The sequence below is a fragment of the Cytobacillus sp. IB215316 genome, from assembly GCF_033963865.1.
GTDB lineage: Bacteria > Bacillota > Bacilli > Bacillales > SM2101 > Nanhaiella > Nanhaiella sioensis.
This window is the reverse complement of the sequence record NZ_JAXBMC010000004.1, coordinates 230685-288355: the sequence shown is the minus strand read 5'-3', so window position 1 is coordinate 288355 and position 57671 is coordinate 230685. Positions and strand designations below refer to the sequence as shown.

General features: G+C 36.9%; 30 protein-coding genes (2 of these 30 cut by a window edge). 9 read left to right on the top strand and 21 right to left on the bottom strand.

Annotated features, from left to right (window positions below):
- Nucleotides 1-40, top strand: the 3' end of a protein-coding gene (locus tag SLH48_RS10120) for a hypothetical protein (RefSeq protein WP_320258045.1). 104 nt of this gene lie to the left of the window's left edge; 40 of the gene's 144 nt are visible here — the last part of the coding sequence; its start codon lies beyond the left edge, outside the window; it ends in the stop codon at nucleotides 38-40.
- 48 nt (nucleotides 41-88) lie between these two features.
- On the opposite strand, the gene SLH48_RS10115 is transcribed toward SLH48_RS10120, so the two are convergent.
- From SLH48_RS10115 to SLH48_RS10100, 4 genes are all read right to left on the bottom strand, one after another.
- Entirely contained in the window at nucleotides 89-1597 is a 1509-nt protein-coding gene (locus tag SLH48_RS10115; RefSeq protein WP_320258082.1) for a HAMP domain-containing sensor histidine kinase, read from the bottom strand.
- A complete protein-coding gene (locus SLH48_RS10110) occupies nucleotides 1590-2270 on the bottom strand; it encodes a response regulator transcription factor (protein WP_320258044.1) in 681 nt (226 codons plus the stop codon). The genes SLH48_RS10115 and SLH48_RS10110 overlap by 8 nt, the downstream gene beginning before the upstream one ends.
- A 654-nt stretch (nucleotides 2271-2924) precedes the next feature.
- A complete protein-coding gene (locus SLH48_RS10105) occupies nucleotides 2925-3815 on the bottom strand; it encodes a GNAT family N-acetyltransferase (RefSeq protein ID WP_320258043.1) in 891 nt (296 codons plus the stop codon).
- Between the two features lie 961 nt (nucleotides 3816-4776).
- Nucleotides 4777-5352, bottom strand: a complete 576-nt coding sequence (locus tag SLH48_RS10100; RefSeq protein ID WP_320258042.1) for a hypothetical protein — start codon at nucleotides 5350-5352, stop codon at nucleotides 4777-4779.
- A 230-nt stretch (nucleotides 5353-5582) separates the two neighbouring features.
- Between SLH48_RS10100 and SLH48_RS10095 the strand changes: the two genes are divergently transcribed.
- On the top strand, nucleotides 5583-5990 hold the full coding sequence (locus SLH48_RS10095; protein WP_214480784.1) for a hotdog fold thioesterase: 408 nt from the start codon (nucleotides 5583-5585) through the stop codon (nucleotides 5988-5990).
- Nucleotides 5991-6094: 104 nt separating this feature from the next.
- Here the strand turns inward: SLH48_RS10095 and SLH48_RS10090 are convergent, their stop codons facing one another.
- From SLH48_RS10090 to SLH48_RS10070, 5 genes are all read right to left on the bottom strand, one after another.
- Nucleotides 6095-8152 (bottom strand): M4 family metallopeptidase, encoded by a 2058-nt coding sequence (locus tag SLH48_RS10090; RefSeq protein ID WP_320258041.1) that lies wholly within the window; start codon nucleotides 8150-8152, stop codon nucleotides 6095-6097.
- A 992-nt stretch (nucleotides 8153-9144) separates the two neighbouring features.
- Entirely contained in the window at nucleotides 9145-11709 is a 2565-nt protein-coding gene (locus SLH48_RS10085) for a M4 family metallopeptidase (RefSeq protein WP_320258040.1), read from the bottom strand.
- Between the two features lie 864 nt (nucleotides 11710-12573).
- Entirely contained in the window at nucleotides 12574-12780 is a 207-nt protein-coding gene (locus SLH48_RS10080) for a hypothetical protein (protein ID WP_320258039.1), read from the bottom strand.
- 368 nt (nucleotides 12781-13148) lie between these two features.
- Nucleotides 13149-13763, bottom strand: a complete 615-nt coding sequence (locus tag SLH48_RS10075) for a TetR family transcriptional regulator (protein WP_320258038.1) — start codon at nucleotides 13761-13763, stop codon at nucleotides 13149-13151.
- Entirely contained in the window at nucleotides 13720-15000 is a 1281-nt protein-coding gene (locus tag SLH48_RS10070) for an MFS transporter (RefSeq protein WP_320258037.1), read from the bottom strand. Before SLH48_RS10070 ends, SLH48_RS10075 begins: the two co-directional genes overlap by 44 nt.
- A gap of 628 nt (nucleotides 15001-15628) precedes the next feature.
- On the opposite strand from SLH48_RS10070, the gene SLH48_RS10065 reads away from it, so the two are divergent.
- Together SLH48_RS10065 and SLH48_RS10060 are read left to right on the top strand one after the other, a co-directional pair.
- The gene (locus SLH48_RS10065; protein WP_214480790.1) at nucleotides 15629-15883 is read left to right on the top strand and encodes a helix-turn-helix domain-containing protein; all 255 of its coding nucleotides are present in this window, start codon (nucleotides 15629-15631) and stop codon (nucleotides 15881-15883) included.
- Nucleotides 15884-15960: 77 nt separating this feature from the next.
- Nucleotides 15961-16449 (top strand): competence protein ComK, encoded by a 489-nt coding sequence (locus SLH48_RS10060; protein WP_320258036.1) that lies wholly within the window; start codon nucleotides 15961-15963, stop codon nucleotides 16447-16449.
- A gap of 142 nt (nucleotides 16450-16591) precedes the next feature.
- Here SLH48_RS10060 and SLH48_RS10055 read toward each other — a convergent pair whose 3' ends face one another.
- The 4 genes from SLH48_RS10055 to SLH48_RS10040 form a co-directional block, all read right to left on the bottom strand.
- A complete protein-coding gene (locus tag SLH48_RS10055; protein WP_320258035.1) occupies nucleotides 16592-16933 on the bottom strand; it encodes a hypothetical protein in 342 nt (113 codons plus the stop codon).
- 406 nt (nucleotides 16934-17339) lie between these two features.
- A complete protein-coding gene (locus tag SLH48_RS10050) occupies nucleotides 17340-19838 on the bottom strand; it encodes an S-layer homology domain-containing protein (protein WP_320258034.1) in 2499 nt (832 codons plus the stop codon).
- A gap of 88 nt (nucleotides 19839-19926) precedes the next feature.
- Nucleotides 19927-24303: a S8 family serine peptidase gene (locus SLH48_RS10045; RefSeq protein ID WP_320258033.1), complete on the bottom strand. Its 4377-nt coding sequence runs from the start codon at nucleotides 24301-24303 to the stop codon at nucleotides 19927-19929.
- A gap of 780 nt (nucleotides 24304-25083) precedes the next feature.
- Nucleotides 25084-25452: a hypothetical protein gene (locus tag SLH48_RS10040; RefSeq protein ID WP_320258032.1), complete on the bottom strand. Its 369-nt coding sequence runs from the start codon at nucleotides 25450-25452 to the stop codon at nucleotides 25084-25086.
- 546 nt (nucleotides 25453-25998) lie between these two features.
- Here SLH48_RS10040 and SLH48_RS10035 point away from each other — a divergent pair.
- Nucleotides 25999-29190 carry an S-layer homology domain-containing protein gene (locus SLH48_RS10035; RefSeq protein ID WP_320258031.1) on the top strand — a complete coding sequence of 1064 codons (3192 nt, stop codon included), beginning with the start codon at nucleotides 25999-26001 and terminating at the stop codon, nucleotides 29188-29190.
- A 568-nt stretch (nucleotides 29191-29758) separates the two neighbouring features.
- On the opposite strand, the gene SLH48_RS10030 is transcribed toward SLH48_RS10035, so the two are convergent.
- Nucleotides 29759-33373: an S-layer homology domain-containing protein gene (locus SLH48_RS10030; protein WP_320258030.1), complete on the bottom strand. Its 3615-nt coding sequence runs from the start codon at nucleotides 33371-33373 to the stop codon at nucleotides 29759-29761.
- 483 nt (nucleotides 33374-33856) lie between these two features.
- Here SLH48_RS10030 and SLH48_RS10025 point away from each other — a divergent pair, with 483 nt between their 5' ends.
- Nucleotides 33857-34873: an S-layer homology domain-containing protein gene (locus tag SLH48_RS10025; protein ID WP_320258029.1), complete on the top strand. Its 1017-nt coding sequence runs from the start codon at nucleotides 33857-33859 to the stop codon at nucleotides 34871-34873.
- Between the two features lie 140 nt (nucleotides 34874-35013).
- Here the strand turns inward: SLH48_RS10025 and SLH48_RS10020 are convergent, their stop codons facing one another.
- The 5 genes from SLH48_RS10020 to SLH48_RS10000 all read right to left on the bottom strand — a co-directional run bounded on the left by SLH48_RS10020 (nucleotide 35014) and on the right by SLH48_RS10000 (nucleotide 50476).
- Nucleotides 35014-37464, bottom strand: coding sequence for an S-layer homology domain-containing protein (locus SLH48_RS10020; RefSeq protein WP_320258028.1), 2451 nt, complete (start codon nucleotides 37462-37464; stop codon nucleotides 35014-35016).
- 91 nt (nucleotides 37465-37555) lie between these two features.
- Nucleotides 37556-38992 carry an S-layer homology domain-containing protein gene (locus SLH48_RS10015; RefSeq protein WP_320258027.1) on the bottom strand — a complete coding sequence of 479 codons (1437 nt, stop codon included), beginning with the start codon at nucleotides 38990-38992 and terminating at the stop codon, nucleotides 37556-37558.
- Between the two features lie 329 nt (nucleotides 38993-39321).
- Nucleotides 39322-42843, bottom strand: a complete 3522-nt coding sequence (locus SLH48_RS10010; RefSeq protein WP_320258026.1) for a S8 family peptidase — start codon at nucleotides 42841-42843, stop codon at nucleotides 39322-39324.
- Between the two features lie 257 nt (nucleotides 42844-43100).
- On the bottom strand, nucleotides 43101-46652 hold the full coding sequence (locus SLH48_RS10005; RefSeq protein WP_320258025.1) for a S8 family peptidase: 3552 nt from the start codon (nucleotides 46650-46652) through the stop codon (nucleotides 43101-43103).
- A 314-nt stretch (nucleotides 46653-46966) separates the two neighbouring features.
- On the bottom strand, nucleotides 46967-50476 hold the full coding sequence (locus tag SLH48_RS10000) for a S8 family serine peptidase (protein WP_320258024.1): 3510 nt from the start codon (nucleotides 50474-50476) through the stop codon (nucleotides 46967-46969).
- Between the two features lie 411 nt (nucleotides 50477-50887).
- Here SLH48_RS10000 and secA2 point away from each other — a divergent pair, with 411 nt between their 5' ends.
- Together secA2 and SLH48_RS09990 are read left to right on the top strand one after the other, a co-directional pair.
- Nucleotides 50888-53242 carry an accessory Sec system translocase SecA2 gene (secA2, locus tag SLH48_RS09995; RefSeq protein WP_320258023.1) on the top strand — a complete coding sequence of 785 codons (2355 nt, stop codon included), beginning with the start codon at nucleotides 50888-50890 and terminating at the stop codon, nucleotides 53240-53242.
- Nucleotides 53243-53299: 57 nt separating this feature from the next.
- Nucleotides 53300-54208 carry an accessory Sec system S-layer assembly protein gene (locus SLH48_RS09990; protein ID WP_320258022.1) on the top strand — a complete coding sequence of 303 codons (909 nt, stop codon included), beginning with the start codon at nucleotides 53300-53302 and terminating at the stop codon, nucleotides 54206-54208.
- A 767-nt stretch (nucleotides 54209-54975) separates the two neighbouring features.
- On the opposite strand, the gene SLH48_RS09985 is transcribed toward SLH48_RS09990, so the two are convergent.
- Both SLH48_RS09985 and SLH48_RS09980 read right to left on the bottom strand, forming a co-directional pair.
- Nucleotides 54976-55683 carry a WecB/TagA/CpsF family glycosyltransferase gene (locus SLH48_RS09985; RefSeq protein ID WP_320258021.1) on the bottom strand — a complete coding sequence of 236 codons (708 nt, stop codon included), beginning with the start codon at nucleotides 55681-55683 and terminating at the stop codon, nucleotides 54976-54978.
- Nucleotides 55684-55797: 114 nt separating this feature from the next.
- Complete coding sequence (locus SLH48_RS09980) at nucleotides 55798-57072, bottom strand: nucleotide sugar dehydrogenase (RefSeq protein ID WP_320258020.1); 1275 nt, start codon at nucleotides 57070-57072, stop codon at nucleotides 55798-55800.
- Between the two features lie 246 nt (nucleotides 57073-57318).
- On the opposite strand from SLH48_RS09980, the gene SLH48_RS09975 reads away from it, so the two are divergent.
- Nucleotides 57319-57671: the 5' end (the start) of an Ig-like domain-containing protein gene (locus SLH48_RS09975; RefSeq protein ID WP_214480806.1), read on the top strand. It continues 613 nt past the right edge of the window; 353 of the gene's 966 nt are visible here — the first part of the coding sequence; the start codon lies at nucleotides 57319-57321; its stop codon lies off the right edge, out of view.

Below are 57671 nucleotides of genomic sequence, written 5' to 3'. Positions count from 1 at the left end.
CTTCCCACTTGATGCAGATAATTTAAGCTGTGAATGTTAGTTTTTTGTCCATAAGAATTTAAAACACTTTTATATCTACCCCCACTAGCTAACTATTGTGGGGGTTTTTCAAATATTGATTTGGGATATCCTCCTCCCTCTTGATCGTTGTTTTTTGAGGGAGTAATAAGGTAAAGGTACTTCCGTCATTTGAGCTTTCTTTTAAGAACAAGTCACCGTGTTGAGCATTGGCAAGAAGTTTACTAATTGGTAAGCCAAGACCTAAACCTCTCACTGTATTTTTTTGCGCTTTGCCTTTATAGAAGCGCTCAAAAATTAATGGCTGCTCTTCCAAAGGAATACCACATCCACTGTCAATGATATCAATTGCAATAAACTCTTTATTTGGCTCGTATATTTTCACTTCAATCTCTTTTGAGAATGCATGCTTACTATTATTAAATAAGTTTATGATGATTTGCTGCATACGATATGGATCACCGTATGCAAAAAGAGGTTTTTTAGATGATAAAACTTTGACTTGAATGAGATGATGTTCATCATTAGTCATCTTCCATTGATCAGTCATTTCCTGTATGAACTTATATATATCAAGTTGTTCACAATTTACTTTTATTTCGCCGAGAGTAAATGAATTAAAATCAAGTAAATCCTCCACCATCAGCTGTAGCCTGCGTGCTTCATTTAACGTAATATCCAAAAATTCTTGTTTTTCATCACCAGATACAATTTGATCATTCACAGCCTGCACTAAACCACTAATTGATGCAATGGGGGTTTTCAGTTCATGTGTCACACTTGCAAGTAGCTCTGTTCTCATTACCTCTAATTGTTTAAGGCGGGTAGTCATTTCTTTAAATGATTCAATTAAGTCATAAAGTTCTTCCCCTTGTGTATCAGTATCTAGGTGAACATTATAATTCCCATCTTGAATTTGTTTGGCAGCTTTAGAGACTTGTAGAATAGGGGATATAATCTTGTTTGATAGCAAATAGATAATGATCAAGCCTAATATCGCTAAACTTCCTAGTAAAATAGCTAGTAAACGATATTCTTCATCCATTTGTCTTCCCATTGAGGAAAATTCTTCTTCTGGTACAATGATGGCTACTGCTCCTATGGAACGATCTTCATATTCAATAGGTGACGAAATAACATATGACAACCCTAACAAATCGAATTCCACTTTCTCAACTTCATTCATTTGAAGCAAATTTAATTGACGCTCTTCTGGAGAAATAGTTGATAATCCACGCGGAAAATTCGGATATACGACTTGCCCATCTTCATCTTGAATAATGATCATTGATCTAATATCCAAACGATTTAATCTTTTAGGATCTTGAATGATTTCTTCTATTACGCGGTTAAACAACGGAGAGCTACCTTGTATTCTTTCAATGTTTCCATCTTCAGTTACTAAACGGTCTGCAACATCTGCAACGAGATATTGTGCTAATTCTAGCTTATTTCTAATTGCTTCGTCCTTAATCCAAACAACCGAAGCAATACCGATCACTGTTAGCCCAATGATCAAAGTAACTAAATACCTACTTACTAAATAGTTCAATAAGGGAATGCGCTTATTTTTATTCATAAACACTTAGCTGATACCCCATTCCCCGTAACGTTTTAATTTCACCTACAGATGAATCCCACTCTTTCAGTGATTTTCTTAAGCGCTTAATTGCTAAATCTACCGCCCGGTCACTTCCTTCATAATCAATGCCCCACACTTGCTCTATCAGATGCTCTCGCGTAAATGTTTGATTTGTATGCTCTGCTAAAAATATGAGTAATGCTAGATCTCTAGGTGTTACGTGAACCTCAATTCCATTTAATAGAATTTGATGTGAGCTTGTGTCGATTGCTAAATTTCCGAATTGCTTCACCGTGTGATCTTCAATAGACTTTGACCTTCTTAATACAGCATGCACTCGAGCAACTACTTCTTCAGCAACAAATGGTTTTGAAATGTAATCATCTGCACCGTTGTTCAGCCCTTTTAAACGCTGATTAATATCTCCTAATGCTGTAATCATAATCACAGGGCAAGAACTCGTCTTCCTAATCATCTGTAAGACATGCCAGCCATCCACATCAGGAAGCATAATGTCTAATAGCACAAGTGAAGGCCTATATACCTCAAATGCTTGAAGCGCATCCTTACCTTTCTTCGTATGTTCCACTTGAAAGCCTTCCTTACTCAAGTACGCACGAAGAACTCGTGCAATCGGCACCTCATCTTCAACTAACAAAACTGTATTCATGCTTCACCGCCTTTTCGGGTCAGTCCTCTTATGCTTATATGCATTACGACAACGGGGTACTGTCTCCAATCGCGGTAATGCAGTTATTTATGAATGTATGACTCGTGTTAAAGCTGTTGATTAAGCCATTGTTGTAGGGTACGAGTGGGTCTACACAAAACCTTATATGTTACTTAGAAGGTTTTTGTAATTACTGCATGTTTGCAAAAAAACACATGCCTAAAAATTGACCTCATGACATCATTTCTCTTATAAAACGATAGCGGTTGTGTAAACAACGAGCTTCTCTTCAAATGAAGAACAATCCAAGCATCATTTACGCAAACAACACTCCGTACACGTACGATAAGCTAAACATAAATCTTTTATTGCTACCTGATTTTTTTAGATGTTTACATATATTTTATTTGATAATTATGGAATAAATGTTGTGGAATGATGTGATGTTATGTGATAATAGCAAAAGAGGCTGGGACATAAGTGGAAAACTAACTGGTTTTTATACATTACGCAAAAATAAAACCGCACGAAATCAAGGTTTATAAATTTGATTTCGTGCGGTTTCTTCATTTTAATTGGGTTTTGTCCCAGCCTCTTTTTTACTTTTGCATATTAATTTTTTCTCTTACTAAGAGATAATCCACTTACTTCTACTTATTCTTCGAGCATAATTTTTTTCATATATACTTGTTCTACGCTCTTCTCAAATCCAGCCTCTTCAAGAAATGAGACTACCGGTTGATTTGTAGCTGCTAAATTGACTGTAATCCGCTTAAGTTTTTGATCGAACGGTGCAAATAATTGCGATAATAAATTTGCGGTAATTTGGTGTTGGTCATGTCTATGAGGTGCTGCTTCGCACTGATACAGCGCTGTAGTTACATGCACGCCTTCATCATTAAAAATACGCTTAAATAACGCATAGCCTATACTTTCACCAGTTTGATCATCGACCGCAATGAATGCTTCTCCATCCCTCACGCTCTTAAACTGCGTTTGCCAGCAATACATACTTTTATAAAATGACAGGTTTTGAACTGCTGGTGGAACAGTTTTAATAAAGTTGTATGTAGCTAGGTGTTCTTCAAAAGGATTCGAGTCAAATGACCCTTCATGGGCGATAAATAGCAAATTATCTTCAATCTCATACCCAAGCTTTTTATACAAATGAATCGCTTTTTCATTTTCTTTAATCGCTTCTAATGTTGCGATTTCAACACCCTCTTCTTCATAGATTGCTAAGGTTGCTGCCATCATTTTCTTCCCTACACCTGTACCTCTATATTGTGGTGCAACACCAGTTCCACCGTTCCATGACACCTTTTTACCATTGATGTTTCTTATGCCATTTAAGACAATGCCGATAGGTTCCTTATTATCAAAAGCAATAATTGAATAGTTGGCAGACAAACCTTCCTGTGTAAGTCGATTCAAAAATGAATCAATAGTCATCTGTGCATCGGTAAAATACCCTGTAAACCCCTCATTCCAAGCAGTAACTGCATCCTGTACAGAACACTCAGTTAAACGTTTAATCGTTATCAATGTAGACACCCCTTTTATACCCTTACTCAAAAGCTTGTTTAAATACACATGCATTCAACTAAAGTTCGTGGTCAATGAACTACAACCTTCTTTCACTTCACATAAGGAACAATAGCTACAAAACTTACGAGAAGAGCCTATTAATTTTGTCTATCCCTTTACACTCAATCTATTAACGGTATGCCTTTAGTTTATAAATAATCCCCATATAATAACAAGTATATTTCCTTAGTAGCATAAAAAATTCAGCAATTTTTGATAACACATAAGTTAAGTAGTTCAGTAGTTAGAGGTGAAATAACGCTGCCGTACTAAATATTCGATGCAGCAATAAGCTGTAAAAAAACTAGACGTAATAGCATCGACCTTCTCTTTCTTGGACGAATCGTGACCACAGCAGCAAAGGAAAAAATCAAAAAAAGTGGCTCTACAAAAATTGCTACCAAAGCAAATGTATGTGACGTTAAGATCTATATTTCCATGTGAAAGAAGAGTTGAGTAAGGAGGTAATAAAAATGATGTTTAAACATAGCGTTGCAGAAATCGAAAACACTCTGACTTACTGTTTATCGGAATATTTATGGAGGAATTTCTTACAAAACATTTTTTCCTTCGATACTGACATCTCTCAATATATCGATTGATATAAACCAAATGACTGCACAAAAAAGTAGGATATATTCAGAATGATATCCTACTCCATTATATTGAGATATATGGTAAGGGAATCACAGTAATATCATCTGATCTACCAAACTTATAGCAAAATGAACAAGCATACCAACTCATACTCATAAGATATCATGTTATGGTAGATGATCATACAATCGCTTTTCAACATTTAACAAAAGAAAGTCCACGCAATCAATAAAGCGGGACCTTCCTTATAAGTAACATATTCACTTAAACTATGATGTTATCTTCTTTGCTCGAACGAGTTTGCTAATTGTATTTGTCTAATTTATTCAGCTATATTACTCTCTAGCTGGTCAGTGAATGCAGTGTACTCATCTAGCATTGTTGATAACGTACTAGTAATTGTAGCTTCATCATCATTTGCTACTGCATTGTCTAAAGATGCTTTCAGCTCTTCCATCTGCTGTCTATGCTCTTCGTGTAGCTGTTCATTATCTTCTTTTTGTGCAGACCTGTTTGCTATATATTCCTCACATAACTGCTTAATGGCCTCTTGCCCTTCTTCACGAGCTATTTCACCGTTCTTTATTTGATCTTTTATGAGTTGTTTTTCGTCTTCAAACTCCTGCTTTTGCACTTCAAGATTCTCTTGTAGCTTTTCTTTAGCTTCCTTGCGCGCTTCAATCGCAGCATTCCATGCGTCAAGCTGATCTGGAGTACGAGCTTCTACAATTGCCAGAATTTTTGTTGCCTTATCTTCATCTGAGATTTGGTTAATGCTTTCATTTTCTTGAATAATCGTTGATTGTTCACTTTCTACAGGCTCCTCTGCAAACACAGAAGCCGGGAGCATCATCCCTAGGACTAAGCTACCTGCAAGCAATTTCTTTTTGGTTAACATTACTAACACTCCTCTTTCATTAAAATGATTAAGACTCGATCGAGCAAATGATTTCATAACCTTTCATGCTGTCTGTCCTATACAAAATAAGGTTTCGATTATATTCTAGCAACCAAATATGCGACAATTGTTGTTAAAATATGTGAATTTATGTGATAAGAGAGTGAAAGAATTGGTAAATTTTAATAAGTTGTGTGACAATAAAAGAAAGAGCATAAGGGGGAGTATTCATGAGCAACGGATTAAATTTTGAACATTCGTTAGTCAGTCATCTCGGTATTGAAATAGTAGAAGTGAGTGAAGAGCGCACTGTCGCTACAATGCCTGTGGATGAACGAACGTGTCAGCCTTTTGGAATTTTACACGGTGGTGCTTCTGTAGCTCTAGCAGAAACCGTCGCAAGCTTCGGAGCTTTCAACCTCATTGATCAGGAAAAAGAAGGCTGTGTCGGTCTCGAGATTAATGCAAACCATATACGTGCCAAAAGAGGTGGTGTTGTGACCGCTATCGGTACACCGTTACACCGAGGAAAAAAAACACACGTATGGGAAATTAAAATTGTGGATGAACAGGACAAATTAATTTGTATTTCTAGATGTACGATGGCCATCGTTGAACTAGATAAAGTAAGCTTCTAATAGCGTTTTTTATAAAAAAGTCCCCCTCACATGTGAAAATATGAGGGGGGTGGCTTAGACATGTATGTTCAATATGGTTTACCAACCTATAACTTTATGCCATTTTATGGATAAGTAATAGTTAGTGTGTATGGGCTTGTACTAAATACACCATCATAACCGACGACTGCTACGTATAATTTTTCACCAGCAGATGCCGTATAAGTAAGTGATTCAGCAAGTGTGTTTACATTTTGTGATGCGGTTATTGTTTCTCCGCGACGATTTAATAAATATAGGTCGTAATCATCTGGTACATTTGTTAAATCTACAGTCACTTGACCTCTAGCTCCAGCTGTGAATGTATATACATCTAAATCATCTGCAGAAGAGATATAAGACGTATATATTTCTCCACTTTCTACAGCGTGTGCAGTGCTTAATGTATCATTTGGCTCAAAATTGTCACTAGAAGCTGCTTGTGTATCATCTATTCCTACAGCTGTAAAACCACTTTCTATTGCCTGATATTCAGTCCCATCTGCTCCGTATAAATCTTCGGCTGATTGCAATAAAGCATTTCGTGCATCAATAAATTGAGCTTGTGATGTTAAATGAGTTGTTAAAGCACGGTAATAGATATCGCCAGCTTTTTCAAGACCAATTGCAGATGCAATATTGTAAAATGCTTTATTCGGAATTCCACTATTCGTGTGAACCCCTCCAAAATCCCAATCAAGCGCGTTTTCATCGTTTTTCACGAGGAAATCGTCCATATGATCCGGTTGTCCATATAATGTCGGGTTTGCAACACTTCTTAATGCATCTCCCGCTATAGCAGGTGTATACACATCCTCACCTAACAGCCAGTCAGCTGCTCCGTCTTGTTCTGCTTCGACGAGTACACCGAACACGTCAGAAAATGATTCATTCAGTGCCCCAGATTCATATTCATATATGAGATTAGCGGACGTGTCCGTAACCGCATGTGTAAGCTCATGTGCAACAACGTCTAATGAGCCGGATAATGATGTAAATAGTGACCCATCACCGTCACCATACGCCATTTGTGTTCCAGTCCAAGCAGCATTGTTATAGTTCGTGCCAACGTGTACACTAGAAATAATATTGCCACCTTGATTATCATAGCTGTCACGATTATGGTTATTTAAGAAATAATCATATACAACTCCAGCGTATACGTGAGCATCAACACCTGCACGTTGAGTAGCTGAATCAAAGACGTTATCATCATCCGTTACATATACACCAGGTTGCGGATTAACTCTTAACAACGGGCTAAAAGTATTTTCAGCATCATATGTTGCGATAACACCATTCATAGACTTCGAAGTATCGTATAAATAATACGTCCCGTCTTGTTCAAACGTGTTCACTATTTTCGTATCACCAAGCACGCCTGTTCCAGTCCCTACTTCAGCAGCATGTTCAATTCTATTAAATGATCGTAGTACTTCTCCTTTTTTTGCATCAATATAAAAGAATTCACGACCAATGTATGGTGCATGGAATTGCAATTCAACAATATAAACTGGCATCCATTTATTTTCATGCTTATAAAGATAAAGGTCAGAAGCTGGGTCTTTCGTATACGTGTCTGCTTCTGGTGTAAAAGCTAAGTTGCTTTCAGCGACCTGAATTGCATCCTCTGCGGATAGCTTCACAAAATTACGCCATTTCTTCTGTTCAAGCTTTGGCTCTACTTGACCAATCATGGAAGTGATGATACCATCACCGTCAACTTGAATAAGCATCTCTGAGCCATAAACTGGAATATCATCAACAGTCAGCTGTGTACGATATTGCGTCATACCTAGATCATCTGTAACTGCTTGCTTAATCGTAAAATCTCCAGCTTCTAAATCAAATACCTGTCTATTCTCATCAAGGAATGTTAGCACATCAACATTTTGTTCTGATAGTTGACCTGAAACATAGCGCGGAATACCCTTTTTCTCATCCCAAGAAACCCGGAATTTTCCGTTAGATTTTTCTTTCATTTTCTCTAACTTCTCTAGCTGTTTAATTTTTTTGTCGGTTTTCTTTGTTGATTTTTCTTTATGTGATTTTGCATCAACAGTAGTATCTGTAGTTGGAACCAATATAGTTCCCAATGCTAAAGAAGCTGCTAGAACGGTCGAAACAACTTTTCTCTTTTTCATAGATTTCTCCCTCTCTGTATATATTTCTCTCTATATGCGCTGTAAAATCCTAGAGTATATATGTGATTACTAGGTTATTAGACGATGGCTATTTATGCCTCAATATTTGAAGCAGGAAACAAATCCATATACACTAATTCCCTTTATCACCATACTACTCAATTACACTGAATGAGTTGAAGCTGATTAAATTAGTTCTAGTTAACTAGTAAAATGTGTTACACCTAATACGGAACGTCTACGTGTATACAAACATTCACATTATATAAATAGGCCCCGGGATATATATATTATCACAATAATATACATGACAAAAAATCTGATAATTTGTCATGATTCGTCAAAATATGCACATTTTATAAGGATTTCTCTATTTATCTTACTATTTTGATTATTTATATAAATATATTTATAGTTATATTTATAAATTAATATGGTATTTTTACTCATTAGATAGGCTGACTACGTCACTCTGTATGCGCATTAATTGTTGTTTTTCAAGTTGAGTCTGTAACATCTTTACTTCATTAAAATGATAACTATCAAATAGCTACTACTTTCTATTCAAATATGACATAAATAGCTCCAATGTATACATAAGGCTGTTGTGTCTCATCAAATGTTAATTATCATGCTAAGAATTATTTATTACGCATTACACCTGTATTCATGGCACCTTTTCTTCAATAATAATTACCACCTCATACTTTTATTAGCTTAACAATAGCTACATCCTTTATCAGTGATCGTCGCAGTGGCATTAGAAAATAACCTTTTTAATAGGTTTTACAGTGCTGTATAGGCAGAGAATGATATAAAACTGTACATTAAATGTTTTATTCAATAAACATAGTATCAAAGCTAAAAAAACCCTTTACGTAAAAAACCTACAAGTACGTTACGTACTTGTAGGTCTGAGTAAACGGCTTACCAACCGCCAATTTATTCAAATTGTCATTATCAGCTAGGGTATATGCATATTCTAGCTAACCTTAGTTTCCTCCGTTATCTTCCTCTTCGCTACCTTCTTCGTTGCCACTTTCCTCCCCTTCACTTACTTCTTCTTTTTCCTCACGTTCTGGAGCAACGTAAGCTTCTGGATCAGGCTTATCTGCTTCTTCTATTTCATCATAAAATGCTTCTGTTGCCTCTTGGTCAAAGCCTTGTACGAGTGGTGTATCGCTGAAATAACCAACTTGATCAATTGTATAGCCGTACGCCGTAATACTGAAATCTGTATCTAATGTCGCATTAATTTCATCACCATCAACTACAACCCAAAATGCATCTTGTGCACCATCATACGATGCTACAGTTGCACCACTTCCGTCTGTAATATGAACAAAATCATATCTTGCCTCTGTTTCAAATGCTGAGAAATGGATGGCTACTTGTTCAGCACCCGCTTTTTGATACGTAAATGTATCAGTAAAATTGTTTGAATATGGGTGTGGTGTATCGTAGCTTGCATTCTCATAGAACCATTCACCTTCTGTCGTTGTTTCCCCCGGGAACGATGCCGTTAAGGAATATGGACTTGAACTATTCGCTCCGTTGTAACCAATGACTTTTACATAGAATGTATCTGCACTAGATGCAGAGAAAGTAATTGATTCATCAGACGTTCTGGCATTTTCAGATTTATCCAAAGTCGAGCCATTTTCATCTAGCAAGAATAGGTCATAATCCTGTGGAACATTCGTTAAGTCAACAGTGATTTCTCCTGCTCCCCCAGTTGTGAACGTATAGAAATCTTCGTCATTTGAAGAAGAAATGTAAGAAGTGTATGTGTCACCACTTGTTATACTGTGAGCCTCACTTAATGAATCATTTGGCTCAAACGTATCATTAGTGATGGGACCACCACCGCCGATTCCAACTGCTGAAAAGCCATCAGCAACTGCGTTATATTCTGTACCATCTTCACCGAATAAGTCAGCAGCTGATTGTAACAATGCGTTACGCGCATCGATAAACTGGGATTGTGACGTTAAGTATTGTGTTAATGCACGGTAATAAATATCTCCTGACTTATCAAGCCCTATCGTTGTCCCGATATTATAGAAGGCTTTATTAGGGATACCACTATTAATGTGAACACCGCCCCAGTCACCTTCACGAGTATTTGGTAAAACGACGAAATCATCATAATGATCAGGCTGATTGTATTGAGTAGGATTTGAAACACTTCTTAACGCATCACCACTAATTCTTGGCGTGTATACATCTTCACCTAATAACCAATCTACTGAACCTTCATAACCAGCTTCGACAATAATACCAAACACGTCAGAGAATGATTCATTTAAAGCACCAGGCTCAAACTCGTATACTAAATCAGCTGAAAAATCAGTAACTGCGTGTGTTAACTCATGGGCAACAACATCTAATGACCCTGACAGTGCTGTAAATGTTGTACCGTCTCCATCACCGTAAACCATTTGAGTACCAACCCATGCAGCATTATTCCAAGGTCTATTTAATGCATCAGGGTCACGAACGTGAACGCTTGAAATGACATCACTGCCACGATTGTCATAGCTATTGCGGTTATGCACATCCTTAAAATAATCATAAACGACACCCGCATAATAGTGTGCATCTACTGCTGCTTTATGACGAGAGGAATTGAAGTTGTTATCACTATCGGACACAAGCGTTCCAGTTGCCCATTGATCCCCAGCATCAAACGTTTCAATTTTGCCACTTGCCTTCGTACGATCAGATAAATAGTACGTCCCACCTTGCTCATACGTATTAATCGTTTTCGTATCACCTAATACTCCAGTACCAGTTCCAACCGTTTCTGCATGTTGAAGCTGGTTAAACGACCTCAAAACTTCACCTTTCTTTGCATCAATAAAGAAAAATTCACGTCCAAAATACGGCTCTAGGAATTGCAATTCAACGACATAAACAGGCATCCATTTGTTTTCATGCTTATATACATACAGGTCAGAAGCTGGTTCAGTCGTATACGTATCTGCATCAGGTGTAAAGCTTAAGCTTGCTTCAGCTACCTCAATCGCATCCTTTTGTGAAAGCTTAACAGACTTACTCCATTTTTTCTTCTCAAGCTTTGGTTCTACCTGCCCATTCATAGATGTAACGACGCCATTAGCATCAGTATGAACGAGAAGCTCTGCCCCATATACTGGAATTCCGTCAACAGTAAGCTGTGTACGATAATGAGACATCCCTAACTCATCTGTTTCAACCTTATTAATATTAAACTCTCCACCTTCAATATTAAATAAATCCTTATTCTCTTCAAGGAAAGTGGAAATATTGGTATTTTCATCTGATAGTTTACCAGAAACGTGGCGTGGAACCCCCTTCTTTTCATCCCATGACACTTTAAATTTTCCATTTTTCTTTGTTGTTTTTTCACGTAGTTTATCTAGCTTCTTCTGCTGCTTCGTCTTCTCCTTCTGTTCTTTAGACACTTTTTCTGATTTTACCTCCACTGATGCAGTTCCTGTTGTTGGAACTAATAGTGTACTTAAAGCTAATCCTGTTGCTAGTGCTGATGAAACAATTTTTTGGTTCTTTTTCATTTTTCTCCTCTTTTCTCTTTTTATTAGTGAGCCCCTTCAAAGGATTTTACAAAGTATTCAAATGTGAAAAATAAGAATAACAGCTGCAATAATGTTTGGAATTTCGAAAATGTATAAATACCTACATTATCAGCCCACATGTAAACTTTACAAAATTCAAAATATTTGTTCAATACATTTTGCCATAATTGAATAATTCCTCCTACAAAGACATTTTTCGACAAATTTCTACATTATTTTTATAGTCATTTAGTTTGATACTAGATATATAAATGACATAATAATTACTAATTTTAGTAACATAAACTATGGTGGTTAACCCATTCTACCTTTGTATATCAATGCACATTTCTCTCATTTTTAGCATTGCGGCATTAACACACAAAAGCATGAAAGTAGTTTCACAAAGCAAACAAAAAAAGAGCAATCGCCATAATTGCACTGCCCTCGTCAATGAACGACCTTATTAAAACTTTTTGTCGTTTCATGTAGAATTTCATCTATTTATGTAATATATCTATGGTGGTGGCAAAATGATGTTAACTCGTTTCTTAAATATTCACAAACTATTATTTCAACATAATGGATGTATGATAATAGACTTATGACCAGTGAAAAAGCACTACGCTTTTTTACGGTCTAAGAACATTTTTTTTAAAAAATTTTTAATAATGATACATTCGTTTCTACTCTGCCTTCAAAAATAACAACACTCTCTAATACTTTTGCCATTTCTGTATCAATTTCAATAACAAATGTTCTCGGTGTTGCATCACTCGTACAAGGACCCTACCTTGAGGATAAAGACTCTGTGATCGATTTCTTTGTTCCATACTTTTTATGTTGTATGGACAAGTGCCAGACTCAACAACTCCAATAAAAAAACAGCCTTCTTGTTAAGTCTACAATTGGGATTTCATCTTTATAGTTGAATAAATCCCATGCTTCTTCAAAGGCTGATTCATTCAAGACTTTGCTCACTAAGTAATCACTGTAAGGTGTTTCTTGTCTCTCAAATGCTATTTCATAAAAATTTGTTGGTAAAACCTTTTCACTTGCGATTACGTTCATGCCATCCTCTATATTATTATTGCAGCCAAATAATAATAACATTGTTATGCCAAGTATCAGTAAAGGTTTATAGTTTGTCGTCACATGAATTAGACATCAAGCATAAATAAAGGCTGATTTTGGAACTTAGAAAAAAACATCTATTAATCGTTGCATCTTTTCTTCAGTAGAAGGAAAGACTTCAGCTGCATAAATCCAATTTGCTGTTCGCAAAAAAGCCTACAGACTTTTAAAATGGAACATTTTATATATAAACAAGTAGAGCACACAAAAAAGAGCAGATGCCTATTCACATTGCTCTTAGCTTATCCATTTAGATCATTTTCTTCACGAATTTCTTTATTAGCAGCAAGAACATAACCGAGTAGCTAGTTCTGAACCCCTAATGCTTGCGTAAGGTACATTTTCAAGCCTTTAAATTGCTCAATAATATGTGCTCTTTCGTAGCCAACCATATGTGTATTTAAGTATAAGCCGTCTGTAATATTGCTAAGAAAGAGCACAATAGCCTCTAAAGGTTGTATTGGCTTAAACTCACCTGTGTCGACACCAATTTGTAAAAAGTCTTCTAAGACCTTCATATTTCTATCCACTCTTAACTGTAAAAATGGTCCTCTTTCCTTGTATCTTGAGCTCATAATAAAATACTCTGATTGAACTATGCCGAATTCGCTTTTAAGACTTTTTAAATTGCCCTCGAACTCATCTAAATAATAGCAAAGGGCTTGCCATATCGTTTCGTAGTCACTTGCAAGTTGATTAAAGTAAGCGCTAAATTTTTTATCTCTATCGTCCATAATGGCTTGAAACATTTCATCAGTGCTTGCAAAATATTTATATACTCCGCCGCGACTAAATTCCGTCTCATTAACGATATCAGTCATCGTCGTTGACCCAAATCCTTTTTCACAAAATACCTTTTCTGCTACGTCCAATATTTCACGACGTCGTTTCTCCTTGTAATCGTCCGTGACCTTTGGCAACTCGATCCCTTCTTTCTAAAAATCTTGTTATAATAAATGTCGCGATTCCTACAACTGTTAATAGGCTTCCTGACAGAAGAATTGCACTAACTACACCAAATGCTTCAGCTAACAGCCCACCCATAGCCATACCGATGAGTGCTGCAAACGTCGTCATACTATTAATCGTTCCGAACACTCTACCACTTAATTGTACAGGAGTCGCTTTTTGAGCGCCAACGTTAAATGAAATGATAATGATTCCTGCTGATGTACCCGCAATAAAAAATAAGATTGGAAAGATAATCATAATCATTGATGCCGGTAGATGAATGAGTAACGGAAGCACCGCAAAGCATAAGCCCAGAATAGTCGCACCTACTGCAATCGCAAAATTGATTGGTAACGACTTCTTTTTCCGCGTAAGGATTGCTGATACGATGAACATGCCCGCTCCACTTGCAGCCATACAATAGCCTAGTAGATCAATCGTATTGCCATCTATATCGCGAAATAAAATGACGAGCTGCGAATCTGCAATTTGTAGCACGAATAGTGACAGGCTTAGCACGATTAAGCCAAATAACAAACTCGGAAAACCTTTTAGAAATTGGAAACCTTCCTTCAGTTGACTTAAAAAAGCAACCTTTTGTTCAGCAGGCTTAGCTTCAACCTTCTCGTAAGTACTTCTTTTGATGCCGATAAGTAATAGTGCAGATACAATAAATGTTGCCGCATCAATATAAAATGCCCAGTAGATACCAGCCGTTGACACGAGAACACCACTGATCATCGGTCCAACAATTTTACTCCCATTATCAATCATGCCACTAATCCCCATCGCCTGCTGCATTTGTTCATCATCTACAATTTCCTTCAGCTTGCCGTTTTTCGCTGGTACAAATAAACTACTGAAAGCCCCTTTAATAAATAATAAAACATATACTTGCCAAAGACTTGTTACGAAGACGAAACCAATGACTACGAGACAGCGAACGATATCTGATAGTATCATCATTTTCTTGCGGTCAAAGCGATCTGCGAACACACCAGCTAATGGACCGAATAAGATCATCGGCAGCGCCATACTGAGCATAACACCAGCCATTTGTAATGGTGATACTTCCCACTTCAAACCGACTAATGCCATTAACGCAAGAATGTCTAACCAATCCCCAAAGCTTGATACGAGCTGGGACGCAATCAAATATACGTATTGCTTATTTTTTAACAAACTGTTTTGCTTTGTAGCTTCCATTGTTTAATTCCCCCTAAATATTTATTATAAAGTGACATCATCGTCACTAAGTGACAATCTTGTCATTTATTATAAGTGACACAATCGTCACTTTCAAGTGTTTTTTTCAATTATTTGTTATTTTTCGTACACAGGCAGGTTTTAAAACGCTGAAAATGGCTTTAAACGTTATTTTGATGCATGTTTACGAAAGAAGCGTTTCTATTTTTTTAAAGACTCTTTTTGTAAACTTTGTTAACTTCTTCACTTACATGTAAGTAGCTGATTTGTTTTATATGACTTTCATAGTCTTTAGAATAATAGTTATATTCGTGGTTAGCTTTTATTGCGATATGTAACAATTACTGCGAAAACAGCCTATATAAAGGCTTTATTCGTAAGCTTTGTTGCTATTGTTACTAAATTGGTACTATAAGAAGTGGTTTTTATCGTTTTACAGAAGCAAAGATGCCGTGAAAGCTAGTTTTGTACGTGTATGTTTCTTCATACAACAAACAACAAGCATTGTGAAAAACAACCTTTATTAAAAAGTTCTCTTTTTTCCTAGTTATTTACATTTAGAGTCTTATAGGACGTGTTCTCTCTCATTTTTCCATTTGATAATAGTCTTAAAAAAGGAGCGAAGCACTTGGAAGAACGAGAGAATTTCGGAAAAGCTGTAGGTAAGTATGTGAGATTAAGAAGATTTAGTAAGGAGTTAACGCTAGAGGATCTAGCAGAAATTACAGATCTTGATGATAAAAATCTAGGAAAAATAGAACGTGGAGAAAAAATCCCGACGACGTTTACTCTTTATAAGCTTCATAAAGGCCTAGACATGAGTGTTGACCGCCTCTTTGAACATGTAACAGCTGAACTTAAAGCGTTAAACGATAATAAGTAGAAAAGTCTCTATCTCCGCTTGATTAGACTCGCGTTTCCCCTACCGCTATTACCCTCAATAAAGGAGTGTCATTTCCTATGAAAAAAATATTACAAGAGTATGACATCAATCAAAGCACAATGATGCTATTACCCGCTACTCATTGTGACTATGACACCATTGTTTACGAGCAACAACAGCAATTGGCTATTGCTAAAACACCGTTACAGCTCGTCAAAGCTGCCTGCTTAGAAGGAGGAGCTACCTATGATGGAAGGCGGAAAGCTATGACACATCTAACTGGCTCAAAGCAGAAGGTTCCCATACCGATTCATCCCCAATATGATATCTTCGCTTTTCCTACGCAGTCCCCACATCGCTTTGAAAACAGCTGGATTTTCTATCACCATATAAAATCTATCAAACCTTATGAAGCCCCAACAAATACAAATATACAGTCAATTATTACCTTTACAAATGGCGAGCAGTTGCAAATGAAAGAGTCTCACTATATTGTTGAGAAACAAATACAGCGAACAGCGATGTGTATTATAACGTTAGCTAAGAAACTTCCTATAACCTTATGAATTGCTAAGCAACTATTCATTGCTAACCTCTCATATGTCGAACACAATAAAAAAACCTGTAGAGTTTCTCCACAGGATTCTGAAATAATAGACTATTCAGTTAATTATAAGTATGAGTTATACTTTATTTACCTTCAACTCGTTATGCTTCTAGCTTCTGTGTTTTTGATTTTCTCAAAATACCCATCAAGCCTGCTGGAATTAGAAATAGGGCAGGAACAACGCCGAATAAACTAATAGATATTAAAATTGCAACACCACTAAGTAACATGAGCCAACCGCCTAGTTTGGCTTTAAACTTCACAACGATGGCTCCTATTATTCCAAGTGCACTAAATAAGAAAGCACTTGCACCTAGACTGCTTATTTCACTAGATCCAGAAACTACTTCATCTACTGTTCCAACAAATAAAGCAATAAAGGCACCACCAAATCCTAGTAAACCACCAATAATCCCTAGAATCATTTCAGTTATTCTACTCATAATTAACCTCCTTTCATCCAACATAAGTATAATTTACCATAAATGTATAAATTAAGTGTCGAGTTTTTGTGATTTTTCTAAATTTTTTGTTATTACATGGGGATTTTCTACTAAATTAGTAGCATTTAGTTTCTCTTAATATGCAGAAATAAAATCATTAAACGCTGAATGAACATACCAGGTAGTTAGCTCAAGCATATATATTTGATAAGCGTTATGATAATTAGTTGAATGGTTCTAACTAAATACCTAATACTAAATTCAGAAACATCATTTATTACAATCGTAACAGCTGAGACTTTTATAGATAGATAATTAAAAATAATGCTAACAATTAGCACAAAAAGAGGAATAGCTTCTTGGTTTGAGCTATCCCTCACTTAAATACAACTTGTTTATTAGTTTTTTAAAACTCTCCTAATTTCGTTAGTAGATTATAAAGTAACACGGCAGCTTGAGCTCTTGTTGCGGAATCCTTTGGTGCGAATGTTCCGTCTTCTTTTCCTTTCAGTATTCCTAGTGTTGCAGCAATGGCAACGGAGTCTTTTGCATATGCCTCAATCATATGAGCATCAGTAAAAGTTAGCTCAGTTGATACACCTTCTAATAAAGCAGGTTGCTTATAATTTACTGCGCGAATAATCATTGTAGCCATTTGTTCACGAGTAATATTTTCATTTGGCCCGTATGTTCCATCAGCACGACCTGTAACAATTCCTGCTCGCTGCGCGGCTTCAATTTCAAGCGCACTCCACGTTAAACTTTCAGGAATATCTGAAAAAGTTCCCTTATACTCTTCCGTAGGAATATTTAATGCTCGGACAATTAATACAGCAAATTGAGCTCTTGTAAGATTATCTCCTGGGGCATACTCATTTGTAGATTTTCCTTTAATAATTGCTCTTGAAGCTAATACCTCAATTTGATCTTTCGCCCAATCCCATCCTACAATATCAGCAAACGTTTTATCATTTGTTATCGCAGCATACTTTGAAAGATGCATCGTATAAAATACGACTAAATCATCTTTCACTTTACCACCAACATATTTCCACTCATTATTTTTTTCATTTAAGTAATAACCCGCTACTTTTCTTGTATCTTCGACAAGTGATCGATCAAACTGTATGCTTACCTCAATAGGTTCGTTAAATTCTGTTATTGATATTTGCTTATCATTAACGACAGAATGAATAGTAATATCAAACACATCTGAAACAATGATTTGTCCTTCTACTACCTCTGGTGCTGTAATATTAGCAGCCTGTCCTATTTTGACTGAGAACAGAACATCCTCACCTGCGATTTCGGTAAGCCCTTTAATCGTTTCTGGTGATAACTTTATCGTTGTTTTGCCAGTATTAATGACTAATGATTTGCTATTTTTCACAATTTCGTTCAGTATTGTTTTCTTAATTTCAGCACTTACCGTAGTTGCATTTTCAGCACCTGAAGCTTCAATGTCAATTTCAACGTCTTTTTTCGTCTCATCATTAAGATCATCAATAATATCTGATTCTTCTATGACTACCTTTAGCTCTCCTTCAACCACTTCACTTTCTCCATCATCTTTCGTAGGATCTCCTGGTTTTGGTATCCCGCCACCACTTCCAGATCCCGGTGTTGGTTCAGGGTCACCTTTCTCAACAATAAATGAGGTCGTTTCTTTTATCCCAACTGAAGTGACTTCAACACTATACGTTCCTAAAGTTTGATCAGCTCCTAAAGACCAAGTTGAGCTATATGTTCCTTCATTATTCGTTTTCGCCTGATCAGTATAGATGATCGCCCCTGTTGAATCCATCACTTTAATCGTTACAGTAATTTGTTTCGCAGCACTTCCATCTTTTTTTACTTTTCCAAAAATAGAAACACTACTACCTTGATCATACTTAGTTTTATTTGTTGATACTGTCACTTCTTTTAAAGGAACCTCATCCACTTCTTCTACAACAAAGGTAGCTGTATCAGTTACATCAACCGCAGTAACACTTACTTCATATTCACCTTCTGCAGCATTACCCTGAAGTCTATATGTATCAGTGAAGGTCCCTGTAGCATTTGTTAATTCTTGGCCTAATGATTCTATAACTGTTCCATTCTTCTTAACAGTAATCGTAACAGGTATTTGTACAGCTGGCTCTCCATCTTTTCTAACCGTACCAGAAATCACAACAGCTTCTCCTGGATGGTATGTATGTGAGTCAGTTCCAACTGATACAACGACTACTTCTTCGACAGGTATTTCTTCTTCTATGACTTCAAAGCTTGTTGTTGCTAAAGCTTCTCCTATCTCCACAGTTACTTCATGGTCACCCAATTCCGTAGCATCGAAGCTAAAGGCGAAATGACCATTATCATCTGTTGAAGCCACTTCACTATATACTTCATTGCTGTCTTCAATCGTTATCGTTACTTCTGCTGCTTGAACCGGTACGTCATCCACTGTTACCACACCATATATTTCAACCATATCACCTATGAAATAAGTTGATTCATCTGTTTCAACTGTAATTTCTTGTTCTTCTTCAACAGGCTCTTCTCCTGGTGGTTCTTCTCCTGGCGGCTCTTCTCCTGGTGGCTCTTCTCCTGGTGGTTCTTCTCCTGGTGGTTCTTCTCCTGGTGGTTCTTCTCCTGGCGGTTCTTCTCCTGGCGGCTCATCTCCTGGTGGTTCTTCTCCTGGTGGTTCTTCTCCTGGTGGTTCTTCTCCTGGTGGCTCTTCTTCATTCGTTAGAGAAGGGCCTTTATTTAATAACATTCCACTTATTTCAACATTTTCTTCTTGTGTATAAGCCTTTTTGCCAGCTTCAGCATTTAAGTTGCTCGGACCTTCAGCAAAAGCCGGTAAGACACTCCCGAAAATCATCAATGTAATAACAAATATATTAAGAAGAATCTTCTTCAACATTTTCACTCCTCATTTTGTTGAGTAAAAAGTATGAGAGAAAGGGCAGCAAAAAATCTCCCCTTCTCCCTAACATTCTACAAAAATATTATTCTACAGTGAATGTTGCAATACCTTTACTTGCTTCAGATAGAGCAGATGGACTATTCCAATCATCCCATACAAAGACATCGATTGAATAAGTCCCTTTATCTAAGTTACTAAGCTGTAATTCTGATCCAAATCCATTGCTAGCACCATCGATTAACTGATCGATCGTGAAGAATGAAAGATCAACAACAACATCTTGATCATCCTTCACTTGAATAATCACTAGCGGACTCTCAGCATTAGGGCCTAAGTTTTCAATATTTGCCTTAATTCTCACTTTACCACTTTGTGTAAATGTCGTAGCTGCCTCTCCAGCTTCATTTAGGACATCTACCGATTTAATTTTAATCGGGTAATTATACACTTCAAAGGTATCTGTAATTTCATTGACCTGTTGGTCGTTTATAGAACCTGTAACAACGACTTCGTAAAGTCCGTTAACCGTAAACTCGTCTGGGACAAAGGTAGTTGTATATGTCGTTCCAGCATCTGCAGGAAGCGCTATTTCTGCACCAGTAGGATCAATCAATTTTACATCCCAACTAATTGATTCTGTGGAGCTTGCTGCTATTGTTACAGGACGATGTGTACTTACATTGTTCTTAGGATCAATTGATAATTCTTCGATTTGAGCATCAGGTGGATTTTCACCTTTATAAATTGAAACAGTTTTTGTTGTAACATTTCCAGCAACGTCTACCGCTTCAAAGGCAAATGTATTATGTCCTTCGACTAAATTTAATTCATAATCCTCCACCATAGTTATAGGTTGCATGTAAGTTTCTTCAAACGGGTCATAAAATTCTTCACTTTCATTAAAGTAAAAACGTAGCTGATCAAAATTTTCAGTAACAGAAACTGTCACTACAGGGTCTGCTCCTTCCAAATCTACATATCCATCCTCAGGTAAGCCAGAAACATCAATGATTGGTGCTGAAGTATCAACTAGAACCTCACGTAAAAAGTCAATTTCATTTCCAGCAGTATCTTCACCCGCTATCCGGATTTCATGAATTCCATCTTCCTTAAAGGAGATTGGGGTATTAAAATCATAGTAGCTTTGTTCTTCGTTCCATTGCAATTGAATGGATACTGGTGATCCGACAACAGCATCTCCTGTTAAAGTTAAGTCAAATACTTCAGAAGCATCTGTCACATATCCTGATACAACCATATCTAAGGATGTGTAAAAATTATTATATACGTAAGAACCAGGTGATGTTGCAACAATTCCAGGGACTGTTTCGTCTCCCGCACCAAAGAGCGTCTTAATAGCAGCATTTCCTGCATAATCTATTGCTACTACATCTATAGTTGCTCCTTCTTCTGGAGCTGTGTCAAACACATATTCCATACCGTCCTCAGAATATGGAATGATAATTGCTTCTCCACCGTCTACTATAACACCATAATAGTGAATACCAATTCCACTATCTTCACCTTCTACTACTAGATTCAAAGTTTCCTCATCGTATTCTACACTCGTAATTTCAGGTGAGATTGTATCAACAAAGATAGGTATTTGAGTGAGTTGTTCCTCTTCTCCAGCATAGTCTATCTGAGTTTTTATTTGATAATAGTATAAACCATCTGGAACTCGCTCAAGGTTAGCGTATCCATCCCAGCTAGTTGTGGGATCGAAAATAAAGAATGGTTCGTTTCCATTATTATAGTAGTGCTTTCTAAAATTATTATCTGTCCTTATTGTTCTCAATTTCTCCATTTCAGCATTAAGAACACTAAATTCTATAACACTCGTATTTCTTAAAAGAGATACAACTGGCGTTACAGTATCATGTACACCATCTGAGTTAGGTGAAAAGGCAATTTTTTCCTTCATATACGAATTAGTAGCAAAATCGAACCCAAGGAAATCATCTCCCCCATATAAGCCAGTGATGTCATAAAATGTTTCCTCACCATCATAAATAGTACCATCGACAATCGGAGCTGCATTCCAATCACCATGGAAACCGACATAAGGAACCGTTAATTCAGGATATAATTGATCATCTTCGTTATTAAGATTATTTGTAAATGTAACAAACCCTTCAACAAAGTAGCCATTTTCCATTAGCTCACTCAAGTAAGCGTCAGCCTCGGATACATCAATAGTAACGTGAATGTCCGCGCTATCGTTAGCTGGAATTGTAACGGACTCTTCACTTATGGTAATATGAGCATCATCAATATTTTGTGCCGTTAATACATTATATTGCTGTCCTTCAGCATCACTAAGAACTAAATCAGTTAATGCATTTGCCGTAACTTCATATGTCACGTCACTATCGCTATAGTTAGTAGCCGTTAATGTAAACTTAATCATATCGCCTACTTCTTGCATAGCTACTTTAGCTTCATTACTATTTTTTTCTGTAACAACTACTGGAGTATTCATGGCATTAAGAAGCTGCATTAACCCAGCACCTTGACGACGTGGTGAATAGACCGTAGAGCCCTCAGGATCTTCGACTGGTGTAGCAGTATTCATGAGAATATTTTTTGCCATGTTGACTTTATCAGCGTTTTCTAGATCAAATTCTTCTTCAACACGTTGCAGAACAAGAGCCGATCCTCCAGAAACATGTGGAGCTGCCATTGAGGTACCACTCTTCACACCATACTCGTCAGCATTCAAAGTAGAGTAGATCATGCCACCTGGAGCTGTAATTTCTGGTTTAAAGTCCAAGTTAGGTGTCAAACCCCAAGAAGAAAAGTCTGACATGTAACCAGCTTGTGTATTTGGTACATCTACAAGCTCACCAGTAAAAGTAACTAGCATTGACCCACCAGCATTTAATATTTTCTCTTCCAACATATTTCCATCAGCAATACTTAAAGAAGCCATTGGAATTGTTGGATTTTCAAGTGACATGTTAACATAGTCACCATGAGCTTCCTTACCACGAACAATTACTCCAGCAGCCCCAGCTGCTTCTGCTTGAGCTTGAATTTGTGCATAGAAGAAGTCTCCAGTTCTTACTACAAAAACCACTTTACCAGTAACATCTTTACCTTCATATTTATCTTTTTGTCCATCTTCAACATAAACCGCTTCTATTTCGGAGTTACCAAATGGTGGTGTATCCTGTGCTTGATATCCGATAGATAGCTCTTCATCCCCTACTGTTACAGCAATTTCACCAAGCTTTATATGAGAATTTTCAAGGGATGCAACCTGGAGTGATTCATAAGATAAACCAGGAGATCCTACTACACCGATATCTGGGTTAGAAGCATATGGTGGATAATCCCATCCTACGCCCAAATAAGCTGAGTTTCCTCCTGATATCGACATCATTACACCGTTGTCCACAGCTCGTTTAATTGCTTGTTGTTCAGGCGAAGTTGAATCAACAAATCCAGCTGTAGCACCTAAACTCATATTTAATACATCTGCACCTAAAGCGATAGCATCATCAATAGCTTTAATATAAATATCACCATACGTTGATTCCATCTCTACGTCATTACCAAATACTTTTAATGCTAATAATTGTGCTTCAGGAGCTATTCCTTTAATACCACCATTAGCTTCATCACCATTTGCACCTACTGTACCCGCCACATGCATACCATGCATTGTCGTGCCCGGTCCTAAGTCACGGATTTCATCATTTTTATCAATATAGTTATAACCATAAGGCACTTTTGCTGTGAAGTATTTACCAGGTAATTGCTTCTCACCACTTCTCAGTTCCTCTACTTCTGCTTCAGTGATTTCCCCAGTACTATCATCAGTTAAAATCATGTCTCTGTGCCACGGGTCGATACCAGAATCGATAATACCTACAACCATGCCCTCACCTTTATAACCATGTACAGACTCCCATACTTTTGCAGCTTGTACGATATCACCGCTACTATTCATTTCAGGCTCGGGACGCTCATATTTAGTCGCGATATGTACACTAGCTACGCTAGATAAGCTTTCTAAATCTTCAATATCACCAAATTTCATCTTTCCACTTATCCCATTAACAACAACGGAAAATTGATTCTCAACATCCAGCTCAATTCTTTTCTTTTGTAATTGTGATAAAAGGTCTGTTTGTTCTTCAGCAATGTCCTCATTAAGCTCTACCTTCTTCGTTTGAGTTAGATCCTTATATCTTATACCTTTATTTTGTGCGAATATTATTGCAGGATCTCCCTCTAGTTCAACAATCACTCGAACTTCATCCTCATCTTCAAATCCAGAGTTCGCTTGAATATCAACTTTATTTCCCTTAACTTGTGAAGTAAGATCTAGTAGATTTGAAGATTCAGTTGTAGCAAAAGTTGTTTTCCCGAAACCAGGCTGCGAGATTGCTAGCAATAGAATCAACATGAAAATAACACTTTTCTTTACTTGATTAACACTTTTACGAACCATTCAACTATTACCCCTCTCTCTTAATCTTTTAAAAAAACATTATTCCCTCCCTAATAGAAAAATTTGTTAAAGCGATTTAATTTTAGTGGAAAATTTTATAATAATCAATAAATTCTCTGAAAATTGTCATTATTCAACAATTTATTTTTTTACAATACAAATCCTTCTATATTTATACAATATCGAAAAAAATTATAGAAATTGTCTAAACTTGACCATATCATACGATGATAATGACGACATAAACATAATCACATTCACAAATTCATTCTCAAGAGATTAATAATGCTTTTTTGAAATACTAAATAAAAGGACATGGATTTTATATTCTTAGAAGAAGAAATCACAATTGTAGTAAATAAGAAGGTAGAATCATATAGGTAGGAAAATGACAGCCATTGATTATTTTTGGAGGTAGTTTTGCAGAGGTATTAGGAAGTCAATAGTATAATATTGGTAATAATTTATTAATTTTCATAATAATGTTATAAGTATTGAAGAATTTTTTAATCGTCTAGTTCTGAAACAAGCTGGGTTTCAGAACTATTCAAATCAATCGTACTAACATTGCAAGGGTAAAATAGGTATCAATAAAAATACAAAAAACATTTTCTCCTTATATCATATGTCTTGGGCCAGCTCCCAAGATATATGCCACATTCATTCAATATGTTGATTAAATAACTTAAACCACTCACGTTACTCTAATCTGAAGTAGTATCTTGCTATACACATTAACTCACTTACGGCATGCTAAAAGTGGCTAACTGAACAATGGTTTTATTCAGGCTCTATCAAGATATTTTCGACATTTTCACCACCTCTGACTGCTTGTACATTAATCGTCATATTGGTGTACTCGTTTTTCAATTTATCGGCATATTTTTTTGCTATTTCTTTTGCATCCTGATCACTTACGTTATCTTCTAAGACAAGCGTCCCAACAGCAGTGTCGTCATTGACGTACACTTGTCCACTTATTACCCCTTCTTCATCCTCTAACTGTTTAGTCAAATCTTCATTTTGATTGGCATGCGCACCTCCCTGTTGTGCATTTTGCTCAGTTTCATTTTTTTCACCTTCATCATTCGTACACCCTATTAGTGCTACAGACAACATAAAATATGCCATCATTTTTTTTATGACCATGCTTCCTTCCTCCAAACCATTTTGTACTTTTTCACCATGAGATTACTGAACAATAACATTTTCATATTTTACCTATTTTATATCCAATATATACAATGATGTCATTTAATAAGGATGTTTCGCATTAATTGTTGCTTTTCGTTCTAAGAGATAAGCTCCGTCATCTTTTCTAAATGATTGAAATTTCATAAATCTCTTTTGTAAAAATGGCAACAAAGTATACAAAAAGAGCCTATCATCAATCATGAGGATGCTTCTTAACTGGAATTTTGACTTCAGAGTGAATTTAATGAACTACTACTAAAATCAACATGACCTAAACTACATGCAAATCCCTCAAGTTGTAGACTTCTTGTAATTTACAATTAATCATATATTCCAATAATGATTATAAAATGTCGTTCCATTTCTTTAGTACATGGGTCGACAGTACTCACGAGAATTATGTCTAATAGCTTACTAGATTGCTTTAAATATGACTAGATTTATAGTATTCTTAAATTGGTAATTACTAGTTTTTAGCGAAAATTAAGGAGGTATTTCCATTTGAGTTATAAAAAATTTGTAGCATCAACTCTATCAGCTGCTCTCGTTACAAGTATAGCTGTTCCATCTTCAATACATGCAGAGATTTCATTTACAGATTTAAAAGAGGGCGAAACATTCTATACAGAGGTAAAAACATTTGTTGAAAAAGGCATTATTACCGGCTACCCCGACGGTACGTTTAAACCGTATCAATCGCTATCAAGAGGACAAGCAGCAAAGCTTTTTACCCGCGCTCTTCAGCTTGATATTCCAGATAATGTCGATGAGTTAATTGAAGAGTATACTGATATACTTCCAGGCTCAGAATTTGCAGATTACATCGCAGCCATGAAGAGTGCTGACCTCTTAAAGGAAAATGGTGAAAACGTATTTAATGCAGGTGCACCCCTTACGAGAGATGTCATGGCTATGTGGCTCGTGAAGGCATTTGATTTACAAGAAAATAATGATGTTGAAGTAACGTTAACAGACTTGCATACAATTGAATCAGAGTACGTAAATGCTGTAAAGGTACTGTTTCAAAATGGCATTACGACAGGAAAAAATGATGGGTCATATGCCCCTAAGGAAGCGGTAAAGCGAGGACAATTTGCGGCATTTATGTATCGGTCTATCTACCAAATACAATCTGTTGAACGCGTTCCTGACATGACTTTCGATATAAGTGAAGAAGTAATATTACCAGAGACTGTGGAAGTAACCTACAACGATGGAAGAAATGGTGAAGTAACAGTAGACTGGAATGATGAGGAATTTGATTTTTCAGTTCCAGGTATTTATGAACTAGTAGGTGCAATACCTGGAAGTGCGAAGAAGGTATATTCATACGTAAAAATTGAAGACGTTCCATTAGAAATTAGAAAAATAACTTCTCCAAATTTACGTCAAATTGAAATTGAATTAAACCATGAAAGGTTTAACAATGCGGTTTTGGAAAATGAACAATATTATTCAATACTTGACAACCAAGATGACGAACTTAATATTGCTCAAATTCGTACGAGTGGCAACAAAATTTTTATTACACTTGATAAAATACAACAAAACAATTCAAGTGCCCTCGTCACAATTGACGAGATAATTACTGGCGAAGAACATGCACAAACTGTAAACTTTCTAGATACAACGATTCCAGAGGTCGTTGATGTTGTAGCGATTAGTACAAAAAATATAAAAGTGAGTTTTTCAGAAGCGATGGATTTTGATGCGATCCACGGCGAAGATATTACTAATAGAGACATAAAGTCAGCGTTTGAGATTGATGATGACGAATATTCGATTCGATCAATAACCGTTATTGAGAATGGTAATGGAGTTAATATAGAGCTATATTCTAACATTGAAGAAGGAGAACATACACTCGTTCTTGATAGCACTATTCGAGATTATGCTAATTTTAAAATCAAAGAATCATCAATTCCGTTTCATGTTGAATATGACGAAACTAAGCCGGAGCTAGAAAAAGTCACAAATATTTACCCTAACCAATATACACTCGTATTTAATAAGGATATTGAACTTGATGACGATAACGACATCGAAGAGCGCTTCCATCATTCTAGCCGATCAATTGACGCAAAAAATGTATATCAAAAGAGTGCTCGAGAAATCGTTGTCATTTTTGACCAGGAACCGTTAATTGAAGATCAAACAGAAATATTCATAGATTCATCTGCAGTTGCCGATCTATGGGGTAATACAAATCCGAGTATATCAGAAATGATATATTTAAAAGATGACGAAACACCTCCAATTATTGAAGCAGTAGAGATGATTAGTGAAGATGATGCGAAAAGTAGCTATGTCCAACTACTTGTTACATTCTCTGAGCCGATACAAACTGACTCAGCTTTAGAGGATGAAAACTTCATGTTATATGATGATGCTGGTGATGACATATCCATAAAAAAAATCGAAAAAGATAAAGAATCATATACTGATCAAGTATTTGTTGTAACGCTAAATACACGTTATGGCGATTTCTCAAAAAGTGAATATACATTAAAAGCTTTTGACATTCAAGATTTATTTGGAAATGATTTAGATGAAAATATGTATTCTTTCTTAGCTGGAAGCGAAACTCCACCACAAGATTTTACTGCAAATGCATTTGTTAATGATGATGAGCTTTATTTCATTGTGGACTTTACAGAAGAAATGATGACAAGTGGTCAGTATTCCATAATTGATTTAAGCAAATATGAGCTTTCTATAGATGATAAAACAGTACTACTTGAAGAATTAGATGATGATAAATACTTAAACGTAGATATCAATCCATATGATGCAGGAGAGAAGGCCGAAATCGTTATTAGAAAAACTGGGACTAAAGCAGAGAAATATGATAGCTTCTATAACGATGTTAAAGAGGCAATCGAAGATAATGATTTAGATGACATAACATTGGCTATTGGCAGAGTTGCTGACAAAAATGATAATCGAACTCCAAGTTTATTAAATATCATAAAACTTAGTTCCGAATCTAATTTTTCAATTTCACATAATGATGTAATAGCCTTAACAACTGAAGAAATATCACTATCATTTTCGGCGCTTATTTATGATTTTGATCCCAATGATCTCATAGTATTTACTGATAAAAATAACAACGAAGAGCTCGACTCAAATGAAGTATTAACAATTAAAGACTTTGACCTAGACTCTAATGACAATGAAACTACCATAACAATTACAATAGCAAATACGTTAGATCATGATGCAACTTTCCGAGGAGACAATATTTATATTACCTCGTCTGATGATACGAATACAAAAAATCGATTTGGCCAAACATTGGATGTCGATAATATTATCGTACTAGATAAAATTTCACCTGAGATTGAAAAAGATGACGATAATACTGATGAAAAAGTATTCGTACATTCCTTGAAAGGCGATGATGAAAAAGCCGTCATTAGTCTAACCTTTTCAGAGGAAATTGATGACAATACATTATCTCGACTTTCCTTTGAAGTTGGTGGTGGAAAATATGAAGTAGAAACTACAGCCGTTGATCAAAACATTGTTTACCTTATTGTCAACCTAGATGGAGATGAAGTCGAAGACCTTATTGGTGAATTCGTTGAACAACTTGCCCCTATTACTGATCTTAATAACAACGCTATTAGTGATATAGAAGTTTCTATTGTTGATGAAAAAAGTGAAAAGAATTTAGGTTTAATTTCTTAAGCACGTAAAGGATTATATAACAGCTTTTATTTAAATAAAAATACACCCTAAAAGAGAGCGTGTGGCATCTCGAAAAAGGGTGTGTTTTTTTAGATTCAATAATAATATTTTCTATATTTCCTTTCACCATAAACTACTTGAATAATAGATTGTCATATTTTTTACATTCCTATTTTAATACCTATTAGCAATTTCATAGACCCCTATTGACATTCATAGCTTCTCTTAGAAAGCATTATGGTTTTTATTTAGAATTCTCTATGTTTTGTCACATATAATTGTCTCTCATCAATCCCTAGAATTTCCACCCTTATTAAACCTATATTACAGCTATAGTAAAAGTAGTTGATGAACTGCAATCTCTCCATGTAGAACATAAAATAAGTTCACTTAAGCAAACTTTTTAAATTAAATTTCAAAAGTTGATTTGTTAGTTCTCCAAGCAAAATATCTAAGTTTTTTTACCTCGTTATATGCTTTGGGTTTCCTAGTTACTCTATTTAGGTATAAGAAAAGGAATAGAACAAAGTTCTATTCCCATAAAAATTTAATTATAATAGTTTATTTATTACTGAACGTCTACTGCAACTGTAATTGTACCAGTATTTGCATCTTTACCTGAAGCAGTATGAGTTACTGTAAATACTACATCTGAATTTCCATCTGCTAATAACTCACCAGTAGCGCTATAAACTAGAGCTGCAGTAGTTGAATCCACAGCAATTGTGAATCCATTAGCAACTGCTGGTAATTCAATTGTTCCCGCAACTGCATTTGGTGTTGTAGCATGAGCTAAAATTGCTGCAGCTACACCATCAACTAAAGCTTGTTCTAATGCTTGTAAATCACCTTCGTTTGTCACAGATCCTTGATCAGCTGGATCTAAAGCTTCAAATTTTGCTCTAGCATCTTCAAGCTCATCTTGAGTAGATGCAGCATCTAAGTTACCTATTTGCACCATAAGATCTGCAATAGGATCTACAACTATTGAAGAAACAGTATATTCAGTACCTGATTCTACAACAACATCGTTAGCATCAGCGATGTCAAGAGCTTGAGTTATATCAACATCATATTCTGTGTTATCATCATTAGCATCAGCTGTAATAACAACTACAGAAGCGTCACCAGCATCTAAAGCAACAGTATCTACTGTAAATCCTTCAACAGCATAAGTAAGTTTTGATATGCTGGCTGGATCAAGGTCTTCAGAGTAATTTAGTTTAAATGTTGCTTGCTCGTCTTCATCAATTTCGCCATCACCATCTAGATCAGTGAAAGTTACTGTTACATCATCCTTATCAGTAGGAGTTTTCTCAACAACAGCAACAATAGCATCGCTCGCTTTTTCTTCGTCAGCATCTACAATTTCAACTTTCTCGCCAAAGCCATTTTCTGTATCAATTAATGTAGCGTCAGCAATTGTTCTAACTTCAATCAACTCGTCAGAACCATTATAAGTACCATTAGTATTTAACGTACCATCAGCAAGTTTGAATGTAATAACTGATCTACTTCCTGAGTTATCGATAGAAGCACCAATTACTTCATTTTCTGTTAGTTGAGTAGCACCTTGATATAGTTCGAAATCATCAGCATCAAAGTCACTTACTAGATCATCAAGAGTAAGAACTAATTCATTTGTTGCAGTAGCTTTGTAGTCATAAACGCCAACTGATCCAGCTCCAGCAATACCAACATCACCTGATAAAGCTGCTGTTTTGTTACCTGCAGCGTCTGCTACTCTTGCAATTTCAAGTGACCAGCTTGTGAAATCACCTGCTGCATCTACTGAATCTGTATCGAAATCAATTTCTGCTTTAGATTTTTTCACTTCAATTTTAACTTTAGAATCTTTATCAAATGCAGTAATTTTTACTCCGTCTTTATCTAAAGAAGCACCATTAAATTGGTATTTAGATAAATCTAACACTGAGTAATTACCTTCAGTAGCCATTCCTTCACCAAAGTCAATTACTAAAGTTTCTACATCGTCACCGTCATCGTATAACGTTGCTTCAAAGTTAGTAAATTCTGGTGGAGTTTCATCTTCTACAGTAAATGTAGTTTCAGATGAATCAATAGCATTTCCAGCTTCGTCCTCAACATCATCAACTACTAATGTGTAGTCGCCATAGATTGGATCATCTAAGTTGATGATCACTACATTAGTAACGTCATTACCATCTTCATCTTCAGCGAAATCTACATCGTCAATAATATCTTCTTCGTCTCCATCTTCATTAAGAAGTGTGTAGTTACCTTTAACTTCAGCAGTATCATTAAGAGTTTCACTGAAAGTTACTTTTAATGAAGATTGAGAAATTGCTTCAATTTTATCTACAGTTGGAGCAGTTTCATCAACTTCAACATCTGCAGTAATTCTTAAAGTTTGTTCGTTTTCGTTATTCCATAAATCACGAACAGTTTCACCATCTACATATAAGTATGCAATTCCGTTTGGAAGTGAATCATCTTCAGCGAAAGTTACATGAATTTCATTACCATTTTTAATTTCAGCTGTTAAAGCATGGTTAGAAGTATTCGTGTGATAAATAGCTTCAAGTTCTGTACCAGTTAACTCATTCGTACCATTAGTGAATTCAATTACTTCATTGAATACTAATGTCGCTTTACGTGGTGATACATTTTTCACTTCAACAATTGTTGGAGCTTCAGTATCTTCTACAACTTCAAGTTCAATTGCAGATGGTACTACACTATATCCAGCGTAATCTTCAAGATCATTCGTCACGTTTAGAGTTGCTGTACCCTCTTCTAAGTCAGAGTAGAAAGAAACGATAGCTTCTGTTTCTGTTTCGTTAAATTCAACACTCTTAACAAATTGAGAACCATCATCTAAAGAGAATGCATCTCTCACATCAGTAGTTTCAGCTTGGTTAATTGGTTCACTGAACATAACCTTAATAGCTTTACTTCCAACAACTTCAGCGCCAACAGCTTCAGGAATAACTGTGTCAAAGAAGTAAATTTCTTCTTGAGTATACTCTTCGCCTGTTACATTATCATCAATTTCTAATGATAATTTCGCTTGGTTTGGTACATTGTCTTCAAATGTTACTACAGCAACGTTTCCGTCTAAAGCAACACTTTGCACTTCAACTTCATCATCGCTAGCATCAAGGAATGTGTAGTTGTCTACATCTTCAACTTCGTCAGCTACTAATAAGTCAGCTGAATTGAATACAACTTCAACTTGCTTAAGGTTAAGTGCACTAGCACCAACAACCTCAGGATCAACTGGAGTAAATCCTTCTAATGTATCAACAGCTTCACCCATATAAGATAAAGTGTATTCAACACCAGCTTCTTGTACAGAAGTTGTAAGACGTACTGTAGTCATACCTTCAGCAGCTGCTTCAACTTCCTCTTCACCAGCTTCTTCTTCAACAAGAATTTCAGCTTCTAATACTTCAAGGTCGTTGTCAAAAGTGAAGTCTTCAACATTTACTTCTTCAAGTACGCTGTTGAATACTACGTCGATAGTCGTGCTATCTACAACAGTTACTTCAGCAATTGCTGATGCTTCCATATTTAATGAACGGTATAAGAATGCTGCGAAGTTTGCACGTGGTACACTTCCGCTTCCATCATAAGTACCGTCTTCTTTACCAGTTGTAACACCGTTTTGGAATAAGATTGCAACGTTCTCTCTGTGAGACTCATCAATTAAGTCTAAGTCAGTTAAAGTAACTTCAACCTCGTCATTTGCTTCTAAGCCGAATGCACGAACAAGAACTGAAGCCATTTGAGCACGAGTTAACGTATCGCTTGCTCCGAATACACCGTTGCTACCTTTGAAGATTCCAGCAGCTTTTACTGCAGCAGCAGCTTCTTTAAGCTCTTCATCAGTTGATTCTGCTACATCATCAAAAGAAGTTAAATCTTCAGGAACTTCTAAGTTAAGAGCACGTTGGAATAATTTCGCAGCTTGACCGCGAGTTAATTCAACTTGAGGTCCGAATGTTCCGTCTGGGAACCCGTTGATAATTCCTTCATTTGCTAGTTCAGTAATGTACATATGAGCCCAATGGTCAGCTGACACATCAGAGAAGCTAGCACTTTCAGCGCTTGCTGCAACTGGTCCGATTGCAGTTGCTACTAAAGCAGCTGATACCGATCCAGCTAAAAATTTACGATAAGACTTTGGTTGGTAAGCCATTAGATAATTTCCTCCCTTTTGCTACTTGTAATTCTAAATTTAAGGTAATTCAATTTAAGAGAATATGTACTTAATAAGCCATGTTAGTAAGCTATAAATCTCTTAAACCCAATTATAAACAAGTACTAGTATAATTATTTCAGGAACAAATGTCAACGAATTCCTGTTAACAATTTATTTCCATAAACAAATACTAGTCTTACAACTACTATTCTACAAGAAATGTCAGTTTATGCAAGAGTTTAATTGCTTTTTTTAAAATTTGCCAAAGTTTATTTATAAGTCTATACCTAAGATGTGGTTCGTCTTACAAATAAATGGTGCATCGTTTCTACTATTAATGGATGCTAGATATGAACATTTCAGTATATGTATTTTGGAGGGGGGTTATTACTATATTTTAAACTTAATTGTTACAAAACTGTAAACTAAGTCAATAGATTAATATGGTAAAATAAATTATGTGTAGAAATTTAGCAAACGATGCGTAATTTTCCAAATGATGAGGTGGTTCTTATTATTAGACGTTTTAGTTTCATAATAGTTACATTATTTATTGTATTTTTTTCTAATACGATAAGTACATATGCTGCAGCGCAAAATTATGACGTGTTAATGCCTGCTGCGAAAAAGTATATCGGTGTTCCATATAAATACGGCGGCACAACTGTGAGTGGCTTTGATTGCTCAGGTTATGTACGTACCGTACTAGCTCAAGCTGGAATCTCTTTACCGAGAACAACTGGTGAGCAATACAATAGTGGAGTAACAGTAGATAGAGCTAATCTCCGTATCGGCGATCTCGTCTTTTTTAACACGAGCGGTAGTGGCGTATCTCATTCAGGTATTTATATTGGAGATGATCAATTTATTCATTCTCAAAATGGTAAGGGGGTCTCAATTAGCTCTTTAAATGACCCTTATTATTGGAAAGCTCGTTATTTAGGTGCAAGACGGTACCTTTCTTATGACTTACAAGTAGCTTCATTCCATGATATCCCGACGACGTACTGGGCGTATAATGAAATTGAAACATTAGCTACAGATCGATTGATCATTGGATATGAAGATAGTTATTTTTATCCGGAAACAATCATTACAAAGGCTGATGTAGCCGCATTACTCGCCGTAGCGATGAATTTAGATATGTCTAACCGAACGGAAACGTTTAAGGATGTATCAAGTGATCATTGGGCTGTAGGTGCGATTAATGCACTGCAGGAACTAGGAATTAGCGGTGGTGATGAAGGAAACTTCAACCCAGAAAAAGGTCTCACGAGAGCACAGCTTGCAACATGGTTTGCCACGCTGTTTTCACTAGAAGAGGCGAAGGAACCGATTGAGTTTACTGACGTTGATGCATCCCACTGGGCATACGATGCCATCCAAAAGCTCGCCGCTTCAGGCATTACAACAGGATATGAAGATCAGTCATTCAAGCCAGACGCGGAAATAAACCGTTCACAATTTGCAGCATTTCTCTATCGTGCCTTGTACTAAGAATTTTCAACTATTACATAATTGTTGTTTAATAAAGTCATACATAGATATCGATGATGATTAATGAAATGCTACCTATAGAATTCTCAAAAGCTAAAAAGCGATACTCCACCGAGGGAGTATCGCTTTTATATTTGATGCTATTCAAGAAGCATCGTTCGCATAACATATAGTGCAAATTCAGCACGTGTAATGTCGTCAGCCGGTCGAAAGGTCTGCTCAGGAATGATGCCGTTATTTGCTAATAGGTTAATATCTTCATAGTTCCAATATGCTTCATCTACATCTGTAAAGATCTTGTTTGTTGTAGCAGGAATATATTTATCTGTGTAGGCACGGGCTAAAATAGAGACGATTTGTGATCTAGTCAAATATTCATTCGGACGCAACTTTCCTCCTACACCCATTAAGCCATTTGCTTCAGCGATAGCCATTGCTTCATAGCCTAAATCACCTATATTCATGTCTGTTGCTTTTACTTCATAGCCTTCTGGAAGCTTCAAATCAAGTGCTCTTACTATGATTACCGCTGCATGTCTTCTAAGCAGTGTATGATTTGGTTTGAAAGTGCCATCTTCATAGCCATTGATGACCTCATTCATATGTAAATACGAGACCGCTGCTGCCAGGTCATCATCCTCAATATCTGGAAAGATCGTGACATTACCTTTGTGTACATTCACCGATGCGATATAGCCACCCATCTCATTGCCTAGCACTTCATAATATACATAATGGATCGCAGGGTCGTTATTTTCAAAGGGTCCTGCAATTATTTGAAGCGGTGTGTAGTCAAAGACATTTTTCACTGTGTCTCCATCGAGCTCATCGCTAAACTCCGAATAGGATGCATGAGCATTGTTCGTATATACAAGGTCACCATTGCTTAAGGGCTGAGCTGTTTGCGTCATTAACCCGTCCCATTGATAGGACATCGTTGGAAAACTTAGTTGTTCTGGTGCATTAGTATCATCATAAACAACATCAAAAGGTGGTATTTGTTGAACATCGACTAAACTATGCTCACGAATAGCCTCAAAGACACGCTCTTGATAAGGGGCTTGTTCATGTTCAATATGCGGGTCATTTTGCTTAGTTAATCCGTCATATGCCATGATCGTAAAATACCAGTCTTCAATAATGCTTCGGTCATGCTCGTTAATTTTCGGTAGTTTGCTTGATTCCCAGTATTCATTTAACAGTTGTGCTGCGACCTCTACATTATAACGTGTGTCGGTCTCTAATTGATGACGATCAATCCCTCGTTCATTCATTTCCTCATCAGACAGCCTTATTTGCATCATGCCAAGCCCGCCGTTCTCTGAGATGATAGGGTGCCCATCGTCATCAAATTGCATCATGCCTGTTTCAACATATGCAATCGCTTTTAGTACTTCTGCTGGAATGCGATATTCATTGGCTATTTCTGATAATAGCTGCTTTTTTTCCAGAAACGTTAAGCTGTTTTGAAGGTTCAATTGCTCGTTAGTAATCTTACTTTCTTCTATATTATTATACGTTATTCTTAACGACTCGGAGCCACGGTTAAATCCTACCTCTTCATGCTGCCGTGTAATAAATTTAACACGCTTAAATGTATAGCTATCAAACACCCAGGAAAGATTAGCTTGCAGCTCGGATGGACTATACCAACTAGCTGATGGACTACTCGTCTCAATTGTACCAATCGTTATTGGTTTATATATACCTTCTCCGTCTTGGCCAATTAAAAAGATTGGGTTGTTACTTATTGAAGATGTATGGAACTGCAAATTATAATAGGAACGATCCCGCATGTTCTTCTCGTAATCAAGAAGATATAAATCCATCGGCTCCCTTACTTCATACTCGCTTGAATTGAGCACTTCACGCCAATATTCCTGAATATTAACATTATCGAATGGGGTCTGAATGATGCCATTTAATTGAGCATGATCCATAATGGCTAGCTCTGTACCAAATAACTGTACGTAATCCTCCGCCAAAATTTCTGCTAGCCCCCATACATAATCCCCTGACCCGTCACTATGAGCTTTGTGATTTGTTGAAAGGCTTCGAACTTCAGCGTAATTACTTTTCATCCACTCATCAGGCTCTAGATTCTCACCTTCTATTAAATGATAAAATGTAAAGTGATGGCCATATTCATGCGATAATGTCTGAGCAATTTCTGGCACTGTCGCGAAATCATCGACACCATATAAATAAATCTTCCTGTCTGGTAAAAGAGACCACTTTGTTCCACGTAATTCATAAAGTGCAAAATACTGTCCTAGTGTTTCGTCTCCGGCAGGATAGTCAGGGAGAAGAACAACCTTCCCTAATAGTTCAAGCTCCTCACCGTGCTTATTACGCAATAGCTCCTGTTCAACTTCAATAAGCTGCTCTTCTGTTTTCCATTTGGAGCTATAGCTTTCAATCGTTACACCACTATCACCTGTATAGCTTTGCATTAACGTGTAATAATCCTCGTACTGAAATTGGGCTGCTGTCGTTGTCTTCGTTTCATCAAATACTGCTGCTTCAACGTCAAGCGTATAAGCAAGCATGAATACACATGAAATGACAAACAACCGAAGTAAATTTTTCAATATGTACACCACCTGTTTTTTCTATCATTCTACTATAAAAAAAGTCTAGACGTATCAATCTAGACTTCATCTACATATATGTTTAAATATTTTACTTTTCAAGTGTAAGCGTCCGTTTTAAAAACAGTGAAAATTCAGCTCGCGTAACATCATCTTCCGGTCGAAACGCCTGATCGTCAGTAATGCCATTATTCGCTAGTAGATTAATATCCTCATAATTCCAATACGTTTCATCCAAATCTATAAATGCTACATTTGTTGTAGCCGCTTCGTATGTACCTGTATACGTACGAGCTAATATTGAAGATATTTGCGATCTCGTCAAATATTCATTAGGACGCAGCTTTCCGCCGACACCCATTATGCCATGAGCTTCAGCAATGACCATCTCATCATAGCCTAGTTCGCCCTGTTCCATATCAGTTGCCTTCATCTTATAGCCCTCAGGTAGCTTTAAGTCAAGAGCCTTCACTAAGATAGACGCGGCATGTCTACGCAATAAAGTATCGTCCGGCTTAAATGTGCCGTCTACATGACCCGAAATCATACCCTTCAATTGTAAATAAGTAACTGCTGCTGCTACTTCACGATCTTCGATATCAGGAAAAACTGAAACGTTTCCTTGCTGAAGATTAGAAGATGATATGTATGCGTCTACTCCGTTCCCTTTTACTTCGTAATAAACAAGATGGTTTGCATCGTTATCACTTTCAAAAGGTCCACTCACGATTTCTAAAGGGGTATAGTGTGGTAAATTGCCAGCATGTTCACCATCTACATCATGACGAATATATGAATATGACGCAGCATTATTTAATGTATAAACTTGATCACCTGTCGTTAATAACTGAGTTGACTTTGTAGCTAGCTCGGGCCAATCATAAGAGGCTACAGAAAAGGTCATCAGCTCCGGCTTGTCTGGATCAGCATAAGTAATATCTACTTTTGGTATGTCCTTAATATCTAGTAAACTATTTTCACGAATGGATTGAAAGACCTTCTCTTGGTACGGCTCATTCTCTTCCAAGTTTGGATCATTCCTCTTTGATAAACCATTGTAAGCCATTACTGCAAAATACCAGTTTTCAATCACAGTAGGGTCATGATCATTAATAATAGGAAGGAAATCCCACTCCCACTTCTCCTTTAAAATACTTGCTCCTACTTCAATATTATAGCGTAGGTCAGTCTTTAAGCGCTCCACGTCTATGTCACTAGTAAGCTGCTGTTCCTCTGTAAGAGTAATTTGCATCATGCCAATGCCGCCATCCTCTGAAATATGTGGCGTGCCATCCTCATTAAATTGTGTCATATCCGTTTCTTTTTGTGCGATAGCCTTTAATATCTCAGGCGGAATACCGTATTCAACAGCAACCTCCCATAATAATTGTTTCTTTTCAGCAGTTGTCAATTGTACGACCTCATCTTTTTCGATCGATGCTGTTGTCTCTGCGACCGCTTGTATGCTAGGCTGCCCTGATAGCAATATGAATGACGAAAGACAGGCCGCTGGTAGTATCTTCTTCAATATCTCCACTCCTCTTTTTTCTATTATTCTACTACAAATGATGCTCAGTCGCTAATAGACTTTAATGAATGTTACTAAATGAGCATTATGTTTTAGTAAATGTTACACGATTACATCCTCATCAAGCTTTTCACTACATATGTCCTAGTATATTATGTACCTACTTTCGCACAAAAAACATGCTAAATCCCGCTTCAGTAACATGATAAAGTTCAAACATTGTGGAGCCATAAAATAAAAAAAGGTGACTCATAGGGTCATAGCTCACTCTATTACGAACCGTTGTGAGCCATTGCCCTTTTGAGTCAACCTTTTTATAATGTTATATGCTACTTACTAAATGCTACTCGTAAAGTATATGATTCTTTACTTGATTTAGATGCGGCATCTTTCACTTCAAAATAGTATTTACCCGCTTGTAATGATACTGTAGCGACTTCTTCGTCACCTACTCCGTAGAAGTCGATTTCCTGCACAACATCACCTTCGCTGTCATAAATAGTCACAGCGCCATCAATTGATGATGGTACTTGTAGTGACACGTCAAATGCTGCGTCATTTGATACATTAAATTCATAGTAATCTTTGTCACCGAATTCGACGCCACCGTTTAAGTAAGCAACAGCTTCATATGCTCCTTCAACTTTTGTAAAGTGAAGTGGCTCTGTTGGAACATGATTGCTTACCACCGAGTTACTATCCTCGTCATCGGTGTTAGGTTCGAACAACGAAATATCGTATGTTTGGACTGATAAACCATCCCACGTATAATTCATCGCTCCGATAATATATCCTACGTTCTCTTTTGCTTTAAATGAGCCTTGGATCTTTCCATCTGGACTAAAGAATCCTGGCATGAGCATCATTCCTTTTTCTGCTTCGCTATCATCAATCATCATATTACCGTTCGTATCCTCAACGATAACAGCCTCCATTAACAGCGCTCCCTTAACATCTTGTGGTAAGCTTTGCTCTTGTTCCTCTGAAAATGGATTTGGCGTTAACGATATACCTAATACTTCCGTATCGCTACGATGTTTATAGTAATACGTGTCCACATCATTAGGAAGAATGAACGATCCACTTACTGAGCTACCAGGCTTTAATATCGTTGCTAAAATCGGCTTGTCGTTTGGTTCATTTGCATCATGTGCCACATCGACAAGCGTAGTTGATGACATTTGATAAGGTTCTGCCGACGGCTGCCAAAGGTCGTTTTGAATTTTAACGTAATATTGCTTACCTTGTTCTAGCGCAACAGTCATTTTACTGTTTTCCATGCTACCGTAATAAAAGTCAGTATACGCAACCCAATACAGCTCATTACTTTCTTCATCATATTCATAAAGCTCTACCCAAGGCCTCATCGTTTTTGTATTTTCAAACTCAAATTGATAGACTGCATTTTTGTCCGTGGTAAACGTATAAAAGTCACGGTCACCGGAGTATTGAATATACCCTTCAACATTGTCACCAATGTTGTATTGAATAGCAGAACTAATAATTTGCTCAGTTTCATCAGGGTCGAATTCAGACCAACTAGACCCAATAAAAATAGAATTTTCTTCTATAGCATCCTTTTTGTACGCAATATATTCCTCTTGATCAATCGTCCCCTCTATCAATTCTTCCTCATATGTTTCCATCATCGGATAGCCATCCTCATCCTCTGGAATATCGACCACTTCAGCTACTAGCTGATATGGTACTGCTGACGCAGGAAGGACATCCGAAGGTGCTTCTATACCTTCAAAGAAATAATAGAAGAAGTCAAACTCCGGTTCACTTGAAGCCTCAATAATATACTCTATACCTGGCATCGCCTCAAAGGTAGCTACCTCTCCCTCACCTGTTTGACCAGTATTCGCTCGAACAAATGGCCATGGCTCAAACATAAAGAGTTCTTCCTCTGGTATGTCTGCAGGAATTTCCCTATTGAAATCCTCTGCAAAATAAATATTCAATGTTGAGTCAATACCGGGTACTTCAGATAATGATATCGAAACAACTTCAGGCTCTTCGACACTAAAGGTGAAATAGTCTTTATCAGCCTTGTACTCCTCATCTTTATCTGCTTCAGGTATGAAAGTGAGTGGAGCATTTTCCAAATCGTCACTATTAAATGGCAGCTCAGAGATAGATGCGATATTGTTCTTTGTCAACCCATCATCATGTAGTTCATCAAATCGTTCAAGCTTCAGCTCGTAACGAGACTTTCCTTCTATATTATAGTTACCATTTGCATCAGTAATTCCGATAGCCAATGTTCCATTTTCAAGGGCTGTATATAACGTCCCTTCTTGCCCCCCTAGGAATGCATCATTTATCTCAATTGTTTCTGCTGCTTCTGCCGCTCCTTCAGGAAAGAAACGGAGCTCTAATTCATAGTCGTATTGGCTCGCACCCATTAACGATGTTTGAACAGCTTGACCTTCTTCTAGATCAAATCGGAACCAATCCACCTCTTCGGGTGAAGTGAGCGCTCCTTCTTGTGTATATTCAGCAGAGGAAATAGTCGTAGCTTCTGCTAATACCCTCTCATCTGTCCAATCTATCACTTGAGGCAAATGGTTCACATCATATTGCAAGGCAGCTACAGGATTAACTATGCCATTTGCATACTTCAAATCATAGCCTTCAGCGCCTAAATCATTAGCTGTTCGCTCTAGAATTGCTTCAACCTCATGCGGCTTTAAATCAGGATATTTAGATAATAAGAGCGAAGCAACACCCGCAACGATTGGCGATGACATTGACGTTCCACTAAGCTCTGCGTATGAGGAAGCTTGTTTCGTAAAATCATATACCGTATTATAAATATCTACACCTGGTGCTACGATATCAACGTACGCGCCATAGCTTGAAAAGTCAGCTAGCTTGTTATTCATATCAGTCGCACCAACACTGATGACACCATCAAAGGCAGCTGGATAACGATATCCATCCGAAGCCGTGTTCCCTGCTGAGGTGACGATGACAATCCCTGCATCAATCGCCTTGTCAACAGCCTCCTCTAAAATAGGACTTGGAAAAGGTGAGCTCAGACTCATGTTTATGACGTCTACTTCCTGCTCAATCGCATACAAGATTCCTTCTGCAATCACGTAATCATTAACGAAGATACCTCCAAACACATCAATTGGTAAAATCTTTGCATTCGGATTGACGCCATAGCCACCAACACCGTTATTTGCTTCGGCACCGATAATTCCTGATACGTGTGTGCTATGCACATCTACTGATGCTGTATGGTTCGGGTCACCGACATTATACGGTGGTAAAATTTGAGATTTCAAGTCTGGGTGATTGGCATCAATACCTGTGTCAATAACCGCTACTGTTACTTCGTGGTCTCCTGCAAGGCTTAACGCTTTATCAATTTCAAGTAGAGATAGATGGTACATATTTTCGGATTTTGGATCATTGCTAATGGCATCTGTTTCATATGTATAGCTTGGTGTTATACTAGCAACATGATCCAGCGAAGAGTAATATTTAACAGCATCTTCAAGGCTGCGCCCCTTTTTCAGTTTGACAATGTCGTACCCTAGCAATGGTACGGATCGTTCTAGTAGCGTCCCTGCTTGATTGTGCATAGCATTTGTTAACTTAGTGTCATATTTAATCACAAGTGTATCTTCACTAATTTGCTCACTCGCATCCGTCTTCTGCTTGTATGCAAGCTTGTGCTTCTCTAATTTAGTTAAATCTAATTGATTGAGTACATTATAGGGCTGATTTGCTTTAAAATCCTGTGCATTGTTCAGTGTAGTCGATGCAGATGCAAAGCTAGGAACCAACATAGTAGATGCTAGCCCTAATGACATCGCTGTTTTTTGCCACTTTTTCATTTACATACTCCCCTTTCATTTCTTTCAAAGTGCGATCATTTTGCATGTTCAAAATAGCTTATTGCTTTTGAACATCCTCTATAAAACTATTATGTTCCCTTTTATTATAGACGTATAAATCACAAAAAAGTTTCATATTTTTTGCAATTAAACTATTATTTTCTTTTATATACTACTCTTTCCTATTCGCACCGGATCTAAATCAAATAGGCTGAGGAAATCAGGTTGTATGATCCCTTCAGCCCATGTATGTCTTGCTAATTATTGCTTGTTACACGTAATGTATATGGCTCCTTACTAAATCGTAAGTATGCGTCTTTCACTTCAAAATAATACGTTCCTGCTGTTAATGATACAGATGAAATCTCTTGATCTCCTTCACCGTAGCTATCCATTTCTAGTACAGCTACACCGTGACTATTGTAGATCGTTACAACACCATCTAACCCTCCTGGACTATCTAGTGTTACATCAAATGTACCGTCTTGCTCAACAATAAAGTCATAATAGTCCTTATCCCCAAAATCAACACCTGAATTTAAATATCCGACTGCCTCATATGTTGCTTCGTTTTTCACGAAATGAAGTGGCTTTGACGGGATGTTATTCGTAACGACTGTGGCAGCATCTTCATCCTGACTACCCAGTGTTTGAATGGATACATCATAAGATTTAAGCGATATGCCTAAAAATGCAGTAGATGCAGTTAACACAAAATACCCAACGTTTTCTTTCGCTTTAAACGAACCTGATATATTCGTATCTTCTAAGAAAAACGAATAATAGTTTAATGATTTACTTGCTTCATCATCGTCAATGATCATATTTCCATTCGTGTCTTCAACGATTTGTGCGGACATCATTAACGGATTTTTCAATTCGTTCGGCATAGCTTCCTCTTGCTCAGCAGTTAGCTCATTTGTCTTTAGACCAAATCCAAGAATCTCATCCGCACTGCGATGTTTATAATAATACATATCAATATCATTATTAAATACAAAATACCCTGTTTCAGCTTGGTTCGGCTTGATAATCGTCGCCTGAAGAGGTCGATCATTTTGTTCATTTTTTTCGTGTGGCGCATCAGCAAGTATAGTAGATGTTAACTCGTACGGTACCTCTGAAATTCGGTACATTCTATTTTCTACTTTTAAGAAGTAGCTCTTCTCTTTTTGTAAAGCAATTGTCAATACCGGTTCAGGCTCTCCAGTATAAATGCTATATCCTGATCTCCCCACTGCAATAAGATCATGCTCCTCTTCATCAAACTCGTAAATCGTCACCATTGGCATCATCGATTTATCTTGATTCAATGAAAATTTATATACAGCATCTTTGTCAGTCGTAAAAGTGTAAAAATCCTCATCACCATACGTTTGGAAATATCCTTCTGCTTCATCTCCAACAGTATATTCAATGGCTGTAGAAGTCATTCTATCAAGAAATTCATCAGAAAACTCTTCGAAATAACTCTCTATGATGATCACTAAATCTTGTTCGATTTCATCCTTCTTTAATTGCATATATTCCTGCTTGCTTATTTTACCTGCAATAAATTCATCTTCATAACTGTCCATTTGCTCTGCATCTTCATCCGCTGGTAGTTCAACTGTGTTCATTGTTACTTGATACGGAGCTGCAGAAGCTGGGATATTGTCTTCTTCCCCCATCATTTGTGAAGGATCAAAAAATGGATTAAATGGATCAAAGAAGAAGAAAAAGAAATCATCCACTGGCTCACTAGATGTTTCTATTACATATTCCATCTCTGGCATCGCTTCAAACGTAAGGACTTCACCTTCACCCATGCGTCCTCCATTCATGCTCTCAATTGCCCACGGTTTATACCATTCAAGCTCTTCAGCTGAAAGACCTACCGGAAGCTCTTGATAAAAATCTTCTGCAAAATAAACATTAATTGCTGAATCTATTCCTACTACTTCTGACAATGAAATACTTACAATTTGCGGTTCATCTACTGAGAATGTGAAATAGTCTTTGTCCGAAATTAATTCTCCATTCTTGTCTTCTTCAGGTAAAAAGGTTAACGGAGCAATATCAAGATCGTTACTATCGAATGGTAATTCTGAAATCATGACAGGCTCATTTTTTGTAATCCCATCCTCATGAAGCTCATCATGACGAGTTAACGTGAGCTCATAGGAAGATTTCCCTTGCAAGCTATAATTTCCATTCACATCGGTAACCCCAATGGCTAATGTTCCTTTTTCAACGGCTGTGAATAAACGGCCTTCTGCACCACCAGCCAGCATATCATTTACTTCTAGTATGCTACTAGCTTCCTTTGTTCCTTCAGCGTAAAATCTGAGATCGAATTTATAGTCATAATCCTCAGCACCGTTTAAGATCATTTGGACTGATTGACCTTCCTCAAGCTCAACTTTGTGCCAAGCTATTTCGTTAGGTGAGCTAAGCTCTCCTTCTATTGAATAGGCCTCTTCAACAAATGATACATCGGCACCTTCAGCTAATACTCTTTCGTCATTCCACTCTATCACGTCAGGTAAGAGATTCATGTCGAATTGTAAAGCACCCACTGGATTAACTAGACCATTCGCAAATGTTAAATCATACCCTGCTTCACCTAGGTCAATGGCTGTTTGTTCAAGTATGAATTCAACCTGAGCTGGAGTTAAATCTGGGTATGTAGATAATAAAAGTGATACGACACCTGCAACGACTGGAGATGCCATCGATGTTCCACTCATTTCTACATAGGACGATGCATTTTTTTGAAGATCAAACACTGTACTATAGACGTCTTCACCAGGCGCTACAATATCTACAGCTGGTCCGAAATTCGAATAATATGAAAGCTCATTTTCACTATTTGTAGACCCTACACTAATGACTCCATCGAACGCCGCTGGGTAATGATATGCATCAGATGTGCTATTTCCTGCTGCAGCTACAACTGTAATGCCAGCGTCTAGTGCTTTTTGTACTGCGTCCTCCATAATCGGGCTAGGCATCGATCCTCCGAGACTCATATTAATGACATCTGCTTCTTGCTCAATCGCATACAAAATTCCCTCTGCAATGACGTAGTCAGTTAGATAGGACACGTCAATAGGTAAAATCGTTGCCTTAGGATTGATTCCATGCCCACCTTCTCCATTGTCCGCCTCTGCACCAATTATTCCTGAAACGTGTGTACCATGATGGTATGGCATACCTTGATTCGCAGGATCACCAGCGTTATACGGTGGCAATATTTTTGATTTTAAATCTGGGTGGTCTACGTCAATTCCTGAATCTATGACTGCTACAGTCACTTCATGATCCCCTGCAAGATTTAATGCTTTATCAATTTGTAACAGTGATAGATGATACATGCTGTCCGCTTTCGGATCACCTTTTCCACCAAGTAGCTCGTACGTATAACTTGGCAATACGTTTACAACATCTCTTTGGGAAATATAATATTGCATCGCATCCTGTAAGCTACGGCCCTTTTTAAGTTTTACAACATCATAGCCAAGCGATGGGAACGATCGTTCAACAAGCGTTCCTGCACGGTTATGTACTTTGTCAGACAGCTTTGTGCTATATTTGATGATCAGTGTATCCTCGCTAACTTGATCATTTGCTTCTAATTGTTGTTTAAAAGCGAGCTCTTGCTGTTCTTTGTTAGTTAAATTCAATCGATCTAGTACATTATAAAACTCTTGCTCCTTTAATCCATTCACATTGGTTGGCGTCGGTGTAAAGGCTGCTGATGTAAAGCTTGGTACGGCTAATGAAGATGCCAAACCTAATGACAACGCAGTTTTCTTCCACTTTTTCATACCCATTTTCTCCTCCTCATTCTATTAATCATAGACGATTCAACTACCTACAACCCTGGGGTTGCCCCGAGGAAAATCCTTGATCTCCCCTATCAAATATTAAACTTAATAACATACGGAATAAAATCTACCACGTAATAATAATTCCATATTTTTCTAACCCAAGAATACTATAACATAATATACCAGTAAAATAATAGCATAACTATATTTTTTTGGGAGTTTATTAAGGTCCTAACTCATATTGATAAAACTCAAAAAAAGCTGATGCTCAAAAGTAACAATACTTTTGGCATCAGCCTAGTTTAAAACGATTAGTTTGTTGATTTTACGCGCAATGTGTACGGTTCATTACTAGCATTTAGTTGTGAATCCTTCACTTCGAAATAATACGTACCTTCTGTTAATTGTACAGTTCCGATTTCCTCATCACCAGATCCATAATGATCAAAGGTCTTCACGACATAACCCTCATTGCTGTAAATTGTTAAGTCACCATCTATACTTGACGGTATTTGTAACGACACCTCATACTCCCCGTCATTTGACACATCAAATTGATAATAGTCTTTATCTCCAAAGTCAACACCAGCATTTAAATAGCCTACAGCCTCATACACATCTTCATTTTTCACAAACTGAAGTGGCATTGAAGGGATGTTATTAGTTACGACTGAATTAGCATCTTCATCTTGGCTGTCAAGTGTATTTAATGCAATATCATACGATTTGACTGTTTGCCCGAAGAATATAGAGCCGTAATTCATCGCGACAACAAAATATCCGATGCCCTCTCGCGCTTTAAATGAGCCGTTCAAATCTCCTTCAACATTCACAAAATCAGGTTCATATACGATTGATTTTCTCGCTTCATCCCCATCAATAAACATGTTACCATTTGTATCTTCAACAATCATAAACCCTAGCATTAATGGTGATTTGATTTCTGATGGCAGCTCTAGCTTTTGTTGATCTGTAAGCTGATTTACTTTGACAGATAAGCCAAATAACTCTTCTTCACTACGGTGCTTATAATAGTAAGTGTCCACATCGTCAGCAAAAATGAAGCTCCCATTCACTGAAACATCTGGTTTTAAAATAGTCGATTGTAGCGGTTCATCATTTTTTTCGTTGTCATCAAATGGCACATCGTATACTATTTTTGATGACATTTCATACATTTCTTTCGCTGGCTGATAGCTACCATTTTCAACCTTCGCATAATATTGCTTGTCTTTCTCTAACGGAATGGTGATCGTTGGTGTTTCTTCCATTTCCATTAAAAAGCTAAATGATTGATTCACAGCATTTAATGTTTGTTCTTCCTCGTTGTATTCATAAACTGTTAAGGTAGGTATCATTGTATTCATTTTATTTAAATCGAATTGCAGTATCGCATCCTGCTCCTGGTCGAGCATGAACGTATAAAAATCACTGTCTCCGCTATATTGGAAATACCCTTCAGCTTGCTCTCCAATCGTATAATCGATTGCAGTAGCCATAATGAGCTCTACTTCCTCTGGAGAAAACTCACTCCAGCTTGACTCAAATAATAGATCCAATTGATCTTCCGCTGCATTCTTTTTGGACGTCATGTATGCGGATTTATCGATTTCTCCAGACATAAGCTCTTCTTCTGGAGTTGGTTCAAACGACAAGCTATCTTCATCAACTGGAAAGTCTACCTTCTCAACAAGCAAATGATATGGAACTGCAGACGTTGATACATCAGTCTTCAAGTCCATTCCTAGGAACAGTAAACTAAAGATATCTAACGTTTGTTCACTAGAAATTTCGATGATGTATTCCATACCAGGCATAGCTTCAAACGTTACTGATTCTCCTTCACCAGAAGTTCCAGTGTTAGCTGATGCAAATGGCCATAAGCCGTATTCATCTGCAAGCTCTAAGTCTTCAGCGAAATATACATTTAATGAAGTATTAACACCTGGAAGCTCAGATAATGAAATATTGACAGCTTGTAGCTCTTCAACCGTAAGAGCAAAATAGTCTTTATCGTTTACTTTTTCACCCTTGTTATCTACTGATAACATCGTTAATGGTGCCCTTTCAAGCTGCTCACTATCAAATGGTAAAGATGTGATCATTGCAGGGTTATCTATCGTTAAGCCATCTTCATGTAATTCATCATAGCGATTTACTGTTAACTCATACGATGATTTTCCTTGTAAGCTATAATTTCCGTTCGTATCTGTAACACCAATTGCTAACATCCCGTTCTCTATTGCCGTAAACAAGCTACCTTCCAAACCACCAGCAACAACATCATTCACTTCTATTGTTTCACTTGCTTCCGTTTTAGTAGCTGGATAAAAACGTAGCTCTAATTTGTAATCATAATTATCAGCTGCTTCTAAAATCGTTTGAACGGATTGACCTTCTTCAAGGTTTACTTTTAACCAATGTCCTTCTTCTGGAGATTGTAGCTTACCTTGCGTCGTAAAACGATCTTCACTAAAAGTGATTAATGATGCCTCGCTCAAAATCTTTTCATCATCCCACTGAATTCTCTCTGGTAATTGAGTAATATCATATTGTAGTGCAGCAACAGGATTTACTAAACCATTTGCATAGGTTAAGTCATAGCCAGCTTCTCCAAGATCAGTTGCTGTACGCTCAAGAACCGCTTCCACTTCGTAAGGCTGTAGATCAGGGTACTTTGATAATAGTAAGGAAACAACACCTGCTACAACTGGTGAAGCCATTGATGTTCCATCAGCTTTTAAAAATGAGGAAGCATTCTTTTGAGTATCAAAGATCGAGCTATAAATTCCTTCTCCAGGAGCTACGATGTCAACCTGTGGACCGAAGTTAGAAAAGTCCGCTAAATTATTTTTATCGTTTGTCGCCCCTACACTAATTACACGATCATGTGCTGCTGGATAAAAATAATCGTCTGTGGCATTATTTCCTGCTGCAGCAACGATAACAATGCCAGCATCAATTGCCTTTTGTACTGCTTCATCTACAATCGGGCTTGGGAAAGGTGAACCTAGACTCATATTTATGACATCAGCTTCGTTGTCAATTGCATAAAGTATCCCTTCAGCAATCGAATAGTCATACGCACCAAATCCTCCATTAAACACATCAATCGGTAAAATTTTTGCATTTGGATTTATTCCGTAGCCACCTACGCCGTTGTTTGCCTCACCGCTAACGATACCCGTAACATGTGTACCGTGTAAGTCTGCAACAACTTGACTTGCAGGATTCACAGCATTATAAGGTGGTAAAATTTGCGATTTAAGCTCTGGATGATCCGAATCAATACCATTATCAATGACTGCAACAGTCACCTCATGATCTCCCGCAAGGCTTAACGCTTCATCAATTTGTAACAATGATAAATGATACATATCCTTTGCCTTTGGATCAGCATTTACACCCAGCTTTTCATATGTATAGCTTGGCGATATATTTACTACATTATTTTGAGAAGCATAGTAGTTTACCACCTCTTGCAAACTTTGTCCCTTTTTAAGGGTTACGATATCATAACCAAGTGTCGGCATAGAGCGCTTTAGCGTCGTTCCTGCACGGTTATGTACAGTGTTAGATAGCTTTTTATTATATTTAATAATTAGCGTATCCTCATTTATTTGCTCATTAGCATCAGCTTTCATATTCATTGCAAGTAAGTTTTTTTGTTCCTGTAAGTTAAATTGATCTAAAGCGCGAAATGGTAACTGTTCTTTTACCACTGGCTCTATATTCAGTGTTGTTGAAGCTGAGGCAAAGCTGGGAGCTAATAAAGAAGTAGCTAGTCCCAATGACAGAGTAGACTTTTGCCATTTTTTCATAATTTTTTTCCTCCTTAGATGTGTAAATGTTAAATGAAACTATGAAGCTAGTAAAACCCCTCTTAACATTTAACGATTGAAACCTACAAAGGTTTCATAGTTTTAGTAATTCATCTACTAAATAGTCTATTATCCATTTTTTACTAGACTTAAATACTATATCACAACAATATAAATGTAGAAACAAAAAAGAAAATGTTTGTCTAAAATGTCAGCTTGTTTCACTATAGAAGGTAATCATTGTTAATAGTGGGTATGATTCATAAGATGAAAGTAATTGTAAACAATGCTATACTGTTTCTATCTGAGGAAATATTGGCAGTGATGAAGCAATATACCTCTTTTCAATGACGATATTCAGTAGTTTACAAACAAAAACTAAGCCATATAACAAGGTTAAGGAGAGAAACCATGTTAACCTATATTAAAAAAATGCTTGGAGATTCACAAGAAAAAAAAATTAAAAAATATTATCGGTCAGTAGAGCAAGTAAATGCGCTAGAGGCTGATTTTGAGGCATTATCAGATGCTGAACTGAAACAAAAGACTTCCTATTTTAAAGAACAGCTTAACAACGGAAAAACGATATATGATATTCAAGCCGAAGCGTTTGCGACAGTTAGAGAGGCTGCTAAACGTGTGCTAGGACAACGTCATTACGATGTACAGCTCATTGGAGGACTTGTATTAACTGAAGGAAACATAGCTGAAATGGCAACAGGAGAAGGGAAAACGTTGGTTGCTTCGTTGCCAAGTTATTTGCGTGCGTTGGAAGGTAAAGGTGTTCATGTCATTACAGTTAACGAATACTTAGCGAAGCGAGACCGCGATCTTATTGGGAAAATTCATGAGTTTTTAGGTCTTTCTGTCGGTTTAAATATCCCGATGATGGAGCCTCATCAAAAGGTAGCAGCTTACAAGGCTGATATTACTTATGGTGTTGGAAATGAGTTCGGATTCGATCACCTACGAGACAATATGGTTTTTGATATAAGTCAACGTGTGCAACGCCCATATCATTTTGCCATCATTGATGAAATAGATAGCGTATTAATCGACGAAGCGAAAACACCACTTATTATTGCTGGTAAAACTGGCATTAGCTCTGAACTAAGCTACTTATGTGCACGCATTGTAAAAACGTTCGTTCTTGATGAGGATTTTATATATGATGATGAAACAAAAACGACGAATTTAACCGAACGAGGGATTGAGAAAATAGAAAAAGGCTTTGGCATTCCAAACCTATACGACCTTGAGCACCAAACATTATATCACTATATGATTCAATCATTACGTGCAAATGTAATGTTTAAACGTGATGTTGATTACATTGTAAAAGAAGGCAAGATTTTGTTAGTTGATATGTTTACCGGTCGTCCAATGGAAGGACGTAGCTTAAGTAACGGTCTTCATCAAGCTATTGAAGCGAAAGAAGGCTTAGAAGTTACTGAAGAAAACAAAACACAGGCATCGATTACAATTCAAAATTACTTCAGATTATATCCTACATTATCTGGTATGACAGGTACTGCGAAAACCGAGGAGAAAGAATTCCAAGAATTGTATGGCATGGATGTTAGGCAAATTCCAACTAATAAGCCGATCAAACGAACTGATTTATCAGATAAAATCTTTGCAACAATTGACGATAAATATACCGCTGTCGCAAAAGAGGTAAATCGGATTCATAAGACTGGACAACCAGTGTTAGTAGGAACGACGTCAATTTTACAATCAGAACAGGTTGCTGAATATTTAACAAAGGAAGGTTTACAATTTCAACTACTAAATGCCAAAAGCATTGAGCAAGAAATTGAGCTTATTTCATTAGCTGGGCAAAAAAATCAAATTACTATCGCTACAAACATGGCTGGTCGTGGAACTGATATTATGCTCGGTGAAGGTGTTTTTGAGCTTGGTGGGTTATTTGTCATCGGTACTGAAAAGCATGAAGCTCGCCGAGTCGATAATCAGCTAAAGGGTCGATCTGGACGTCAAGGTGATCCAGGTTGTTCACAGTTCTATATCTCATTAGAGGATGAAATGTTCACCCGCTTTGCCAAAGAAGAGCTGGAGAAACTGCAAAAAGCTGTTAAAGCTGATGACAATGGCTTGATTAACAATAAAAAAACTGATGAATTTGTTGAACGTGTTCAACGTATTTGCGAAGGTAGTAATTTCTCTATCCGTGAATATCACTTGAAGCTTGATAACATTATGAACGAGCAACGAAATACAATCTATGATTTAAGAGATAACATTTTAAAGACGAACGACGCCATATCACTTGCTATTCCAATGGTCTCTTCCCATGTGCATCATGAAACCGAAAGCATTTGCAAGGAAGAGCAATTACCTGAAGAGTGGGATTTATCAACATTAGAAATGAAGCTAAATGCCGTGTTCGGTGAAAATGCTGTTTCATTCTCAAATGATATTGCTGATATTAACGATGTCAAGGAAGTTGTTAATGAAGCTCTTGCTACATTCCTTGATATGCTTGAGAATCAAAAAGAAAGTGAGAAGCTACAGTTTGTCATACAAAGAGCATTACTATCTCTTACCGACCACCATTGGCTACAGCATATAGACACAATGGAACGCTTAAAAGAAGGAATAGGACTTCGACACTACAGCCAAGAGGACCCAATGCGCCAATACCAGCGTGAAGGACTTGAACTATTTACGATCATGTACGAAAAAATCGAACGTGACGTAAGCAATCAATTCGGGGGACTCGCCCCTGACATTTTAAAGCATTAAAGTATTTGGTGGGATCTCCCACCAAATTCCTGTGAAAAAGTGAAGGGAGTTTTGTAGATGTTACCATTTTTCAAGAAAAAAGATAAAAATATACAAAAGCAAGGTGAAGACAGTACAGTAAGTGCAAATGAAGTGCTCGGAACTGACGAACAACCTCATTCAAATGTCGAAGTGAAAACAGAGCTGAGCTTTCCCCCATCATCAACTGTCGGTGTGGAAGAAAAATACTATTACCAGTTTTTAAATAATGAGTTGTCTCCATTAAAAGAGAACCAGGTTTCCTTATCAGGAATTGAACTAAAAAATGTTGAGGATGGTTATATTGTTTCTGCATTTGTGCGCAACAGTCTAAACAAATCCATGCAACTTAAAGAAATGCCTCTTTTACTCATTGGCCCTGATGGCGAAAGGCTTGCTAGAAAAGTATTTGATTTAAAAAGGCTTGGCAACCTTCCCGCTAGAAGTAGTCGCCCTTGTGAATTTCACTTTGAGGAGCAGCATGTTATTGCCTCTGAGCTACCAAGTACGGGCTGGAGACTAGCCTTTGAAATAAAAAAACCTCATGCACTTGACCTTGAGGAAAGCTGGGAAAAGAGCCTAGCAGACAAAGATAAGAAGATGCTTGCTAAGCTTGTTCAAGAAACACCGGCACCAAAGCCAGGAGAAGTTAACTTCATGTCTCTACAAGCTAAACAAGCACAGGACGGCAGCCTGCACGTAACGATGCTCATTCGAAACGGCAGTCCAAATCATATTAACCTAGAGAAGCTGCCTCTGATTGTCGAGGATACAACAGGTGATGTTATTGCTAGAGGCGGGTTTACATTAAATTCACTTCAAGTAAAAGCAAATACGAGCAAACCATGGACGTTTATTTTTCCACCATCTTTACTATTGAAAGAACAAATTGATTTACAAACTTGGAAGGCATACCCTCAACAAAACGAAAAAGCTAACCAAAAATAACATTAGTATTTCTTAAGCCACCTTCTAAGGCTCTTTTCGTAAACTATGTTGCGTGGTTTTATATGTTACTCTTCGTTTTACTGAAAAAAAGATGCCCCGAACGTTAAGTATAATCGTAATGAACCCTATTACGGAAAGCAACAATGAATTCGAAAACAGCTTAGTTTAAAGAGGACGGTCAATCGTTCCTCTTTTTTCATACCTTCATTTTTTCATGCAACAATGAATGATGTTTTCACCTACACTAACTAGTACTGGCTCCTTTCGTAACTTTGTTGCGATTATCCCTATTTGAAGATAAGATGTAATTTTCTTCATTTAAAAGAAGACATGATGCCATGAGCGCTAGTTGTAAACGCAATTATTTCTTCGAACGAAAAACAGTTTAAGCAGAAAAAAGAAGGCTCTAGAAGTTATCTTTGTGTCTATCGTTCCTATACTAGAAGATAAAGATGTCGTTTTATTCAACATCCATCGTTTTATAGAAGAAAAGGTGCACTAAATCTAGTTATTTTCGTGTTAAGTTATTTGGAATCTATGCAAAAAAACAGCCCAAAAGAAAAACGCCTATCCTAGGATAGGCGCTTTTCTCACTGGGCTACCAACCGAGATATTATATTCTCAAAAGCAAAAAGGATATAAATAGATCCTACAAGTATATATTACCATTGAAAAGCCTTAATAACAAATGATTTTTGCCGTTAGTTTATACCTTTTTTTAAAAAAATCTACTTTCATATAATAAAAGAATGCAAAATGAAAAATTGTTACCTTTTCATCGCTTTTATTAGAAATTTAGGTAAGATTAATTGCCTTTTAAAACGCCATGGCTCCTTTATTAGCCGATATAGCCATTCTAAACCAAGCCTTTGAAATGACTCTGGCGCACGCTTTAAATTTCCAGAAATAACATCATAAGATCCACCTACACCTTGATACACAGTAGGATGCAACTTATCCATATGTTTTATGATCCAGTTTTCTTGAGAAGGACTACCTAAGGCGACAAAAATAATATCAGGCTTAGCATGATTAATTGTATCAAAAACCACCTGCTCATCCTTCTCATATCCATGTAAGGAACCGACAATTTGTATTCCCGGATATTTTTCCTCAAGCCTTGCCTTTGCCTGATCAGCGACCCCAGGCTTTGCTCCATATAAAAACACTCTTTTTTTGTTATTAGCGGCTGCCTCGCAAAGCTTAAGCATTGTATCAATACCTGTCACTCTACTTTTTATTTTGCCTCTTCTCATTTTTGATGCGAGAACGACTCCTATACCATCAGGAATCTGATACGTGGCACTATTTAATAATTTGCGCAATGTAGCATCATTTTGGGCTTTCATTACCTTCTCAGGATTGATTGCCACAAGAAATGATTTTTTATTTTCCTTAATATTATTTAATAATTCATCAATTAGTTCATCATACGAATGTGTGCATACATCTATACCTAATATTGTTTCCTTCATATTCTCTTTCATCACCTTTTACAGGATGTTCATGACCCAATTGTCTCTTTAATTTTAACATACTTTATGTTAAATCTTTACGTTAGTTAGGACCACCCTTGCTCACTTTTCTCGTTAGTTTTTCGAGTCGCCTAAACGAAGGACGTCAAAATCATGATCCTTCCATTTCTCTGCTTGAATACAGTTTTTCGTATCAAACACGATTTTCGTCCGTAATCGATTAGCGAATAATTCTGGATCCATGACCTTAAATTCATTATGATCTGTCAATATGACAATGATATCTGCATGATCAACTGCTTCTTCAATGCTTTGAGTTTGGATATCCAATTTATTTTCCTTAATATGCGGATCATAAGCTGAACAATCAAGCCCTAGCTCGCGTAAATGATGAATGACATCAAGCGATGGACTTTCACGCATATCATCTATGTTACCTTTGAAGGCAAGACCAAACACCGCGACACGTCCATGATTAATCCCTTGATTTTCTAGGATTTCTTTTACCCTTCTTGCAGTATGCTCTGGCATACCATCATTTGTTTGACGAGCAAGTGTAATCATTTTTGCGAGGTCCGGCTCTAATTCAGCTAAAAACCAAGGATCTACTGCAATACAATGTCCGCCTACACCTGGCCCAGGCAAATGGATATTCACACGAGGGTGGAAATTCGCTAGTTTAATTGCTTCCCAAGCATTAACATTTAATTTTTCACTTATTTTGGCCAATTCATTCGCAAAAGCGATATTAACATCACGGTACGTATTCTCAATTACCTTGACCATTTCAGCTGTCGTCGCATCTGTCACGTGAATCTTTCCTTTTACGAAAGTCCTATAAAGCTCTACTGTTAAACGACTTGATTCTTCGTTAATCCCACCAACGATGCGGTCATTATTCGTTAATTCTTCAAATACTTTTCCAGGAATAACTCGTTCTGGTGAATGTGAAATAAATAACTCTGTACCAATATCTAAATTAGCTTCTGTTAATACAGGGATCATAACATCTTCAACTGTACGTGGTGGAACTGTTGATTCTAAAATGATGAGGTTTCCCTTCCTCACATAAGGTACAATTGCCTCTGTTGCTGCTCGTACGTAATCTAAATTAGCTGTCTTGTCTTCATTAATCGGTGAAGGCACAGCTATAATAAATACTTCAGCTTCTTCAGGTGTCGTTGAAGCGGTAAAATTCCCGCTATCTACTGCGCTATTTAATCTTTCTTGAAGACCTGCTTCCTCTATATGTAACTGCTTATTTTGTATCATCTTCACTGCTGTTTCATTGATATCTACTCCGTGGACACGCATACCATGATTAGCAAACATTACTGCGGTCGGTAATCCTATATATCCTAAGCCTACTATACAAAGCTTTTTAGTCATGACAAAAATATCTCCTTTACAATTTCAGTAAAACGTTAGTTAATCTATATTATATCGAAAAATGTCAAATGATGATAGTTTGATAAAAATTGATAATGAAATTGTAACAATACTGTATTTATTCGCTAAAATCCTAAATAATTGAAATTGGTGTACGATATATAAAAAGAAGAATTTTTATTTATATAACATTTATTCATTTATATATGATAGGTATACTAAGCCTTTACTGGAGGGAGTTTTCACATGTTTAAAAAGTATATGATTTTTATTATCTCAATATTATTAGTTTTACCATTTATAACTAATTCAGCTTCAGCGGTTACATACCCAAATTTAGTTGAATCTAAGCCAGAGGATAATGACCAACATGTTCCATTAGGTACTGATATTTATTTTGAATTCAACGAAGATATATTAGAATACGATATAAATAAAATTAAATTACTTAGAAAGCTCTCAAACAATAATTATAAAGAGGAAAAGATTAAGCAAGTTAAGGTCTCTGATGAAGTATTAACCGTCATTCCTGAAAATAAGCTACTTTTTAATAAAGATTATAAGCTTGAGATTGAATCATACTCTATTGAATTATCAAA

Bases quoted from the DNA above. Each gene is read 5' to 3' on its own strand.
- SLH48_RS10090 (WP_320258041.1), bottom strand. From the start codon at position 8,152: ATGAAAAAGAGAAAAGTTGTTTCGACCGTTCTAGCAGCTTCTTTAGCA.
- SLH48_RS10040 (WP_320258032.1), bottom strand. From the start codon at position 25,452: ATGGTCATAAAAAAAATGATGGCATATTTTATGTTGTCTGTAGCACTA.
- SLH48_RS09985 (WP_320258021.1), bottom strand. From the start codon at position 55,683: ATGAAGGAAACAATATTAGGTATAGATGTATGCACACATTCGTATGAT.
- SLH48_RS10080 (WP_320258039.1), bottom strand. From the start codon at position 12,780: ATGAACGTAATCGCAAGTGAAAAGGTTTTACCAACAAATTTTTATGAA.
- SLH48_RS10030 (WP_320258030.1), bottom strand. From the start codon at position 33,373: ATGGCTTACCAACCAAAGTCTTATCGTAAATTTTTAGCTGGATCGGTA.
- SLH48_RS09980 (WP_320258020.1), bottom strand. From the start codon at position 57,072: ATGACTAAAAAGCTTTGTATAGTAGGCTTAGGATATATAGGATTACCG.
- SLH48_RS10010 (WP_320258026.1), bottom strand. From the start codon at position 42,843: ATGAAAAAGTGGCAAAAAACAGCGATGTCATTAGGGCTAGCATCTACT.
- SLH48_RS10060 (WP_320258036.1), top strand. From the start codon at position 15,961: ATGAAAAAAATATTACAAGAGTATGACATCAATCAAAGCACAATGATG.
- SLH48_RS10055 (WP_320258035.1), bottom strand. From the start codon at position 16,933: ATGAGTAGAATAACTGAAATGATTCTAGGGATTATTGGTGGTTTACTA.
- SLH48_RS10005 (WP_320258025.1), bottom strand. From the start codon at position 46,652: ATGAAAAAGTGGAAGAAAACTGCGTTGTCATTAGGTTTGGCATCTTCA.
- SLH48_RS10070 (WP_320258037.1), bottom strand. From the start codon at position 15,000: ATGGAAGCTACAAAGCAAAACAGTTTGTTAAAAAATAAGCAATACGTA.
- SLH48_RS10100 (WP_320258042.1), bottom strand. From the start codon at position 5,352: ATGTTAACCAAAAAGAAATTGCTTGCAGGTAGCTTAGTCCTAGGGATG.
- SLH48_RS10045 (WP_320258033.1), bottom strand. From the start codon at position 24,303: ATGGTTCGTAAAAGTGTTAATCAAGTAAAGAAAAGTGTTATTTTCATG.
- SLH48_RS10110 (WP_320258044.1), bottom strand. From the start codon at position 2,270: ATGAATACAGTTTTGTTAGTTGAAGATGAGGTGCCGATTGCACGAGTT.
- SLH48_RS09990 (WP_320258022.1), top strand. From the start codon at position 53,300: ATGTTACCATTTTTCAAGAAAAAAGATAAAAATATACAAAAGCAAGGT.
- SLH48_RS10025 (WP_320258029.1), top strand. From the start codon at position 33,857: ATGCGTAATTTTCCAAATGATGAGGTGGTTCTTATTATTAGACGTTTT.
- SLH48_RS10000 (WP_320258024.1), bottom strand. From the start codon at position 50,476: ATGAAAAAATGGCAAAAGTCTACTCTGTCATTGGGACTAGCTACTTCT.
- SLH48_RS10095 (WP_214480784.1), top strand. From the start codon at position 5,583: ATGAGCAACGGATTAAATTTTGAACATTCGTTAGTCAGTCATCTCGGT.
- SLH48_RS10115 (WP_320258082.1), bottom strand. From the start codon at position 1,597: ATGAATAAAAATAAGCGCATTCCCTTATTGAACTATTTAGTAAGTAGG.
- SLH48_RS10085 (WP_320258040.1), bottom strand. From the start codon at position 11,709: ATGAAAAAGAACCAAAAAATTGTTTCATCAGCACTAGCAACAGGATTA.
- secA2 (WP_320258023.1), top strand. From the start codon at position 50,888: ATGTTAACCTATATTAAAAAAATGCTTGGAGATTCACAAGAAAAAAAA.